The following is a 55,315-nucleotide window of genomic DNA, read 5'->3' as shown; positions in this document are numbered from 1 at the left end:
GCAGCCGCCCCACCTGGCGAAGCAGCGCTTCGGGCAGGTGCCGCTTCTGATCGACCGCAACAACGGCCGGCATCTGTGCCAGTCGGCGGCGATTCTCGAATACGTGTCCGACACGCTCGGGAAATTCGGCGGCGCGACCCTCGACGAGCGCCTGCAGGCGCGCGAGTGGCTCTACTGGGATTTCGACCGCCTGGCTCCGGCCATTTACCGGTCGCGTGCGATCCGGCGCGGCTTCCGCAAGGGCGGGCCTGAGATCCTCGACATGTGCGCCTCCGACGCGGCTGCGGCCCTGACGGTTCTCGACCAGCACCTCGCCGGCAAGAACTGGATCGTGGGGGAGGGCGTCACCATTGCCGATATCGATATCTACGGCGTGCTGGTCTTCGCCGACGATGCGGCTGTCGATCTCGCTCCTTACGCGAATATCTCGGCCTGGATGAAGCGGTTCGAGGCGCTGCCCGGATTCAGTCTGCCCCTGAATCTGCTTCCCATGGAAAATCGCGAAGCGGCATGAGCGATCTTCTGATCCGCCAGGCCGGCGAGGAGGACCTCGAGGCCATCATCCGCCTGCACGAGGAGGACGAACTCGGCTCCCATGGCGATGCCTGGACGCCGGAGAACCGCCCCGCCTACGGGGCCGCCTTCGCGGCGATCGCCGAAAGCAGCGACAACGAACTCTTCGTCGCGGTGAGCGGCGACGAAGTCGTCGGCACGTTCCAGCTCACCTTCATTCCGAACCTGACCGGGCGCGGCGCTCTTCGGGTAAAGGTGGAGAGCGTGAAGGTGAAGGCCGCGCGCCGCTCCGGCGGCATCGGGGCGAAGATGATGGCGTTCGCGGAGAGGTATGCGCGTACCAGGGGCGCCGCCATGCTCGAGCTCTCCTCCAACAAGACCCGCACGGATGCCCACCGTTTCTATGAGCGCCTGGGCTTCGCCCGCAGCCATGAGGGCTTCAAGAAGAAGCTTTGAGGCCGCGGTCCGTTAGGAGGGAGCGACGTTCCCATGAAGGCTGCGAGAAGGAAGCACGCGCTTGCATTCCTGGTCCTCGGCGCGGCCTTCGCGGCTGGTGGGCAGGGCGCGGCCGGCCAGCCGGACGGCGCAAGAAGCCCGTTCGCCGATGCCGACATGAAGTCCGGCACCCAGGCCCGCTGCGAAAACCTTCGCGACCTGACGCAGGGCGTCGAAACCGGGGCGAAACGGGTGGATCTGAGCGTGGTCGGCAGGCTCACCCTCGTCCACTTCGACGGCACGCTCGCCTATCTCGGGCTCTGCGCCGCGCCGAATCCGCAGGTGCTCTGCGTGACCTATGCGACGAACGGCCTGAAGGTGGGCGACGTGGTGGCGGTGGCAGGCGGCTACGGCAGGCCCGACGCCGATCACATCGTCCTCGACCCATGCTTGGCCTCGCCGCCGGATCGGGCGGTGCCATAGGATCGGCCTGCGTTCGACAGCCTTCGATTAGGCTTTTCATCCAGTCACCCGCAGCCCTCCTGAGGAGGACCGTCAGGTCCATCTCGAAGGATGAGGGCGTTTCCAGAGCGCGCTGGACCCTCCTTCGAGACGCCGCTGCGCGGCTCCTCAGGATGAGGGTGGAGTTGGTGAGAGGCTATCGTGGATGTGGCTGTGATGGCGCGACCTCATTCCCTCCCCCTTGTGGGGAGGGCCAGGGTGGGGGTGTGGGCGCCGGACCTTCATAGGCTATCGCTCACACCCCCACCTCCACCTCCTCCCCACAAGGGGGAGGAGAGCAACGCGGCGCTTCCGAGGCCCAAGATCAGGGACAGGAGAGCAGGGCAGCGCTATTCTTGCGAGCCTTTGACCAACCCCACTCCACAGCCTTCATCTTGAGGAGGCCCAGCGCGCGGGAGACGCCCTTATCCGTCGAGACAATCCGCGAATGAGGGCTCCGCGACGAGCCGGTTTTCAGAGGGGCTTGCGGAAGTACACGACCCGCTCCGTTTCCTCGAAGCCGAGGGAGGCGTGCATCTGCTGGGACGCGAGGTTGTGGAGCTCGACGTCGGAGGCGAACTCGGAGCAGCCGCGATCCCGGGCCCATGCTTCGACGGCTCGGCACAACAGGCCGGCGACGCCGCGCCTCCTGTAGGGCGGATCCACGTAGATCCCTTCGAGAAAGGCGACCGGAGAGCTCGTGCAACCGTTCACGTAATCCCGGCGCAGGGTGGCCTCGGCGAAACCCGCAGCCGCGCCTTCAGGCGTCCGGGCGAGAAAGGCCGTGGCGCGGTCCGGCTGCTCCAACAGCGCGGCGGCCTCCTCGCGGTGCATGTCCTTCGTCGCGTCCGGCCACAGGGCATGGCGGAGGGAGGCCCAGTCGTCGAGGTGCTTCCAGGTGCAGGGCTCGATGCGCATGAGGCCTCCTCCGCCGCCGATTCAGGCTCCGGGAGTATTCCCGGACCGGGCGCCGGAGGAAAGCCGCGTCAGACCTTGTTGCCCTTGAGGCGGGCGTTGCAGGCGCTCCAGAACTTCGGCCACTTCATGCCGGCCTCCATCTTGCCGCCGGCCTTCGCCTCCTTCCACTCGGCGCTGCACTTCGTCATGCGCTCGCGGGCGGCGAGCTGCGCGGCGGTGGGCTCCTTCTTCGGCTTGGTCTCGGCGGCGGCCAGCGGCGCGCCCAGGGACATGGCGATCATGGTGGCAAGAGCGGTGCGCAGGACGCGGTTCGTCATCGAATTCCCCCATCGGCCCCTTCGTTGCGAGGGGCGCAAGTAACCTCAATGAAATAACAGAACGATATTTCTTCGTCTAAGGGGGTAACAGGCCTTTTCACCAGATTTCGTTGCGCCAGATAGTGTCCGGCCCGATCTTATGTCTTACACAGACTGACGAAGTCCTGAACCGAGGAGTGGCACGTCATGGCGGCTTCCGCCCAGCAACAGCCGATCGATCTCTATTATTGGCCGACGCCGAACGGATGGAAAATCACCATCATGCTCGAGGAGTGCGGGCTGCCCTATACGGTCCATCCGGTGAATATCGGCAAGGGCGACCAGTTCAAGCCCGAGTTCCTGGCGATCTCGCCCAACAACCGGATGCCGGCCATCGTCGATCCGGAAGGGCCGGACGGAAAGCCCATCTCGGTCTTCGAGTCGGGGGCGATCCTGCAATATCTCGGCCGCAAGACCGGGCAGTTCTATCCCCGGGACGAGCGCCAGCGGGTCGAGGTCGACCAGTGGCTGTTCTGGCAGATGGGCGGCTTCGGTCCCATGCTCGGCCAGACGCATCATTTCCGCATCTATGCGCCGGAGCAGGTGCCCTATGCCATCAACCGCTACACCAACGAGGCCAATCGCCTCTACGGGGTGCTGAACAAGCGCCTCGCCGACCGGGAATACGTGGCGGGCGAATACTCGATCGCCGACATGTCCATCGTGGGCTGGGCCAAGCTCTGGGAGCGCCAGGGCCAGAACATCGAGGATTTCCCCCACGTGAAACGCTGGCTGGAAACCATGCTGGCCCGCCCTGCGGTCGAGAGGGGCCTGAAGGTCAGTTCCGAAATCCGCCAGAACAACGACATGCAGGATCCGGCGGTCCAGGCTGTGCTCTTCGGCCAGAAGGCGCGGTAAGAGCTCCGTTCTTCGTCACGGCCGGGCTTGTCCCGGCCGCTGACATTCTACTCGTCGCGCCGTTCCTGCGCGGAATGCCGGATTGGAACAGGGCGGGCGCCTCCACGTTGGCGCAGAAGTGCAGCGCGGAGGGACGGCAATGGAAGGCGGTGCGATCTGGCTTGGGACCATTGCTACGATCCTCGTCGTCTCCGCCGTCCTCGTCGGCGTCGCGACAATCTTGAGGAAGCGCAGGCGGTCGCAAAAGCCCTGAGACGCCAAGATAGAGTTCCCCGCACCTTCGATGGATCGGGCGAAGCCGCGGTACAGGCGTGCGCGCGAATTCGCCCGTCCATGAGGATGAGCGGCGTTACTTCAGCTTCGCCCAGGTCTGCGAGCGGCAGATGAGGCCGCCCAGGACGCAGCCGGAGAGCTGCATGGACTTGCCCTGGAAGCTCATCTTGCCCGTGTAGGTTCTCCCGTCCTTGTAGTTGTAGAGCTGGCCGGTGAAGCCGTCGCCGGACGGCTGGATGTTCGAGATCATCCGGACGCCCACGAGGCTGCGCCCGCGCAGGTTCGGATCGGGATTGGCGGCGTCCTTCGCGTCGCCCTGGACGCTGACGATCGTGCCGCAATAGGCCTGCCCGCACTTGGCGATGCGAACCCGGGTCTCTCCGGTTTCGCTCAGGTACGTGCCGCTCGGATCGGCGCCCTGGGCCTGGGCCGCGCCCGTCAGCGCGAGAAGGCCGAGGGCAGCCAGAATGGTCGATTTCATGGTTCACTCCCGATAGGCCGGTCTTCAGCCGGACCGGTCGCAAGGAGATTAGGGTCCGGGCCCGGCCTTTCCAAGCCTTGCCTTTCGCGGGCGCGAAAAGCCCCTTGAGGGGAGGGGGGAGCGCCGCTATAAGCGCCGCACTTCCTGAAATTCTTCTCTTCCAATAGCGAGTAGCCATGGCCACCGAGCGTACTTTCTCCATCATCAAGCCCGACGCGACCGAGCGGAACCTCACCGGCGCCATCAACGCCGTCATCGAGAAGGCCGGCCTGCGCATCGTGGCGCAGAAGCGCGTCCTCATGAGCCGCCGCGAGGCCGAGACCTTCTACGCCGTCCACAAGGAGCGTCCCTTCTTCGGCGAGCTCGTGGACTTCATGATCTCCGGCCCGGTCGTCGTGCAGGTCCTGGAAGGAGAGAACGCCGTGGCCCGCTACCGCGAGATCATGGGCGCCACCAACCCGGAGAGCGCCGCCGAGGGCACGATCCGCAAGCTCTACGCCAAGTCGATCGGCGAGAACTCGGTCCACGGCTCCGACAGCCAGGACAACGCCAAGATCGAGATCGCCCAGTTCTTCGCGGGCAACGAGATCGTGGGCTGAGGCTCCACCGCACCTGACGCGAAAGGCCGCCTCCGGGCGGCCTTTTCATTTGTCCCTCCCTCCCGCATCATGCCGCCGCCATGAACCAAGCGCCCCGCATCGAACACCGCCCGTCGGTCTGCCCGCATGACTGCCCCTCGACCTGCTCCCTGAAGGTGGAGGTCATCGACGGGCGCACCATCGGGCGGGTGCATGGGGCGCAGACCAACCGCTACACGGCCGGCGTCATCTGCGCGAAGGTGGCGCGCTATTCGGAGCGCATCCACCATCCGGACAGGCTCCTGCATCCCCTGAGACGCACGGGGCCGAAAGGCTCGGGGCAGTTCGAGCGGATCTCGTGGGACGAAGCCCTCGACACCGTAGCCCGCAGGTTCCTGGAAGCGGAACAGGAGTTCGGCTCGGAATCCGTCTGGCCCTACTACTACGCCGGCACCATGGGCTACGTGATGCGCGACGGCATCAACCGCCTGCGCCATGTGAAGCGCTATTCGGGCCAGTACTCCACCATCTGCACCGCCACCGCCTATACGGGCTTCGTGGCCGGCACCGGCAAGCTCGCCGGGCCCGATCCGCGCGAGATGGCGGTTTCCGACTGCATCGTGATCTGGGGCACCAACCCGGTTCATACCCAGGTCAACGTGATGACCCATGCCATGCGCGCCCGCAAGGAGCGCGGGGCCAAGATCGTCGCCATCGACATCTACATGAACCCGACCATGAAGCAGGCCGACATGGCGCTGCTGGTCCGGCCGGGCACCGACGGCGCGCTCGCCTGCGCGGTCATGCACGTGCTCTTCCGCGACGGCCATGCCGACTGGGATTACCTGAACCGCTACACGGATCACCCGCGCGAGCTCGAGGAGCATCTGCGCAGCCGCGACCCCGCCTGGGCCTCCGCCATCACGGGACTGACGGTCGAGGAGATCGAGGCCTTCGCGAAGCTCGTGGGCGAGCGCAGGCGCACCTTCTTCCGCCTGGGCTACGGCTTCGGGCGCCAGCGCAACGGCTCGATTAACATGCACGCCGCCTCCTGCGTCGCGGCCGTGACGGGCGCCTGGCGGCACGAGGGCGGCGGGGCCTTCCACATCAACAGCGCGATCTATCGCTGGAACAAGGCCCTGATCGAGGGACACGACGCCATCGACCCGACGATTCGCAGGCTCGACCAGTCCCAGATCGGGCGGGTGCTCACGGGCGACGCCCAGGCGCTCTACGACGGTCCGCCCGTGAAGGCGATGCTGATCCAGAACACCAATCCGGTCTCCGTCGCCCCCGAGCAGGAGTTGGTGAAGCAGGGCTTCGCCCGCGAGGACCTGTTCGTCTGCGTCCACGAGCAGTTCATGACCGAGACGGCCCTGATGGCCGATATCGTCCTGCCGGCGACCATGTTCATGGAGCACGACGATCTCTATTCGGGCGGCGGGCACCAGTATTTCCAGCTCGGCGCCAAGCTCGTCGATGCGCCCGGCGAGTGCCGCTCCAACCACGAGGTGATCCGCGAAATCGCCGCGCGCGTCGGCGCGGAGCATCGCGGCTTCGACATGGAGCCGCGGGAGATCATCGACTGGACCCTGCGGAATTCCGGCTGGGACGGCATCGAGACCCTGGAGGAGCAGGTGCATGTGGATGCGCAGCCCTCCTTCGAGGAAGCGCACTATCTCAACGGCTTCGCCTATCCGGACGGCAAGTTCCGCTTCAAGCCGGATTGGACCAAGGTGCCGTCCTCCAACAACGGCCCGATGGGGCCGTGGGCGGAGATCCCGGCCTTCCCGGACCATTGGGCGGTGATCGAGGAGGCGACCGAGGAGCATCCCTTCCGCCTCGCCACCAGCCCGGCCAGGAACTTCCTCAACTCCACCTTCACCGAAACGCCGACGTCCAAGACCAAGGAAGGGCGGCCCGAGGTGATGATCCACCCCGTCGACGCCGAGCGGCAGGGTATCGTGGACGGGGACTGGGTGAAGCTGAAGAACAATCGCGGCGAGGTATACCTGCGGGCCCGTCTCTTCGAGGGCGTTCGGCGCGGGGTGCTGATCGCGGAATCCATCTGGCCCAACGCGGCCCACCCCTACGGGCGGGGCATCAACACCCTCACGGGCGCCGATCAGGTCGCGCCCTACGGTGGGGCGGCCTTCCACGACAACCGGGTGGCCCTGGAGAAGGCGGCTCCCGACCCGGCGGCGGTGCCTCAGGCGATGACGAGGCAAGAGCGGATTGAGCCGGTCGTTGGCTAAGTCTTAAGGCTATTTCGGCCTTGCCCTTGACCCTGCCCGGCCAAGCCTATCCTTAAGCTTGAATGTTTCATTGTCTCCAAGGGGTCTCCATGACATCCGCTCTTCGCACGTTGCTGGCCGCCGCCGCCATCGCCGCTTCGACGACCGCCGCCTTCGCGGCGGCCTCCAACATGCCGACCCAGTACCAGCCCGATCCGGCCCTGAAGACCGCCAGCATGGGTGAGCTTCGCGCCCGTGTCAGCCAAGCCTGCGCCGTGACCCAGGCCCGCCTCCAGAACGTGAGCGAGACCTCGCTGTCCCGCAAATGCGACTGCTATGCCGGGCGGACCATGCGCGCCTTGAGCACCGACGAGGTTCAGGCCTATCGCGATACGGGCGTGTTCAACGACACCGCCCGCGCCAAGGCCCTCGGCGCCATCGATTCCTGCAACCTGCAGCGCCCGGCGCTGTAGTTCCGAGGATCGGGGTTCCCGTCATGGCCGGGCTTGTCCCGGCCATTTACGTTTCAGAGCCACAGCCCTGAAACGGCGTGGATCCCGGGGCCTGAAAACATGGGCGGGCGATAGCCGAGAGCTAATGTGGAGAGTGCAGCGCTCCGCCTGCGTCCCATCCTTCCGAAAACACGACGCGCCCGGCTTTCAGGCGGGCCCTGCCGCTGCAGATCAGGCCCAGCGCCTTCGGATAGAGCAGGTGCTCCTGGACGAGGATGCGCTTCGCCAGGCTCTCTTCCGTATCGCCCGGCACGACCGGCACGGCCGCCTGGGCAACGATGGGGCCGGCATCCAGCTCCGGCACCACGAAGTGAACCGTGCAGCCGTGGACCAGCACGCCTTCCTCCAGCGCCCGCCGATGGGTGTGGATGCCGCGGAACAGGGGCAGGAGGGAAGGGTGGATGTTGATCATCCGACCGGCCCAGCTCTCCACGAACCAGTCGGTCAGGACCCGCATGAAACCCGCAAGGCAGATGAACTCGATGCCCCGTTCCCGCAGCGCCGAATCCAGGGCCTGCTCGAAGCTCTCGCGGGTGGCATGGGCCTTGTGGTCGATGGCGAGGGTTTCGATCCCGGCAGCCCGCGCCCGCTCCAGCCCTTCCGCATCGGGCCGGTTGGACAGGACGAGAGCGATTTCCGCTGGGTAATCCGGCGCGCGCGCCGCCTCTATGAGCGAGGCCATGTTGGAGCCCCGCCCCGAGATCAGGATGGCGACGCGGCGGCGGGACATCAGAGCTTCAGGCTGCCCGCCGTCCGGACCTGATCGCCGCCGTCATGGGCGATGGTCTCGCCGATGCGGACCGGGCTCTCGCCGGCATCGCGCAGCCGCTGCATGACCGCGTCCGCCTGAGCGGCATCTGCCACCACGATCATGCCGATGCCGCAATTGAAGGTGCGCAGCATTTCCGCCTCGGCGACGCCGCCGGTCTTGGCGAGCCAGCCGAAGACGGACGGGACCGGAATGGCGTCGAGGTCGAGGCGCACGCCGATGCCGTCGGGCAGGACGCGCGGGATGTTGTCCGGAAAGCCGCCGCCGGTGATGTGGCACAGGGCGTTGACGCCCTCGCCGCCCTTCAGGACCTGCAGCAGGGACTTCACGTAGATCCGGGTCGGCTCCAGCAGGGCCTCGGCGAGGGTTTTGCCCGTCGCGAACGGGGCGGGCGCGTCCCAGGCGAGGCCGGAATGCTCGACGATCCGGCGCACGAGGGAGAAGCCGTTGGAATGCACGCCCGAGGAGGGCAGGCCGATCAGCACGTCGCCGGCCTTCACGGCCTTCGGGAGCAGGGTGCCGCGCTCGGCGGCGCCCACGGCGAAGCCGGCGAGGTCATAGTCGCCCTTGGCGTAAAGCCCCGGCATTTCGGCGGTCTCGCCGCCGATCAGGGCGCAGCCCGCCTGACGGCAGCCGTCGGCGATGCCCTTGACGATGTGAACGCCCACCTCCGGCGAGAGCTTTCCGGTGGCGAAATAGTCGAGGAAGAACAGGGGCTCGGCGCCCTGGACGATGATGTCGTTCACGCACATGGCCACGAGGTCGATGCCGATCGTGTCGTGGATGCCCGTGTCGATGGCGATCTTCACCTTGGTGCCGACGCCGTCGTTGGCGGCGACTAGGATCGGGTCCTTGAAGCCGGCGGCCTTGAGGTCGAACAGCCCGCCGAACCCGCCGATTTCCGCGTCCGCTCCCGGGCGGCGCGTGGCGCGCACCAAGGGCTTGATCTGGTCGACCATGGCATTGCCCGCGTCGATGTCGACGCCCGCCTGCGCATAGGTCAGGCCGTTCTGCTGTTTCTCGCTCATCCGCAGTCCCCGTCTCACCGGGGGCAGTAAGGCGAGAGGGGGGCGAAAGGCAAGGGGCTTTCGCCGGAAAGAGCCGCGATACCCCCGCCTGCCGTCCCCGCTATCCCCATGCGGTTGCGGCCCGATTGAACTCGTGCCCGCGACCCGCCATCATCTTCTCCGATGACCATTCCGAACCTCATCACCATCGGGCGCCTCATCATCGTGCCTTTCGTGATCGTCATGATCATGCAGGAGCGGTGGGGGACGGCGTTCGTCCTGTTCGCGATTGCAGGCATCTCGGACGGGGTCGACGGGTTCATCGCCCGGCATTTCGACATGAAGAGCGAGCTCGGGGCCTATATCGATCCCCTGGCGGACAAGTCGCTCCTCGTGTCGATCTATATCTCGCTCGCCGTCGTGGGGGCCATTCCGAGCTGGCTCGCCATCGTGGTCGTGTCGCGCGACGCCATGATCGTGGCGGCGGTGATGCTGTCCTGGGTCATGAGCCGCCCCGTCGAGATCAAGCCGCTCCTCGTCAGCAAGCTGAACACGGCGGCCCAGATCGGGTTTGCGGCCTTTGCCCTTGCGGCAAATGCCTATGGGGCCGACCTCGCCGGCCTCGAAGAAGTGGCCATGCTGGTGGTGGCCGCCTTGACCGTGGCTTCCGCCGGTGCCTATCTCGGTGGCTGGCTTCGGCACATGTCGGGCTGAGGTGGAGTCTTGCGGAAGATGGGACCGAGATGACGATCCAACGGCAGATCGCATTCTGGATCGCGGCGCTGGTGGTGACGGTGATCCTGCTGTTCGCCCTGCGCACCATCCTCCTGCCTTTCGTGGCGGGCTTCGCCCTGGCTTATCTGCTCGATCCCCTGGCGGACCGGCTGCAGCGTGTCGGGATCGGCCGGCTGGGCGCCAGCCTCGTCATCCTCATCCTGTTCGTGCTGTTCTTCATCCTGACCCTGGTGGTGCTGATCCCGTTCGGCGCCCAGCAGCTCGGCGCCCTGGTCGAACGCCTGCCGAGCTATGTGGCCCGCCTTCAGCAGCTGGCGGTGGAGCAGGGCGGGCCGCTGATCGAGCGGCTGGGCGGGCGCACCGCGCTGCCCCAGATGCAGACCTCGGTCGGCAACCTGGTCTCCCAGGGCATCGCCTGGCTCGGAGCCTTCCTCCAGTCCCTGTGGTCGGGCGGGCAGGCCCTGCTCAGCATCTTTTCGCTGCTCGTGGTGACGCCGGTCGTGGCCTTCTACATGCTGGTGGACTGGGACCGCATGGTCAGGACGGTGGATTCCTGGCTGCCCATGAAACACCGGGAGACGGTGCGCGCCATCGCCCGCGACATCGACCACGCCATCGCGGGCTTCGTGCGCGGTCAGGCGATGGTCTGCATCATCCTCGGCACATTCTATGCGGTCGGGCTGTCGATGATCGGGCTCAATTTCGGCGCCGTGATCGGCATGACGTCGGGAATCCTGAGCTTCATCCCCTATGTGGGCTCTCTCACCGGGCTCATTCTCTCCATGGGCGTCGCCATCGTGCAGTTCTGGCCGGACTGGACGATGATCCTCGCCACCCTGGGAATCTTCGTCTTCGGCCAGTTCGTGGAGGGCAACATCCTGTCCCCGAAGCTGGTCGGGGATTCCGTGGGGCTCCACCCGGTCTGGCTGATGTTCGCGCTCCTGGCCTTCGGCTCCCTGTTCGGCTTCGTCGGGCTCCTGCTCGCGGTGCCGCTGGCGGCGGCCATCGGGGTCATCGCGCGCTTCGCCCTGGGGCAGTACCTGGCGAGCCCGCTCTATCGCGGCGGCGAGCCCGTCATCCTGATACCGAGGGCCGATGCCGATGCGTGAGGCTCCCAAGCAGCTGGCCTTCGACCTGCCTCTCGACCCGCGCTACGGGCGCGAGGACTTTCTCGTCAGCCCCTCCAACGAGCGGGCCTATGCCTGCATCGAAGGCTGGCCGGGCTGGCCGGACACGATCCTGCTCCTGAGAGGCCCGCGCGGCAGCGGCAAGAGCCATCTGGCGTCGATCTGGGCGGAGACCGCCCATGCCTGGACCGTGGACGCCGCCGAGGTGGCCGGGGACAAGGTGCCCCATCTGGTGTCCAACGGCGCCCTGGCCATCGAGGACGTAGATCGGGGCATCCGGGACGAGGCGGCCCTGTTCCATCTCCTCAACCTGGCGCGGGAACGGAAGGCATATCTGCTCCTCACCTGCGAGACGCCGCCCGACCAGTGGGGCATCAGGACGCCGGACCTGCTCTCGCGCCTGCGCCTCGCGCCTGCCGTCGAGCTGGAAGCGCCCGACGACGCCCTGCTGAAGGCGGTTCTGGTCAAGCTGTTCGTCGACCGGCAACTCGTGGTCGATACCAGCGTTGTCGATTACATCGCATTGCGGATCGAGCGGTCGCTGGCGAAGGCCTCCGAACTTGTGACCCTCCTCGACAAGGAAGCCCTGAGCCGGGGGCGGCGCGTCTCCCGGGCCATCGCGGCCGAGATCCTTGGCGCCGCTCAAGAAATGGATGAGACCGAGTGAAGTCCGATTCAGACGCCCTGTCCCCGATCCGTCGTGAAACCGTCACGAAGTCCAAATCAAAACGGAAGCCGCAGAAGAAAGTGGCGGAGGACGACGTGCGTAGTGCCCTGGTGTTGGACGAGGCGGAGATCGTCAGCGAGGCTCCGCTGCCGAAGGCCCCGCCCGAGGTGGAGTTCGACGGCGCGGTCCTGAGGCAGTTTCCGCAGCGTTTCATCAACCGCGAATTGTCCTGGCTCCAGTTCAACCGGCGCGTCCTCGAAGAGGCCTCGAACCGCAATCATCCGCTGCTGGAGCAGCTGCGCTTCCTGTCGATTTCCGCCGACAACCTCGACGAGTTCTTCATGGTGCGCGTCGCGGGCCTGCGCGGGCAGGTGCGTTCCGGCGTGGCCACGGCCTCGCAGGACGGCCTGACGCCGCAGGAGCAGCTGGCGAAGATCGCCGTCGCCGTATCGAACCTCGCTTCCGACCAGCAGCGTCGCTGGCGCGAGCTGAGGGATGCCTTGCAGGAGGAGGGGATCTTCCTCGTCGAGGGCACGGAGCTGACGAAGTCCGAAGCCTCGTGGCTCGAGGATTACTTCCACAACCTCATCTTCCCGGTTCTCACGCCGCTCGCCATCGATCCGGCGCATCCGTTCCCGTTCATCCCGAACCTGGGGCTTTCCATCGCGCTCAAGCTTGCGCGCCAGAGCGACGGAAAGGTGCTGAACGCGCTCATCCGCCTGCCGGCCCGGGCCGAGCGCTTCATCCGCCTGCCGGATTTCGCCGAAACCGGCGCGAGCCGCTTCATCGCTTTGGAGCAGATCATCGCGCTCTACACGACCCGGCTCTTTCCCGGCTACAACGTGCAGGGGCAGGGCGCTTTCCGGGTCATCCGCGATTCCGATATCGAGGTGGAGGAGGAGGCCGAGGATCTGGTGCGCCTGTTCGAAACGGCCCTCAAGCAGCGCCGCCGCGGCAGCGTGATCCGGCTCGAGGTCGAATCCGCCATGCCGGAGGACCTGCGCCTGTTCGTGGCCGAGGAATCGGAAATCTCCGACGAGGAGCTCTTCGTGGTCGAGGGGATGCTCGCTCTCAACGAGCTGTCCCAACTCGTGGGCCTGGAGCGGCCGGACCTCAAGTTCAAACCCTACAACCCCCGCTTCCCCGAGCGCATCCGCGAGCATGGCGGTGATTGCTTCGCCGCCATCCGCCAGAAGGACATCATCGTCCACCATCCCTACGAATCCTTCGATGCCGTGGTTCAGTTCCTGTCCCAGGCGGCGCGGGACCCAAACGTGGTGGCGATCAAGCAGACGCTCTACCGCACCTCGAACGACTCCCCCATCGTCGCCGCCCTCGCCGAGGCGGCGGAGGCGGGCAAGTCGGTCACCGCCCTCGTGGAGCTGAAGGCCCGCTTCGACGAGGAGGCCAATATCCGCTGGGCCCGCAATCTGGAGCGGGCGGGCGCGCAGGTGGTGTTCGGCTTCATCGAGCTGAAGACCCACGCCAAGCTGTCCATGGTGGTCCGCCGCGAGGGCGGGCAGCTCATCACCTATTGCCACGTGGGCACGGGCAACTACCACCCCATCACGGCGCGCATCTACACGGACCTGTCCTATTTCACCGCCGACCCGGTGGTCAGCCGCGACGTCTCGCGCATCTTCAACTTCGTGACCGGCTACGCGGAACCCGCCGAGCTGGAGCGCATGGCGGTGTCTCCGCTGACGCTCAAGAAGCGCCTGCTGCAGCACATCGAGGAGGAGATCGCCCATGCCAAGGCGGGGCGCCCGGCGGCGATCTGGGGCAAGTGCAACTCCCTGGTGGACCCGGTCATCATCGACGCGCTCTACGACGCCAGCGCGGCCGGCGTGCAGGTGGACCTGATCGTGCGCGGCATCTGCTGCCTCCGCCCGGGCATTCCCGGCCTGTCGGAGAACATCCGGGTCAAGTCCATCGTCGGCCGCTTCCTGGAGCACACGCGGATCTATGCCTTCGGCAACGGTCAGGCCCTGCCGAACCCGAAGGCCCATGTGGCGATCTCGTCCGCCGACCTCATGTCGCGCAACCTCGACCGCCGGGTGGAGGCCTATCTTCCGATCCTCAACCCGACCGTGCACCAGCAGGTGCTGGACCAGATCATGCTGGCGAATCTGCTCGACAACGAGCAGAGCTGGACGGTGCTGCCCGACGGCTCCAGCCAGAGGGTCGTGCCGTCGAAGGGTGAGGAACCATTCAACGCGCACAAGTATTTCATGACAAATCCGAGTCTGTCGGGCCGTGGAAAATCTCTCAAGACGTCTAGCCCCAAAGCCCTCGCGAAGCGCGGGCAACGCTGACATGCAGGCCCTGGGGCGCGAGGCGCAGGGACGGCTGAAGATCGGCCGCCCGGTCGCCACCATCGATATCGGCTCGAACTCGGTCCGCCTCGTGGTCTACGAGGGAATGACCCGCGCGCCGACGCCGATCTACAACGAGAAGGTTCTCTGCGGCCTGGGGCGCCACGTGGCGACCACCGGCCGCCTCGACGACGATGCGGTGGAGCGGGCCCTGAGGGCGCTCGCCCGCTTCCGGGTGCTGTGCGGCACCATGGGGGTCTCGGACATCTTCGTGATGGCGACCGCGGCCGCCCGCGACGCCTCCAACGGACCGGCCTTCCTGGAGGCGGCCGCCCGAACCTGCGGCCAGGACATCGAGCTCCTGTCCGGGGCCCGCGAGGCCCAGCTTTCCGCGCTCGGCGTGGTGTCGGGCTTCTATGGGCCCGACGGCATCGTGGGCGACATGGGCGGCGGCAGCCTCGAGCTGGTGGACGTGAAGGGCACGCGGGTGGGGCAGGGCATCACCATGCCCCTCGGCGGCCTCGCCCTGCAGGACCTGAGCGGCGGATCGCCCAAGAAGGCCCAGAGGATCATCCGCAGCGCCTTGGAGCGGGCGCCGGAATACCTGGAGAACCTTCATGGCCGCACGTTCTATGCGGTGGGCGGAACGTGGCGCGCTCTGGCACGGCTCCATCAGGCGGCCAAGGACTATCCTCTGCATGTGATGCACGGCTACGTCATCAATCCCGAGGACGGGCTCGACTTCCTGCATCTGGTCGAGGAGGTCGATACCAAGACCCTCAAGGACATCGAAAGCGTCTCGGAGGCCCGCCGGCCGCTCCTCGCCTATGGGGCGATGCTGCTCGAGGAGATCATCCGGCTCGGCGAGCCGAAGGAGATCGCCATCTCCGCCTACGGCGTGCGCGAAGGCGTGCTGTACGAGAAGCTCGACGGCGCGGCCCGCGAGCAGGATCCGCTGGTTTCGGCCGCCGGCGACCTCAATCTCCTGCGCTCCCGGTCTCCCGGCCACGGCGAGGAGCTGTGGGACTGGACCAACCGGTTCATGGAGAGCCTGGGCCTGCCCGAGACCGAGAACGAGCGCCGGCTCCGGCACGCGGCCTGCCTTCTGGCCGATATCGGCTGGCGCGCCCATCCGGACTACCGCGGCGAGCAGAGCCTCAACCTCATCGCCTACGGCGCATTCGCGGGGCTCGACCACGCGGGCCGCGCCTATCTGGCCCTGTCGATCTTCTTCCGGCACGAGGGGCTGAACCCGGACAAGGTCAGCTCGCGGATCAAGGCCCTTGCCGGAACCCGGCTGATGGAGCGGGCCCGCCTGCTCGCGGCCCTGATGCGCGTGGCCTATCCGGTTTCGGTCGGCATGGAAGGTGTCCTGCCGAGGATCCCGCTGACCGTCCACGACGGCGAGGTGATCCTGCAGCTCCCGGGCGAGATGGGGGCCCTGGCCAACGAACGCCTCACGGGGCGCATGAAGGCTCTGGGCAAGCTGCTCAACCTGAGGGCCGGGATCGAGATTGAAGGATAGGGCCGCCCTGCGGGCGACCGTGCCTCGGCTGGGGCAGGAATGATCCCGAAGGGTGCCGGTCATCGGTTGAAACGCATCCCCGTCGTGTCATTCCGGGGCCGCGAAGCGGAGCCCGGAACCCATAACCGTTGACGATGCAGGATGAGACGGGACGCATCCCGCCTTATTCCGGGACCCCAGTGTTTATGGGTTCCGGGCTCGGCCCTTTGGGCCGCCCCGGAATGACGACAGAGGGTTTCCCTTCCGCCGCCTGTGCCGTTCTCGGCGAGAGACGAATGCGATCTTCAGCGTAACGCCATATGAGCCCGCTGATTGTGCCTAAGCCACCTCGGCCCGGGCCAGATCGCGCAGGACCACGCGGCCGCGCTCCATGGCGAGGCCCAGTTGCCCGTTCTTGAGGGCGAGCGCCTTTTCGCCGAACAGGGTGCGGCGCCAGCCGTGGAGGGAGGGGACATCGGCCGCGTCGCTCTCGGCGATGGCCTCCAGTTCCTCGACCGTGGCGATGATCTTGGGGGCGACGCCTTCCTGCTCGGCCACGGCCTTCAGCAGCACCTTCAGGAGCTCGACCACGGCGCCGGCCGCCCCGCGCCCGCGGGAGCGCTCCGGCATCGGCACGGTGGCCGGGTCGCGGGTCAGGCCGCGTTCCACCGCCTCGATGATGTCGGCCCCCGTGCGGGAGCGTTCGAAGCCGTTCGGGATCGAGCGGAGGCGTCCCAGCGCCTCGACGCTGCGGGGGGCCGAAACGGCCACGTCGATGAGAGCGTCGTCCTTGAGGATGCGGCCGCGGGGGACGTCCCGGTTCTGGGCCTCGCGCTCGCGCCAGGCGGCGACCTCCATGAGGACGGCGACCTCCTTGGACTTGCGCAGGCGGCCCGCGAGGCGGCGCCAGGCGTTGTCCGGATCGGCCTGATAGGTCTCGGGCGAGGTGAGGACGGACATCTCCTCGCTCAGCCACTCGAGACGACCGTTCTTCTTGAGCTGGGCGATGAGCGCCTCGTAGACCTTCACCAGATGGGTGACGTCGGAAAGGGCATAGGTGAGCTGGGCATCCGTCAGGGGGCGGCGCGACCAGTCGGTGAAGCGGGAGGACTTGTCCACCCGCGCCTTGGCGAGGTCGTTGACGAGCTGCTCGTAAGAGACCGAATCCCCGTAGCCGCAGACCATGGCGGCGATCTGCGTGTCGAAGAGGGGCGCGGGCACGAGGCCGCCCAGGTTCCAGACGATCTCCAGGTCCTGCCGGGCGGAGTGGAAGACCTTGACCACGTTCCCGTCGGCCATGAGGGCCATGAAGGGATCGAGGCTGATGCCCTCGGCCAGCGGATCGATGAGATAGGCGTCCGCCGGGTCGGGGCCCGCCATCTGGATCAGGCAGAGCTTGGGATAATAGGTGGTCTCGCGCAGGAACTCCGTATCGACGGTAACGAACGGATGAGCGGCGAGGCGGTTGCAGGCGGCAGCCAGGGCGTCGGTCGTGGTGATCAAGTCCATGTGAAGGCTTTTAGCGGAACGCGAGCGATCCCGCGACTCCCAAGTTTAGGCCGATCTGGCCGCTTTCCTACGTTCTTTCGCCTGCCGCTCCGCCCGCTTCATCAGCCAGTCGAGGATGTTGCGGTCGACCACGAGGCCGGTTTCCGCATCCTCGAGTCGCTCGATCCGGTCCACCCGGAAGCCGCGATAGCCGTCATCGGCCATGTCGATGCCCCCGAGCAGCATCTTGCCGGGCCCGACCTTCAGCTCGCGAGCGATCACCCAGCGCCGGGTCGCATTGCCGGCCTGGTCCACATAGTCGATCTCGAGAGCGCCATCGAAAGGATAGACGTGCCAATTCCCCTCGATCCGCTCCTCGTTGGGAGCGTTCCGGCCGTGATTCAGCAGGGATGTCGCCTGGTTCGTCATCATGGGTAGGATATGGGAATTCACGCTTTGTTCCGCAAGATTCCCAGGGCCCGAAATCGAGCAAAACCCGCTGAAAAACAAAGGGTTCGGCTCTTGGAGGAGGGAGGGTCTGCGCTCCGCCGGTAGGCGCGCTCTGACGCCACCCTGATCGGGGCAGGAGGCCAGCCTCCGCCTAGGCCGGGACCTCGGCGAAATGCCAGAGGATTCCGGAGGGGTCGAACACATAGGCCACCCGCAATCCCCACGGCTCCAGCTTCGGCGGTCGCGGGGCTTGGACCCCGTATCTCCTGGTTAGATCGAGCGAGGCGATCCGGTCCCACCAGGCGTCCAGATCGTCCACGCGGGCGTGGAAGACGAAGTTCTCGGCCCAGTCCTTCACGTAGAAGTCCTGCAGGAAGAAAGCACAGTCGTCGAGCCGCACGTCGGCCATGCGGTCGCCGACCGGCGCGACAGCGAAGCCGAGATCGGCATAGAACCGTTGGCTTTGGGCGAAGTCCCGGGCCGGCACGAAGGGCCGAAGGGACTGGATCGCTCCGCCGCCGCCGACAGGGGGTGTTTTCGCCATCTCCGGTCGCTCCTTGCCCTTCGGTTACACAGCCTCGCTTGCGAGGAATAAAAGCACGGAGGCTCGCTGAGCGCGACCCCATTTCAACCTTGCGCCTTGACTTCCCCGGCCTCCCATGAATGTTGCGCCAAACACCGAACCATCAGGCTCTTCCATGTCCGCCCCTATGCACCGTTACCGCTCCCACACCTGCGGCGCGCTCCGTGAATCCAATGTCGGCGAAACCACCCGCCTGTCCGGCTGGTGCCACCGCATCCGCGACCATGGCGGCGTGCTGTTCATCGACCTGCGCGACCATTACGGCATGACCCAGTGCGTGGCGGACCCGGATTCGCCGGCCTTCAAGATGGCCGAGACCGTGCGCTCGGAATGGGTGGTGCGGATCGACGGCAAGGTGCGCAAGCGCCCGGCCGGCACCGAGAACCCGGACCTGCCCACCGGCATGGTCGAGGTCTACATCACCGACATGGAAGTGCTGGGCCCGGCGGCCGAGCTGCCGATGCCGGTCTTCGGCGACCAGGAATATCCGGAGGAGACCCGTCTCACCTACCGGTTCCTCGACCTGCGCCGCGAGAAGCTGCACAACAACATCATGAAGCGCACCGCCATCATCGACGGCCTTCGCGGCCGTATGAAGCAGAGCGGCTTCTTCGAGTTCACCACGCCGATCCTGACGGCGTCGTCGCCGGAGGGCGCGCGCGACTTCCTGGTGCCCTCGCGCATCCATCCCGGCAAGTTCTACGCGCTGCCGCAGGCCCCTCAGCAGTTCAAGCAGCTCATCATGATCTCCGGCTTCGACCGGTACTTCCAGATCGCGCCCTGCTTCCGCGACGAGGACCCGCGCGCCGACCGCCTGCCGGGCGAGTTCTACCAGCTCGACGTGGAGATGAGCTTCGTCACGCAGGAGGACGTGTTCCGCACCATGGAGCCCGTGATCCGCGACACCTTCAAGGAGTTCGCCGAGGGCAAGCCGGTCACCGAGACCTTCCCGCGCATTCCCTATTTCGAGGCGATGCTGAAATACGGCTCTGACAAGCCGGACCTGCGCAACCCGCTCGTCATCGCCGACGTGTCGGAGGTGTTCGAACGCGAGGACGTGACCTTCAACGCGTTCAAGAACGTCATCAAGGGCGGCGGCGTGGTCCGCGCCATCCCGGCGCCAGGCGCGGCCACCCAGCCGCGTTCCTTCTTCGACAAGCTGAACGAGTGGGCCCGCTCGGAGGGCGCGCCCGGCCTCGGCTACATCGTGTTCGAGGAAGAGGGCGGCCAGATCGCCGGCAAGGGCCCCATCGCCAAGTTCATTCCCGAGGCCGCCCAGGCCGCCATCCGCGAGAAGGCGGGCCTCAAAGCCGGCGACGCGGTGTTCTTCTCGGCCGGCAACGAGGACAAGGCCGCTTCGCTCGCCGGTAAGGCGCGCGTTCGCATCGGCGACGAGCTGGGCCTTGGCGACAAGAACCAGTTCGCCTTCTGCTGGATCACCGACTTCCCGCAATACGAGTGGAACGAGGACGAGAAGAAGATCGACTTCTCCCACAACCCGTTCTCCATGGGCAACATGGAGCACGACGCCTTCATGGCGCTCGATCCGACGGACAAGGAGAAGATCCTCAAGATCACCGCGCTCCAGTACGACATGGTCTGCAACGGCTATGAGCTGGCCTCGGGCTCGATCCGCAACCACCGTCCCGACCGGATGGTGAAGGCTTTCGAGATCGCCGGCTATGGCGAGACCGAGGTCATGGAGCGGTTCGGCGGCATGTTCCGCGCGTTCCAGTACGGCGCACCGCCCCACGGCGGAATGGCGGCGGGCGTCGACCGTATCGTGATGCTGCTCTGCGGGGCGCAGAACCTGCGCGAGATCACGCTCTTCCCCATGAACCAGAAGGCCGAGGACCTGCTTCTCGGCGCGCCGTCCGAGGTGACGCCCAAGCAGCTGCGCGAGCTGCATATCCGCCTGAACGTCCAGGAAAAATGACGACCGTCGCCGCTATCGTCGTGGCCTTCGACAGCGCCCATGCGCTGCCGGAGTGCCTCGGCGCGCTGCGGGCGGACGGGGTGCCGCTGATCGTCGTCGACAACGCGTCCACGGACGACAGCGCTGCCATCGCCGAGGGGCAGGGCGCGCGGGTCATCCGCAACGCCCGCAACGAGGGCTATGGCCGCGCCAACAATGCCGGCGCGCGGGCCGCGCAGAGCGAATACATCCTCATCGTCAACCCCGACGTGATCGTTGACAGGGGCGCCGTCGCGGCGCTGCTCGATGCGGCGCGCCGCTACCCGGATGCGGGTTTCTTCGCGCCGCGGATCGTGGAGCCGAGCGGCCGGGTGTTCTTTCAGCCGCGCTCGCTCCTGGCGTCCTACCTGACGAACCCCACCGGAAAGCTCGTCCTGCCGGAAGGCGAGGCCTGCGCGCCGTTCTTTTCCGGCGCCTGCTTCCTGATCCGCCGCGACCTGTTCCTGCAGCTCGGCGGTTTCGACGAGAACATCTTCCTGTTCTACGAGGACGACGACCTTTGCCGCCGGGTCGCGGATGCGGGATCTGCGCTGATCTACGTGCCGCAGGCGATCGTACGCCACGGGCGCGGACGGTCGAGCAAGCCCAAGCCGGGGCGCATCTTCAAGTCCCGCTGGCACCAGGCTTGGTCTCGGGCCTATGTGAGCCGCAAATACGGCCTGCCCAATCCGGCGCCTGCCATGTTCGCCGTCAATGCCGTCAAGTCGGTGGCGGCCGGCCTCACGTTCCGGCGCAGCCTGATCGAGCGCTATGGCGGCTCGGCCGCGGGAGCGCTCGCGTTCCTGCGCGGGCAGGGGGCTCTGCGACAGGAGGGGCTGTCATGAGGCCGCCGCTCTTCATCCCGAAATCGCCGACGGTTTCCACCGCCATGGCGGGCGCGAACAATTTCACCATCTTGCGGCTCCTCCTCGCCGTCGCCGTGGTCGTATCCCACGCGTTCAGCGTGACGACGGGCGCCGTCATGGACGAGCCCCTGGCATCCTCCACCGGCTTTACCCTGGGTGAGCATGCGGTGAACGGGTTCTTCGTCGTCTCCGGCTTTCTCGTCACCATGAGCTTCGACCAGCGCGGCTGGCGGGACTATGTGATCGCCCGCGCCTTGCGCATCGCCCCGGGGCTGATCGTGGCGACGCTCGTGGTCGCGCTGCTCTTGGGCGGCGCCATGACGAGCCTGCCGCTGACCGCCTATCTGGAAAGTCCGGATCTGCGCCGCTTCATCGGCATGACGCTTTCGAGCTTCAAGAGCAACATCGCCCTGCCGGGCGTCTTCGCCGACAATCCGTTCAAGTTCCCCATGGGAACGGTGTGGACGCTGAAATACGAAGTCCTGTGCTATGCGGGCGTCCTGGCCTTCGGGCTCGTCGGCCTGCTGCGGTCCCGCGCCGTCGCCCTGGCCCTGGTCGCGGGGCTCGCCCTGTCCCTGGCCAGTCTCGATTTCTTCCGCCCCGATGCGCCGAAGGGGCTGGAAACGTCGCTGCGCCTGCCGCTGATCTTCGCCTTCGGCGGCGCGCTCTATGTCTGGCGCAACCGCATCCGCCTCTCGGGGCCGGTGGCGTTCGCGCTCATCGCCGCCACATGGCTTGCGGGCGGCACCTTCCTGTACAAGACGCTCCTGTTCCTCGCCACGTCCTACGGGATCATGTGGCTGGCCCTGGCGCCGGTGCTGACCCGCTGGTCGTACGAACCGAGGGCGGACCTGTCCTACGGCACCTATCTCTACGGCTGGCCGGTGCAGCAGACCCTGCACGCGCTGTTTCCCGCGACGGCGGCCCTGGTGCTGCTGGCGCCTTCGCTCCTCATCACCCTCGCCGCCGGGGCCCTGTCCTGGTACGCGGTCGAGAAGCCGGCGCTCGCCGTCAAGGCCCGGACGCTGGGGCGGCGGACCCTCAAGACGATTGAGCCCGCAGCACCCTGACGGCCGCAACGAGCTCGCGAATCCGGTCGCTCTGCAGGAGCGGGATCAGGGTCGCGACCTTCTCCTTCGGCAGCTCCCACCAGCCGGCTTCCAGCAGGGCCTGGATCGTCGCCTCGTCGAAGCGGTAGCGGATGATCTTCGCCGGATTGCCCCCGACGATGGCGTAGGGCGGTACGTCCCTGGTCACCACCGCATGGGCGGCAACGACGGCACCGTGACCGATGGTGACCCCCGAGAGGACGATCGCGCCCGAGCCGAGCCAGACGTCGTGCCCGATCGTCACGTCGCCGCGGGACGAATGGTAATCCTCGGTCTGGGGCGCCGAGGGCCAGAGCTCCCGCAGGGCCGAGAACGGATAGGTGGTGCCCCAGTCGATCCTGTGGTTGCCCCCGAGCAGGATCTCGACCTTGTCGGCGATGGAGCAGTAGCGCCCGATGGTCAGCTTCTTTCCCGATTCCGGAAAGCGTACCTTGGGGCGGCCGTAGGAGAACTCCCCGATGTCGTAGCCGTAGCGGCCGGCCATGCGGGCGAGGTGGATCCGGGTCTGGTTGTGGGGATTGCGCCAGTTCTTCAGGCGGTGGCGCAGGTTCATTGCATGCCTCCCATGCCGCGACAACGGCGTTGACGGCAGGGGGCAAGACGCGCACAAGAGCCGCTCGAAATACAGCAACGGCTAGTGACGCAGGGAGCGTTTGGGATGGCTGACAACATCTCGCAGGATCTGAAATCGGGAGCGCTCTTCTATCACCAACATCCGCGCCCCGGAAAGCTCGAGATCCAGCCGACCAAGCCTCTCGGGAACCAGCGCGACCTCGCGCTCGCCTATACGCCCGGCGTCGCCGCCCCCTGCGAAGCCATCGCGGCCGATCCGCTGGAAGCCGCCAACTACACCTCCCGGCAGAACCTCGTCGCGGTCATTTCCAACGGCACCGCCGTGCTGGGCCTGGGCGATATCGGTCCCCTGGCCTCCAAGCCCGTGATGGAGGGCAAGGCCGTCCTGTTCAAGAAATTCTCCGGCATCGACGTGTTCGACATCGAGGTGGCCGAGAAGAACGTCGATAAGCTGGTCGAGGTCATCGCCGCCCTGGAGCCCACCTTCGGCGGCATCAACCTGGAGGACATCAAGGCTCCGGAATGCTTCGAGGTCGAGGAGCGCCTGAAGGCCCGGATGAGCATTCCGGTCTTCCATGACGATCAGCACGGCACCGCCATCATCGTCGGCGCGGCCGTCACCAACGCCCTGGAGCTCGCGGGCAAGCGCATCGAGGACGTGAAGATCGTCACCTCCGGCGCCGGCGCGGCGGCGCTCGCCTGCCTCAACCTGCTGGTCTCCCTCGGCGCGCGGCGCGAGAACATCTGGATCACGGACATCGAGGGCGTGGTCTACGAGGGGCGCGAGAAGCTCATGGACCGGTGGAAGTCGGTCTATGCGCAGAAGACCGACGCCCGGACCCTCAACGACGTCATCGCCGATGCGGACGTGTTCCTCGGCCTCTCGGCCGGCGGCATCCTCAAGCCCGCGCTCCTGGCCAAGATGGCGCCGCGGCCCCTCATCATGGCGCTCGCCAACCCCTATCCGGAGATCATGCCGGAGGAGGCGGAGGCGGCCCGCCCCGACGCCATGATCTGCACCGGGCGCTCCGACTTTCCGAACCAGGTCAACAACGTCCTGTGCTTCCCCTACATCTTCCGCGGTGCGCTCGACGTCGGCGCGACGCAGATCAACGAGGAGATGAAGGCGGCGGCCGTGAAGGCCATCGCCGGCCTCGCCCGCGAGGCTCCCTCGGAGGTCGTGGCCCGCGCCTATGGCGGCGAGGCCCATCCCTTCGGGCGCAAGTCCCTGATCCCGAGCCCGTTCGATCCGCGCCTGATCCTGCGCATCGCCCCCGCCGTGGCCAAGGCCGCCATGGACACGGGCGTGGCGACCCGTCCCCTGGAGGATCTGGAGGCCTACGCGGATTCCCTGACCCGCTTCGTGTTCCGCTCCGGCTTCATCATGAAGCCGCTCTTCTCCCAGGCGAAGGCCAACCCCAAGCGGGTGATCTATGCCGAGGGCGAGGACGAGCGCGTGCTGCGCGCGGTCCAGGTCATCGTGGAGGAGGGCATCGCCAAGCCGATCCTGATCGGCCGCCCCAGCGTGGTCGAGGCCCGCATCAAGCGCTTCGGCCTGTCCATGGAGATCGGGCGCCATTTCGAGCTGGTGAACCCGGAGGACGATCCGCGCTACCGCGAATACGTGGCCTGCTACGTGGAGGCCGCCGGCCGCAAGGGCATCACGCCCGACGCGGCCAAGACCCTCGTTCGCACCAACACCACGGTGATCGGGGCGGTCGCGGTCAAGCGCGGCGACGCCGATGCCCTGATCTGCGGCCTTGAAGGGCGATTCCAGTCGCGCCTGAAGCACATCAAGGACATCATCGGCCTTGCGCCCGGCGTTCACGAGATGGCGGCCCTGTCCCTGGTGATCTCGTCCAAGGGCGCCTACTTCCTGGCCGATACCCACGTGCAGGCGGACCCGAGCGCCGAGGAAATCGCCGAGATGACGGTGGCCTGCGCCAGCCACGTGCGGCGCTTCGGCATCGAGCCCAAGATCGCGCTCCTGTCCCACAGCGATTTCGGGGCGGCGGACACGCGCTCGGCGGTGAAGATGCGCACGGCCCTGGAGATGATCCGCGAGCGCGCGCCGGACCTGGAGGTCGAAGGCGAGATGCAGGCGGATTCCGCCCTGTCGGAGATCGTTCGCGAAAGGGTCTATCCGGCATCGCGCCTGAAGGGCGAGGCGAACGTGCTCATCATGCCGAACCTGGACGCGGCCAACATCGCCTTCCAGTTCACCAAGATGCTGGCGGATTCCCTGCCCGTGGGCCCGATCCTCATCGGCCCGGCCCAGCCGGCCCACATCCTGACCCCGTCCGTGACGGCCCGCGGCATCGTCAATCTGACGGCCATCGCCGTGGTCGAGGCCCAGGCCGCCGAGCAGGACCAGCCCACGCTGATCTGAGGCGTCTCCGGAGTGAACTGGAGCCTCCTTCGAGACGCCGCTGTCGCGGCTCCTCAGGATGAGGGTGAGAGCGGTTGCGGCTGTCGTTAATGTGGCACTGTCTGGCGCGACCTCATTCCCTCCCCCTTGTGGGGAGGGCCAGGGTGGGGGTGTGAGCGATAGCCTATGAGGGCTTGGCGCTGGCACCCCCACCTCCAACTCCTCCCCACAAGGGGGAGGAGAGCAGGTCGGCGTTTCCGGCGAGGTCCGAAACCTGTGGGGAGGAGGGCAGGTTGGCGCTTCCCGGCGCCAGCCTTCCGGTGCAGAATCGCGGCGGGGAAGCCGGGCGAAGGCCCGTTCTCGCGCTACTCCACCTTGGCTGTGATGTTGAGCTTCTCGAGCGCGGCGGCCGGCTCCGTCAGGCCGATGAGGTCGGCGACGCCGAGGCCTCCCGGCTCCTTGGCCTCGGCGCTGATCGTCAGGCGTCCGGGCTTGGCGATGAAGCGGGCGACGGCCTGGCTCAGGGTCTTGGCCTGTTCGGAATTGCCGAGCATCGAGGGAATGGCGACGGCCGCAATGGTGCCGTAGCTCCGGCGCAGCGCCTCGGGTGTCGTCTTCTGTTCCTCGGCGGTCTGGGCCAGGAATCGGTCGAACAGGCCCGTGTTCTGAACCGTCAGTTCGAGGGATTTCGCCCGCGCATCCACCAGGGCCACGGTGGCGACGGCCGTGTCCGGGTCGAAGACGTCCTTGCCGACATTGCCGAGGACCCCGGTGAGGGAGAAGCTTCCCATGTCCTCGGCCTTGGCCGAGACCTCGCGCAGGGTGAGCTGGCTCGTCGTCTCGTCCCATCCGGCCGAGAGCATGAAGGACAGGTCCAGGGTGGCGTAGCCGAGGGCGAGCAGATCCTTGATCCCGTCCTCCTGGCTGTTCGCCGGCAGGGCGATGGCGAAGTTCTGGAGCCCGACACGAATGTTGGTCGGCACGGAATTGAACGGATCGTCCGCCGTGAACTCGAATTCCTTGAGGGTCGCCTTGATGCGCTCCGGCGACTTGGCGTCGGAGTCCTTGTCCAGGGTATCGATGTCGACCCCCGAAATGCGCAGGGTTCCCAGGGTGGGCAGGAGTGTGCGCATGGCGGCCGGGTCGAGGTCCCGCAGGGCATCGGGGCTCGTGGTCCTGAGGGCCTCGATGGTAGGTTTCAGGGAAAAGCCCGTGAGGCTCATGGTCTCGATCTTGACCGAACCGTCCTTGTCCGTGACCTCGAAGCCCTCGGCGCGGGCGTCGGCGGGCTGGGTGCCCGTGGCGCCGGTATAGGCGAGGCGGCGGATGCGGCCGGTCGCGCCATCGTTCGACGGGTCCTTGAGCTCGAACCCGGTCGCCTCGATGAAGCCGATGTCGAAGGCGCCGAGGAAGTCCCCGAGGGTCGAGAGGAGCCGGGCCTGCTCGTCCTCGGTCAGGTCGTCGCTCCTGCTGCCGAGCGTGACGAACTGCTCGGTCGTTCCGGTCCAGGATTCCCGGGTCGGGCGCGCCAGGAAGTCCCGTCCGGCCAGGCGGGCGACCTTGATCGAGAGGCCCTGCTCGTCGACCATGTCGATGTCGTCGATGGAGAATGCGCCGTGGATCCGGGTCAGCGGGGCCGAGGCGGCGTCGACGGCCTTGGTCTCGTAGAGACGGGCGAAGGCCGGCATGTCGACATCGCTGATCGCCATCCGCCCGTAACTGATGGTAAGGCTGGTCTTCTCGTCGGATATCTCCACACCGGTCGCGCCGACCGTGGCCTGTCCGATGCGGCCCTGGAGCACGTCGGCGAGAAGGACGTTTTTGTAAACGGTCGCCTGGGTTTCCGGGCCGACCTTCTGGCGGACCTTGAGCTCCGGGATTCTGATCTCCCGCGCGCTGATGCGGGCCAATCGCTCGGCCAGCGGCTGGGACGACGCGGAGAGGAGGGCGTCAACCTCCGCCCGGGACGAGGCGACGCCGGAGAAATCGACCCGCTGCGCCTCGTAGGTCGTGGATCCGAAGGTCAGGCGGACGTTTTCCAGGCTGAAGGTCTCGGGCGACTGGGCCCGGGCGGCGGCCCAGAGCGGCACCCTGACGGCGCCGACGGCCATGCGATGGCTGCCGTTGTCGAAGACCAGATCGCGCAGCACGGCGGGCTCGAACTGCAGGGCCGCGGTGCCGGCCACGAGGGCCAGGGCGCAGACGCCCGAACGCTGAAGTAGCCGCATGTCATCCCCCAAGGCCGAAAAGCCCTGGTGTCATAGCCGCTTTGGCGGGGCGAAGGAATATCGGTCGAAACGAAATCTCAGAGCGAGAACGACGTGCCGCAGCCGCAGGAGGCGGTGGCGTGGGGGTTCTCGATCTTGAAGGATTGGCCGATGAGATCGTCCACGAAGTCGATCACCGAGCCGTCCATGTACTGGATCGAGACCTCGTCCACGAGAACGGCGGCGCCGTCCCGCTCGATCACAAGGTCATCGTCCTGCCGGGTCCTGTCCACGTCGAAGGCATATTGGAAGCCCGAACAGCCGCCTCCGTTGACGCTGATTCTCAGCATCGAGCCTTCAGGCTCCGAGGCCATGATCTCGTTGATGCGGCGCGCAGCGCGTTCGGTCAGGGTGATTCCAGGCATTCGTCCATCCAGTCCGTGGTAGTCTTGGACAACCGTACAAGAGCAAGGTAAGTGCGCACCGACAAGGCTTCAACCCGAGGATGACCCGTGCGGCCCTTTGGCGAACGATGGCGTGCCCCTTATGCCTGCGATCCGTGGGGAAGCCGCGGTCGGCTCTATCCGGAGGCGGTCTCCCCGACCCGCAGCGAGTTCCAGCGCGACCGGGACCGGATCATCCATTCATCCGCCTTCCGCCGCCTGAAGCACAAGACGCAGGTCTTCGTCTACCACGAGGGCGACCATTTCCGCACCCGGCTGACCCACACCATCGAGGTCAGCCAGATCGCCCGGGCCCTGGCCCGGTCGCTCGGTCTCGACGAGGATCTGGCCGAGGCGCTGGCGCTCTCCCACGACCTCGGCCATACGCCCTTCGGCCACACGGGCGAGGACACCCTCGACGAGTGCATGGCGGCGTTCGGCGGCTTCGACCACAACGCCCAGGCCCTGCGGGTCGTGACCCGGCTGGAGCGGCGCTACGCCGAATACGACGGACTCAACCTCGCCTGGGAGACCCTGGAGGGGCTGGTCAAGCACAACGGGCCGCTTCTGGACGCCGACGGCCGGCCGACCCTGCGCTATGCCGAACGCGGCGTGCCCCTCGCGATCCTCGAATACAATGCCCAGCAGGATCTGGAGCTCGCGACCTTCGCCAGCGGAGAGGCCCAGGCGGCGGCCATCGCCGACGACATCGCCTATGACGCCCACGACATCGACGATGGCCTGAGGGCGGGGCTCTTCAACATCGAGGACCTGCGGGAGGTCCCGTTCCTGGACGGGCTTCTGCGGGAGATCGACGCCCGCTATCCGGGACTGGAACTGTCCCGGCGCATCCACGAGCTGACCCGGCGGGTCATCACCCGGTTCGTGGAGGACGTGGTGGCGGAAGGGGAGCGGAGAATCGCAGCCCTCGCTCCGGAAAGCGCCGAAGCGGTAAGGCGCGCCGGCGAGACCGTCATCTGCTTCTCCAGGGACATGACCCAGGCGGACGCCGCGATCAAGCGCTTCCTCTATGCCCACATGTACCGGCACCCGAAGGTCATGAAGGTGCGCGCCGAGGCCGACGACGTGCTGCGCGATCTGTTCCGCCGCTTCAGGGCCGAGCCGGAATCCATGCCGGAGGAATGGCAGGCGGACCTGCCGAGGGACGACGAGGCGCGTCTGGCGCGGCGGGTCGCCGATTATATTGCGGGGATGACGGACCGGTATGCGCTCCTCGAACACCGCCGCCTGTTTGACGTAACGCCAGACTTGCGTTAGGCGCGCCGAGGCCTTGGAGCGCCCCGGCGGCACGGTCCCTCATCCTGAGGAGCCGCGAAGCGGCGTCTCGAAGGATGGTCCAGCGCGCTCTGGAAACGCCCTCATCCTTCGAGACGGACCTTGCGGTCCTCCTCAGGAGGAGGGCTTCTGTTGCTATTGAGATGAAGTCGATGAATATCTTCGGTCTGTTTGAGAAGCGAGTGGCGGATGCGCTTGGCCGTCTGGCCGAGGCGGGCAAGATCCCACCGGGGCTGGACGCGAGCCGCGTCGTGGTGGAGCCGCCGCGGGATCCGTCCCACGGCGATCTCGCCACCAATGCCGCCATGGTGCTGGCCAAGGAGGCGCGCATGAACCCGCGCGCCCTGGCCGATCTGCTCGTGGGCGACCTCCAGGACGATCCGCGCGTCACCAAGGTCGAGGTGGCGGGCCCCGGCTTCATCAACATCCGGCTCGCCCCGGAAGTGCTGCATCAGGTCCTGCGCGCCGTCGTGATCGACAGCGAAGGCTTCGGCCGGAGCGGGCAGGGGGCAGGCGCCGCCGTCAACGTGGAATACGTCTCGGCCAACCCGACCGGCCCCATGCATGTGGGCCACGGCCGCGGCGCGGTCTTCGGCGACGCCTTGGCGGCCCTCCTGGCCTATGCGGGCTACAAGGTGGCCCGCGAGTACTACATCAACGACGCGGGCGCCCAGGTCGACGTGCTCGCCCGGTCCGCCTATCTCCGCTACAAGGAAGCCCTGGGCCAGGACATTGGCGCCATTCCGGAAGGGCTCTATCCGGGCGACTACCTCAAGCCCGTGGGCGAGAAGCTGGCGCGGGAGCACGGGAAGGGCCTTCTCGACAAGCCCGAGGCCGAGTGGCTGCCGCTGGTCCGCGAGCTGTCCATCAACGCCATGATGGACATGATCCGCACCGATCTGGCCGCGCTCAACATCCACCACGACGTGTTCTTTTCCGAGCGCTCCCTTCAGCAGGACAACGGCGGCGAAGTCGCCAAGACCATCGAGGAGCTTCGCTCGCGCGACCTGGTCTATATGGGCCGCCTGCCGCCCCCCAAGGGCCAGAAGGACGAGGACTGGGAGGACCGGGAGCAGCTCCTGTTCCGGGCCACCTCCTTCGGCGACGAGGTCGACCGGCCGCTCCTGAAGTCGGACGGCTCCTTCACCTATTTCGCCTCGGACATCGCCTATCACCGCTCCAAGTTCGAGCGCGGCTTCGGCCTGATGATCGACGTGTGGGGCGCCGACCACGGCGGCTACGTGAAGCGCATGCAGGCGGCCGTGAAGGCGGTCACCGACAACAAGGGCGAGCTGGACGTGAAGCTCTGCCAGCTGGTCAAGCTTCTGCGCGGCGGCGAGCCGGTGAAGATGTCGAAGCGGGCCGGCGACTTTGTGACGCTGCGTGATGTTGTCGACGAGGTGGGCCGGGACGCGGTCCGCTTCATGATGATTTTCCGCAAGAACGACGCCACCTTGGACTTCGATCTTGCCAAGGTCGTGGAACAGTCCAAGGACAATCCGGTCTTCTATGTGCAGTACGCGCATGCCCGCTGCGCGTCCGTGTTCCGGCAGGCCGCGGAGGCGTTCCCGGATGCGAATTTCTCGCCCGAAGAGCTTGAAAAAGCTGACCTTTCGATCCTATCTGATGAAGCGGAGATGGACCTCATCCACCGGATCGCGCAGTATCCGCGGATGATCGAGGCGGCGGCGGAAGCGCACGAGCCGCACCGGGTGGCGTTCTATCTCTACGACGTGGCCAGCGCCTTCCACTCGCTGTGGAACAAGGGCAAAGACTTGCCGCAATTACGCTTTGTTAATCAAACTGATAAAGAGTCAACGAAAGCGAGGCTCGCTCTCGTGCATGCCCTGAAGGGCGTGCTCGCATCTGGCCTCGCCATCCTGGGCGTCACGGCTCCCAACGAGATGCGCTGACGGTTTTTGAGGCGGGGCGACCTGTTTCGAACCGCATGCGCCGGGTGCCGTAACGTCGTGCCGATGGAGCGATGGGCGTTCTGTCGGGTTACCGGAGGTCCGGCGCAATGAGCGAATCAGTAAAGCCCCGTTTTGCCGTCGATCTTGATGAGATCGAACGGCAACTCGCCCAGGCGCAAGGCGCCCCCTCGCAAGCGGCCCCTGCCACGCGGAACGACCCGCTGGCGGAGCTCGCGCGCATTGTGGGACAAGACGATCCTTTCCAATCCCTGCTGGCCGGCGACCAGCCTGCCCGTCCGCGCAACCAGGCCAATGCCGGCCTCGACGACCTTTTCGCCGTGCGCGAACCGGCCGCCGCCGCGCCCGCGCCCAGAGCCGCCCAGCCTCAGACCCCGCGGGGAGGGCAGGCCGCCGCGCCGGCCTACCACTACGACCAGTACCCGCAGGCCGAAGCCCGGCCCGACCAGTACGCCTATCATCAGGCTCCGGCACAGGGTCACGACGCCCACGATGCCTATGACCACACGGCCTATGGCCAGGATTACTACGATCCGAACGCGGCCCACCACGCGGATTCCGGCTACGATCAGGACGCGGACATGGGCTATGCGCCCGTGGAGAAGCCCCGGTCGCGCAAGGGCCTGATCCTCGCCGGAGCCGTTCTCGGCGCCGTCGTGATCGGCGGCGGCGGGGCCTATCTCCTGGGCGGCGGATCCTCGTCGCTGTCGGGCGGCGAGCCCCCGCTGATCGAAGCCTCGAACGAGCCGATCAAGGTCCAGCCGCAGAATCCGGGCGGGGTCGAGATCCCGAACCAGAACAAGCAGATCTACGAGCGCGCCAACACCGAGACCAAGGTGGTGAACCGCGAGGAGCAGCCGGTCGACGTGGCTCAGGCTGTCCGGATGAATTCCGGCGGCGCAGGCGACGCCACCGGAGCGACCTCGGCCGGACGTCCGGCGGGCGGTCTCGACCTCGGCGAACCGCGCAAGGTCCGTACCGTCACCATCCGTCCCGACGGCAGCGTGGTCCAGCCCGGGGGCGCTGCGGCGCCCCGGGCGGCGGGTTCTGTGCTGCCGACCATGTCGCTGCCCCCGGCGGCGCAGGGCAACGCCGCGCCTCCGCCCCCCGCCCAGGTGGCCGCGGCCGCTCCGCAGCCGGCGCCGAGCACTCCGGCACCCGCGCAGCCGGCTCCGGCTCCGGAGCCTGTCCAGGCGGCTCCTGCCCCCACTCCGGCGGCCTCGACACCCGCCAGCGGCTCTTCGCCGCAGCGCGTGGCCTCGGCCCAGCCGGTGGCGGTCGCCCCTGCGGAAACGCCGCCGCTCGTGACGCCGACCGGCGACTTCTCGGTCCAGCTGGGCGTCAGCAGCTCCGAAAGCGACGCGCAGGCCGCGTTCGAGCGCTTCCAGAAGAAGTATCCCGAGCTGGAAGGCCTGCCCTCGATCATCCGGAAGGCCGAGGTGAACGGCAACACGCTCTATCGCGTCCGGGTCGGACCGATGGCGCGGGACGAGGCTTCCTCCCTCTGCTCCCGGCTTCAGGGACAGGGCGGCCAGTGCTTCGTGGCGAAGAACTAAGCCTGGGCACGGCGCTCAAGACTTCTTGACCCTGCCGGACAGGGGACGTAAGGCGCGGGCATGACCCGCGCCTTTATTGCTGGCTGCTCCGGCCACGAACTCACCCCCGACGAGGCTGCCTTCTTCCGGGAGGCCGCTCCCTGGGGATTCATCCTGTTCAAGCGCAACATCGACAATCCGGCGCAGGTCCGGGCGCTCTGCGACGCCCTGCGCGAGACCGTCGGCCGCGCGGACGCCCCCATCCTCATCGACCAGGAGGGCGGCCGGGTGCAGCGCATGGGGCCGCCCCATTGGCCCAAATACCCGTCCGGGCGCACCTACGGCCTCGTCCATGCCAACGATCCGCTCGTGCGGCGCGAGATCACCCGGCTCGGCGCCCGGTTGATCGCCCATGACCTCCTGTCGGCGGGCGTCACGGTCGATTGCCTTCCCGTCCTCGACGTGCCGTCCCCAGGCGCCCACGACGTGATCGGCGACCGGGCCTATGGCCGCTCCGCCGAACAGGTGGCCGTGCTCGGCCGTGCGGCGGCCGAGGGGCTTCTTGCCGGTGGGGTCCTGCCGGTGGTCAAGCACATGCCGGGCCACGGCCGGGCCGGGGCGGACAGCCATCTCGCCCTGCCGGTGGTCGATGCCTCCCGCGAGGAGTTGGAGGCCCACGATTTCAAGCCTTTCCGGATGCTGACCGACATGCCGCTCGCGATGACCGCCCACGTGGTCTACACGGCGATCGACCCGGAGCGCCCGGCCACGACCTCTCCCACCGTCATTCGCGACATCATCCGTGGCCATATCGGCTATGACGGCCTGGTCATGACCGACGATCTGTCCATGCACGCCCTGTCCGGCTCCTTCCGGGGCAGGACCGAGGCCGCCTTCGCGGCGGGGTGCGACATGGCTCTCCACTGCAACGGCCAGATGGAGGAAATGACCGCCGTGGCCGAGGCCGCGCCCTCCCTGGAAGGGGAGGCCCTGCGCCGGGCCGAGGCGGCGCTGCAGCGCATCCGCCACGAGCCGGAGCCGCTGGATCCTGTGGATGCCCGAGCGAGGCTGGATGCCGCGCTTGCGATGGTGGCCTAGGCAGTGGAAGCTGCACGCCCACCGAGTTGAGTTCACCCATGGCACAGGCTCTCCCCTTCGAAGATGTCGCGCCCCCCGAGCGTGCGGAAAGCGAGCCCGCGCTCCTGGTCGACGTGGACGGCTTCGAGGGGCCGCTCGACCTGCTGCTGGAGCTGGCCCGGCGCCAGAAGGTGGATCTCCACCGCATCTCGATCCTGGCCCTGGCGGAGCAGTACCTGGTCTTCATCGAGGAGGCCCGCCGCATGCGCCTGGAGCTGGCGGCGGACTATCTCGTCATGGCGGCATGGCTTGCCTATCTGAAGTCCCGCCTCCTGCTCCCCGAGCCGCCGAAGGGGGAGGGGCCGAGCGCCGAGGATCTGGCGACCGCCCTGGCCCTGCGCCTGCGCCGGCTGGAGGCCATCCGCGAGGCTGCCAAGAAGATGGGCGAGCGCAACTGGCTCGGCCGCGACGTGTTCGCCCGGGGCGCGCCGGAGCCCGTGGTGGTCCGCAGGGATTCCCGCTATGAGGCGACCCTGTACGACCTGCTCTCGGCCTATGCCCGGCAGAGGCAGATCCAGTTCAATGCGAGGGTCTCCCTCCACAAGCGGACCGTCTGGTCCCTGGTGGAGGCGCGGGAGGCGCTGGAGCGCCTGGTCGGTCATCTGAACGACTGGGTCACATTGGATACCTATCTCGTGGAGTACATGGTCGAGCCCGCCATGCGCCCGACGGTGCTGGCATCGGCCCTTTCCGCCACCCTGGAGATGGTGCGCGAGGGCAAGCTCACCGTCCGGCAGGACGAGGCCTTCGCACCGGTCTGGGTGAAGCCCGTCACGGATCCGGCCGAGGCAGGAGCCTGATATGGAACCAAGCAACGACGATACCCTGGAAGCGCCGGCCCCCGACGAGAGCCGCGTGCCCGACCACGGCGAAGCCGTCCGCATCGCCGAGGCGCTTCTCTTCGCCTCGGCCGAGCCCCTGAGCGCGGAGGATCTGGCCGGACGCCTGCCCGAGGGCGCCGATGTGGAAAAGATCCTTGAGGACCTGAGCGCGTTCTATGCCAGCCGGGGCGTCAATCTCGTTCGCGTCGCCGGGAAGTGGGCCTTCCGCACCGCCAGCGACCTCTCCTTCGTGCTGGCGCGCAACGTGGTCGAGCAGCGCAAGCTCTCCCGCGCCGCCATGGAGACCCTGGCCATCGTGGCCTATCACCAGCCGGTGACCAGGGCCGAGATCGAGGAAATCCGCGGCGTCGCCACTTCGAAGGGCACTCTCGACACCCTGATGGAGACCGGCTGGATCCGGCTCCGCGGCCGCCGCAAGGCGCCGGGGCGGCCCGTCACCTACGGCACGACCTCCCATTTCCTGGAGCATTTCGGCCTCGACGCCATCGACGATCTGCCCGGCTTGGAAGAGCTCAAGGGCGCCGGGTTCATCGAGGGCCGCGTTCCGTCCGACTTCTCCGTGCCGGTGCCCTCCGACGATCAGGCCCTGCGCGAGGACGAGGATCCGCTCGAGGGCGACGATCTCTTCCAGCCGCTGGAGATGGACCAGACCGAGACGGGCGAGGAATGATCCGCAAACCTGCGCCCGCGCATGACCGTTTCCGCCTGCCCCGCTGGGGCCAGCGCGGAACGGCCGGTGCGTCCATCCCGGCCCAGCTCGCCTTCGAGAATATCGGCCAGACCTACGGCGACACCACCGTGCTCGACGGGGTGTCCCTGACCGTCGAGCCGGGGGAACTCGTGTGCCTGCTCGGCCATTCCGGCTGCGGCAAGACCACGCTCCTGCGCATCGCGGCCGGGGTCGAGGAGCCCACCTCCGGCCGGGTGCTGATGGACCGGTTCGAGGTCAGCGGCCCCTCCGTCTTCGTGGAGCCCGAACGGCGGGGCGTCGGGCTCATGTTCCAGGACTATGCCCTCTTTCCCCACATGACGATTCGCCAGAACGTCATGTTCGGCCTCAAGGACCTTTCGGCCAAGGAGGCGGATGTGGCCGCCCGCCGCGCATTGTCGCGGGTCGGGCTGGAGCACATGGTCGACGAGTATCCGCACACGCTTTCGGGAGGCGAGCAGCAGCGGGTGGCGCTGGCGCGTTCCATCGCGCCGCGGCCGGGCGTTCTCCTCATGGACGAGCCCTTTTCCAACCTCGACAAGCGGATGCGCGACGCGATCCGCGACGAGACCGTCGCGATCCTGCGGGAGACGGGCGCCACCACCATCGTGGTGACGCACGATCCCGAAGAGGCCATGCGCATCGCGGACAGGATCGTGCTCATGCGCTCGGGAACGATCATCCAGGAGGGGCGCTCCGAGGAGATCTACCGTCGTCCGGCCAACCTGTTCGCGGCTCGTTTCTTCTGCGATTTCAACGAGATCCGGGGCGAGGTCAGGAACGGCGTCGCCACCTGTCCGGTCGGGGTGTTTCCCGCGCCGCATCTCAGCGACGGGCCGGCCGTCATCTGCGTGCGGCCGCAGGGCCTGAAGCTCAAGCCGGCGGGCCTGTGCCTGCCCGGGCGGGTGGTCTCGCGCCGCTTCCTGGGGGAGGTCGAACTCGTCCATATCGGCGTGGAGGGTGTGGACAGGCCGCTCCAGGCGCGCGTTCACGATCCGGTGGGCGCCAAGGAGGGCCAGGATGTGGGGATCGAGATCAACCCGAAGGATGTCCTTGTTTTCGCCGCCGCGGATGCATAGGTTGGCCGCAAGTCTAAGATTGAAGATCGTGCCATAACAGGCGCAGGAGGATTGCCGTGGGTAGCACTAGTATTTGGCACTGGATCGTCGTGGGTCTGATCGTCGTCCTGCTCTTCGGACGCGGCAAGATCTCCGACATGATGGGCGACGTCGCCAAGGGCATCAAAGCCTTCAAGAAGGGCATGGCCGAGGACGACACGCAGACGAAGCCTGTCCAGCCTTCGGAGCCTGTCAGGACGCTCGACCACCAGAACGGCACGCCGACGTCGAACGCGACGAGCGATCACAAGGTCGGCTGACCGGCAGCACGCCGCAGCGGTTGCGGCTTCAGGGTTGATGTAGGGGCAGGGTCAGGACCACGCCATGTTGGACATGAGCTGGGGCGAGGTGATGGTGATCGGCGCCGTCGCGTTGATCATTATCGGCCCGAAGGACCTGCCACGGGCGCTTCGGACGGTGGGAAACATCACCGGCAAGGTCCGCCGCATGGCGGCGGAGTTCCAGGGGCAATTCCAGGAAGCGATCCGGGAAGCCGAGCTTGACGACGTCAAGAAGCAGCTTCAGGGCGTGAACGATTCCGTTTCGTCGCTGAACAACACCAATTTCAACCCCATCCAGAGCATTCGGGACGAGTTGAAGGGCGCGGTGGAAGCCCCCGTGAAGCCCCAGGATCCGGCTATCCCCGCCGAACCGGTGCGCGACGTCGCGATGGGCCGGGAAGAGGTCGATCCGCCTCCCGCCGCCGACATCGCCGTACCCCTGCCGCCTCCGCCGGTGGACGATCCGGCGGAAGCCATTGCCGAGTCCCTGAAGCGCGAGGCCGAAGCCGAGAGGCAGAAGGCCGCCGCAGCGGCGCCATCCCAAGAGAAATCGGACGCGAAAGCCGGATGACCACCACCGTAGACGACGATGAGGTCGAGGCATCGCGCGCTCCTCTGATCGAGCACCTCACCGAGTTGCGCTCCCGCCTGATCCGGGCGCTCATCGCCTTCGTGGTGATGTTCTTCTTCTGCTTCGCCGTGGCGAAGTACATCTACAACGCCCTCGTCTGGCCCTATGTCGTCGCGGTGGGTTCGCCGGAGAAGGCGCATCTCGTCTACACCCACGGCCTGGAATACCTGTTCACGCAGATCCAGGTCGCGGCCTTCGGGGCCGGCTTCCTGGCCTTCCCGATCATCGCCACGCAGATCTACAAGTTCGTGGCGCCGGGCCTCTACAAGAACGAGCGGCGGGCGTTCCTGCCGTATCTCGTGGCGACTCCCGTCCTGTTCACCGTCGGCGCGGCCTGCGTCTACTTCATCGCGATGCCGCTGCTGATGCGGTTCTCCGTCGGAATGCAGCAGCTCGCCACCGACAATGCCCCGGCCATCGAGTTCCTGCCCAAGGTCAGCGAGTACCTGTCGCTGATCATGACCCTGATCTTCGCCTTCGGCATCTGCTTCCAGCTTCCCGTCATCCTGACGCTGCTGGCCCGGGCCGGGATCATCGATTCGCAGTTCCTGAAGGACAAGCGCCGCTACGCCATCGTCATCGTGTTCGTGGCCGCCGCCATCCTGACGCCGCCCGACGTGATCAGCCAGTTCGCCCTTGCGGTCCCAACTCTGCTTCTTTACGAGGCGTCCATCTTCTCCGTCCGCATGGTCGAGAGGAAGCGCGCGGAAGCCGAGGCTGCGCGCGCGGCAGCCGGCTAGGGCAGGAGCCTGCCGGGCTGACCGCTTCCTTCGGCATGGTAAAGGAGGCGGTCGTGTTCTAAGGACAAGGTCGCATCTTCGCAGAACGGTCTTGATCCATGCATGACATCCGCTCCATCCGCGACAATCCCGCGGCATTCGACCAAGGCCTCCGCAACCGGGGCATGGAGCCCTTGTCCGAGCGCCTGATCGCCCTCGACGACCGTCGCAAGAGCGCCGTGTCCGCGCTCCAGAGCGCCCTCGAGCGCCGCAACGCCATGTCCAAGGAGATCGGCCAGGCCAAGGCCAAGAAGGACGAGGCGCGGGCGCAGGAGCTGATGGCGGAGGTCGCCCGGCTCAAGGAAAGCGTGCCGCAGCTCGAGCAGGAGGAGCGCGAGGCGAGCCGCGAGCTGGAATCGCTCCTTGCCGCGATCCCGAACATTCCGAACGAGGAGGTGCCGGTCGGCCCCGACGAGACCGGCAACGTGGAGCGCCACCGCTTCGGCACGCCCAAGACCCTGAACAGCGCCAAACAGCATTTCGAACTCGGCGAAGAGCTCGGGCTGATGGATTTCGAGACGGCTGCGAAGCTGTCCGGTTCGCGCTTCGTGGTGCTTAAGGGCGGGCTCGCCCGTTTGGAGCGGGCGCTGGGCCAGTTCATGATCGACCTGCACACCAGCGAGCACGGCTACACGGAAGTGAGCCCGCCGTTGCTCGTGAAGGATGCGGCCATGTTCGGCACGGCGCAGCTGCCGAAATTCGAGGAGGACCAGTTCTGGGCCTTCCCGGGCTCCGCTCTGGAAGCGCTCGTCGCGTCGGCCATCGGCGGCGACGCGACGCGTGAAGGACTGCAGCAGATCGTCAAGGAAAACCGCTACGGGCTCATCCCCACCGCCGAAGTGACGCTGACCAATCTGGTGCGGGAGCAGATCGTCTCCGAGGAAGAGCTGCCCATGCGTCTCACTGCGCTCACCCCCAGCTTCCGCGCGGAGGCGGGGTCGGCCGGGCGCGACACGCGCGGCATGATCCGCCAGCACCAGTTCGTGAAATGCGAGCTGGTCTCGATCACCACGCCCGAGTCCTCGGCCGAGGAGCACGAGCGCATGCTCGCCAGCGCCGAGAACGTGCTGAAAAAACTCGACCTGCCGTTCCGCACCATGACGCTCTGCACGGGCGACATGGGCTTCGCCTCGGCCAAGACCTACGACATCGAGGTCTGGCTGCCGGGGCAGGGGATGTATCGCGAGATTTCGAGCTGCTCGGTCTGCACGGACTTCCAGGCCCGGCGCATGAACGCCCGCTACCGCCCCGCGGACGGCAAGGGCCCGCGCTTCGTCCACACCCTCAACGGCTCGGGCCTCGCGGTCGGCCGCACCATGGTGGCGGTGCTGGAGAACTACCAGAATGAGGACGGCAGCGTCGCGATTCCGTCGGTGCTCCAGCCCTATATGGGCGGGCTGACCCGCATCGAACGGCAGGCTTAGACCATGCGCATCCTCTGCACCAACGACGACGGCATTCATGCTCCGGGCCTGAAGACCCTGGAGACCATCGCCCGCGCCCTGTCGGACGACGTGTGGATCGTGGCGCCGGAGACGGACCAGAGCGGCGTGTCCCACTCGCTCTCCCTCAACGACCCCCTGCGCCTGCGCGAGATCTCCGACCGGCATTTCGCCGTGAAGGGCACCCCGACCGATTGCGTCATCATGGGCATCCGCCAGCTCATGCGCGACCATAAGCCGGACCTCGTGCTCTCCGGCGTCAACCGGGGCCAGAACGTCGCCGAGGACGTGAGCTATTCCGGCACCGTCGCCGGGGCCATCGAGGGCACGCTGCTCGGCGTGCCGTCCATCGCGCTGTCGCAGGCCTACGGCGCCGGCAGCCGCAACGCGCTGAAATGGCACTGCGCCGAGCATCACGGTCCCAAGGTGGTGCGCAGGATCCTCGAAGCCGGCATCGAGCCGGGCATCCTCGTCAACGTGAATTTTCCGGACTGCGAACCGGAGGACGTGGAGGGCGCCGCCGTGGTCAACCAGGGGCAGCGCACCCAGGAGCTGCTGCGCCTCGACGAGCGGCAGGACGGGCGCGGCAATCCCTATTACTGGATCGCCTTCGAGCGGAAGCCCTTCATCCCCGGCAACGGCACCGATCTCTGGGCCATCGCCAACCGGCGCATCGCCATCACGCCGCTCCGGCTCGACATGACGGACGAACCGACCCTGACGCGTTACGCGCAGGCTTTCGCCTGAGGACGGGGCTGGAGAGATGAGCGACCGCGATCCGCGTGAAGGACAGTTCGGTCTGCCGCCTCTCCCCGACGAGGACCGGCGCGACGAGCAGGAGGCCGTGGGCGTCGCGTCCTTCCTCCTGTCCCTGCGCTCGCGCGGCATCCGCGACACGGCGCTCCTGCGGGCGATGGAGCTGGTCCCGCGCGACGTGTTCGCGCCGCGCCGCTTCTCGGATCTGTCGCGGACCGACGTCTCCCTGCCGCTTCCCTGCGGGCAGACCATGACCGCGCCGCGCACGGTAGCCGCAATGCTCGTGGAGCTCGGCGTCCGCGAGGGGCAGCGGATCCTGGAGGTCGGCACCGGGACCGGCTATGTGAGCGCGCTGCTGGCGCGGCTCGGGGCCGAGGTCCATTCGGTGGAACGGTTCAATACCCTTGCGGAAAGCGCGGGCCAGCACCTGAAGATCGTGGAGGCGCGCGGCGTCCGCATCGAGGTCGGCGACGGCCTCGCTCCCCGGCCCCGGGAGCGTTTCGACCGCATCCTCCTCAACGGGGCGGCGGCTTCCATCCCGCCCGCGGTAACGTCCCTGCTGGCGCCGGGCGGGCGCCTCGTCGGAGCGCTGGCGGTCGAGGGGGCGCCGCGTCTCGTCCGGATCGAGCGGCTGGAAGACGGGGAGTTGCGGCAGGAGCTGGGGATCGGACTGCGCATTTCCCCGCTCGTATCCGGGGTCGCCCAGACCCTGTGACCCGCCGCGAAAAAAACATCATCAAGGTTACGGGAAACCCAGCAGCAGCAACGGTTGCTTAACCTGAATCGGTTTTTAATCACCTCATCAAGTTGCGTTCGGTTGGGGTTGAGTCATGCGTTTGCAAGTGTGTTCTGGGCATTGGATCGCGGTATCGCGGATCGCTCTGGTGAGCTTGATCGGCAGTGCTGCGGCGGCCTGTAGTACGGACACCATGCGCTTTGCGGAGAATCCGTTCTCGAATCCCTTTGCGGCGAGCGACCGGTTCGATACGGGCGCGGCTCCGGCCTCCGACCAGACCCAGGTTGCGGCCGTGACCCCTGCCGTTCCGACCCCCTCCGTCCAGGCTCAGTCGCTCCCGCCGGTCCAGTCTCAGCCCCTGGCCCAGCCCTCGCAGGTCGCTTCCGCTCCCGTCGCCCCCGTCGTCGGCAGCGCGAACGGCTGGTCCGCGGCCGGCGGTACCCAGATCACGGTCGGCGGCAACGACAACCTGAACACGATTTCCCAGCGCTACGGCGTGCCGGCCAGCGCGATCCTCGCGGCGAGCGGCCTCTCGAACGCCAGCCAGGTGAAGCCTGGCCAGCGCGTCGTGATCCCGGTCTACAACGCAGGCGGCAATAGCCGGGTCGCTTCGGCTCCGGCCCCGGTCCGCTCGACTCCTGCCGCCCAGCCTGCCGCTCAGCCCAAGTTCCGGCTGGTCGAGAATTCCAAGGCTGCGGCCACGCCGATCGAGCCGGTCAACAACTCCGGCCGCGCCCGCCCGGGCATCGCGACGGCGCAGGTCCAGCCCGTTGCGGCCAAGCCGGCGCCCGTCCAGGTGGCCTCCGCCACCGCCGAGCCTCTGGTCTCCGCTCCCAAGCCGCTCGTCGAGCAGAAGGTCGCGGCGATTTCCGAGCCGCAGCCGGTGAAACCTGCGGTGGCCGCCCAGCCGGTTGCCCCGGCGCCCGCGCCGCAGCCGGTCGAGGCCGCCAAGGCTCCGGCTCCGGAGCCCGAGCAGACGGCAAGCATCTCCGGCGACTTCCGCTGGCCCGCCCGCGGTCGCGTCATCGCCGGCTTCGGTGCCAATGGCGGCAACGAGGGCATCAACATCGCGGTCCCCGAAGGCACCCCCGTGAAGGCCGCCGAGGCCGGAACGGTGACCTATGCCGGCAGCGAGGTGAAGGGTTACGGCAACCTCGTGCTCATCCGGCACGAGAACGGCTACGTCTCGGCCTACGCCCATAACGGCTCGCTCAACGTGAAACGCGGCGAGCAGGTCAAGCGCGGCCAGGTGATCGCCACCTCCGGCCAGACCGGCAACGTGACCTCGCCGCAGCTCCACTTCGAGATCCGCAAGGGTGCGACCCCGGTCGACCCGATGAAGTATCTCGGCGGCTAAAATTCAGAAATTCCCGGTTCGATCAGCCCTCGAGACCCGTTGCTGATCAAGGAAGGGGACGGCGGAGCTCAGCCGCCGTCCCTTTGCCGTTTTGGATGCGTGCCACCCCCGGGTGTCGGCAGGGGCCAGGATCCTAGATCGGCCGGCCCAGGCGGCCCGCGAGATCCTGGATGAACTGCCAGGCCGTGCGGCCGGAGCGCGCGCCGCGCGTCGTCGCCCATTCCAGGGCCTCGGCGCGGAAGGCGTCCCGGTCTCCCTCGATCCCGAGGTGGTCGATATAGCCGAAGACCATGTCGAGATATTCGTCCTGGCTGCATTTGTGGAAGCCGAGCCAGAGACCGAACCGGTCCGACAGGGACACCTTCTCCTCCACCGCCTCGCCCGGATTGATCGCCGTCGAGCGCTCGTTCTCCATCATGTCCCGCGGCAGCAGGTGGCGCCGGTTCGAGGTGGCGTAGAAGATCACGTTGTCGGGACGTCCCTCGATCCCGCCTTCCAGCACCGCCTTGAGCGACTTATACGAGGTATCGTCGGCATCGAAGGAGAGATCGTCGCAGAAGATGATGAACCGGTGCGGGTCGGACCGGAGCAGCGCCATCAGGTCCGGGAGGGTCTCGATGTCCTCGCGGTGGATCTCGATGAGCTTGAGAGGGCGCGATTCGGCAGGGCGCGTGGCGTTGATCTCCGCATGGACCGCCTTCACGAGGGACGACTTGCCCATGCCGCGCGCGCCCCAGAGCAGGGCGTTGTTGGCAGGCAGTCCCTTGGCGAAGCGCTGGGTGTTCTCGGCCAGGGTGTCCCGGACCCGGTCGATCCCGCGCAGCAGGCTCATCTCGACGCGGCTGACCTTGGGGACCGGAGACAGCCGCCGGGCTGCCGCCTGCCAGACGAAGGCGTCCGCGGCCCCGAAATCGGCCTGCGGCATAGCAGCCGGGGCCATGCGCTCCAGCGCATCGGCGATGCGTTTCAGAAGGCTCAAGGTCTCAGGCGAGGAGAGGGGGGTAAGGGAGTCCGAAGGCGTATGTGGCATGTCGATCTGCAACCCGTGACAGGGCTGCTTAGCGCGGAAGCGAGGGGGCGTCCATCGACGCAACCTCTGGAAATCCCCGCAACTTCATTGATTTCGTGGAGTCGATGGGTATATTCCGCCCCGCTTCTAGTCCCCTATGGCGCGGGTGGGCGCTGCTTGCGCCCGCCACGCGCCTTTATCCATGGAGAGCCGCTTGTTCATCACACCCGCCTTCGCGCAAGGGGCCCCCGCCGGGGGCGGAACGGAGATGATTCTCCAGTTCGTTCCGTTCATCCTCATTTTCGTCATCATGTGGTTCCTCATCATCCGGCCTCAGCAGCGCCGGGTGCGCGAGCACCAGGAGATGATCAAGAACGTCCGTCGCGGCGACACGGTGGTCACCTCGGGCGGCATCATCGGCAAGGTGACGAAGGTTCTGGAGGATTCGGCCGATATCGAGGTCGAGATCGCCGAGGGCGTGAAGGTCAAGGTGGCCCGGTCCATGATCGCCGAGGTTCGCACCAAGAGCGAGCCGGTCAAGGCCTGATGACATGGCCTGCCCTCCGAGACTTCCGTCCGGAGGGCCGGTCCGCCGCAGCACGATGCGGCGAAGAGTTTGGGAAAGGTTGAGCTGCCGATGCTGCGCTTCTCGAAGTTGAAGGTTTTCACTATCATTGCGGCCGTCCTCATCGGCATGTACCTCGCCGTGCCGAGCCTGATGACGCAGGAGCAGCGCCAAGCCTTCCAGAACTCCATCCCCGGCTGGGTGCCGTCCTGGCTCGTCCCGACCCACGCCATCTCTCTCGGCCTCGACCTGCAGGGCGGCTCCCACGTCCTGCTGGAAGTGGACGCACAGGACCTCCTGCGGACCCAGGTCGCGCTGATGCGCGACGACGTCCGCCGCATCCTGCGCGAAGCCCGCGTCGCTCCTCAGGGCGGCATCCAGCTCACGCCGCGCGGAGTGCAGGTGCGCGTGCCCGATCCCGCCGACCGCGAGCGCCTCCTGCCGCGCCTGCGCGAGCTGGCACAGCCGACCGGCAACGCGGTTCTGGGGCAGACCGGCGGCACGGATATCGAGATTTCCACCACCCCCGAGGGCGTGATCGCGCTGACCTATACGGAAGCCGGCTTCAACGAGCGGATCCGCCGCGCCGTCGACCAGTCCATCGAGGTCGTCCGTCGTCGTGTCGACGTCACCGGCACCACCGAGCCCAACATCCAGCGCCAGGGCGCGGACCGCATCCTCGTGCAGGTGCCCGGCCTGCAGGATCCGCAGCGGCTCAAGGAGCTCCTGGGCCGCACCGCGAAGCTCGAGTTCCGCCTTCTCGCCCAGCAGAGCACGGGCGATGTCGACATGCTTCCCATGCGTGAGGAGGGCGGCCAGCGAGTTCCGGTCGAGCGCCGGGTCATCGCCGAGGGCGCGGACCTGACGGATGCCCAGCCGGCCTTCGACAGCCGCACCAACGAACCCATCGTGAATTTCCGCTTCAACATCCGCGGCGCGCAGCGCTTCGGTCAGGCCACCTCCGAAAACGTGGGCCGGCCCCTGGCCATCGTGCTCGACAACGAGGTGATTTCCGCGCCCACGATCCAGTCGCCGATCACGGGCGGCCAGGGCCAGATCTCCGGCCGCTTCACGGTTCAGCAGGTCAATGATCTCGCCGTCCTGCTCCGTGCGGGCGCACTGCCTGCCAAGCTCACGATCATCGAGGAGCGGACGGTCGGGCCGGGCCTCGGGCAGGATTCGATCGAGGCCGGCCGGACCGCCGTCATCATCGGCTCCGTCCTCGTCGCGGCCTTCATGATCGCGAGCTACGGCCTTCTCGGCATCATCGCGGTGGCGGCCGTCGCCATCAACGTGGCGCTCATCCTCGGCGTCATGTCCGTCATGGGCGCGACGCTGACGCTGCCGGGCATCGCGGGCATCCTGCTGACCATCGGCATGGCGGTGGATTCGAACGTGCTCATCTACGAGCGCATCCGCGAGGAGGCGCGGCTCGGGCGCTCCGCCGTGTCGTCGCTCGACCAGGGCTTCGGCCGCGCACTCGGGACCATTCTCGACGCGAACTTCACCACCCTGCTTGCGGCAGGCATTCTCTTCTTCCTCGGCACGGGCCCCGTGCGCGGCTTCGCGGTCACCCTGTCCATCGGCGTGATCACCACCGTCTTCACGGCCTATACGGTCACGCGCCTCATGATTGCCGGCTGGTATCACTTCACCCGGCCCAAGGCGATCAACTTTTAAAGGATGGGCTCTCCCATGCTGATCCGCTATTTCCCGACCAATACCAAGTACGAGTTCATGCGCTACCGGCGCGTGAGCTTTCCGCTGTCCGCTATCCTGTCGCTTCTCACCGTCGTCCTGTTCTTCGCTGTCGGGATGAGCTTCGGCATCGACTTCAAGGGCGGCACGCTCATCGAGATGCGCGCCGTGAACGGCATGGCCGATGTGGGCTCCATCCGCGAGCGTGCGGGCGCTCTCGGGTTCGGCTCTGCCGAGGTTCAGGGCTTCGGCGACGGACGCGAAGTGTCCGTCCGGATCGAGCTGCAGCCCGGCGGCGAGCAGGGGCAGCAGATGGTGGTTTCGCGGATGCGCGAGACCTTCGGAAACGAGTACGAGTTCCGCCGCATCGAAGTCGTCGGCCCCCGCGTCTCAGGCGAGCTGGTTCAGTCGGGTACGCTCGGCGTCATTCTCGCGCTGCTTGCGATCCTGGCCTATCTCTGGTTCCGCTTCGAGTGGCAATACGCCATCGGCGCCGTGGTGGCGACGCTGCACGACATCGTCCTCACCATCGGCTTCTTCGCCGTCACGCAGATCCAGTTCGACATGACCTCGATCGCCGCGATCCTGACCATCATGGGCTACTCGCTCAACGACACGGTGGTCGTGTACGACCGCATCCGCGAGACGATGCGCAAGTACAAGAAGGTGCCGGTCGGAGTGCTGCTCGACCAGGCGATCAACGAAACGCTGACGCGCACCATCATCACGGGCTTCTCCACCGCCCTGGCCGTCATTGCTCTCGCGGTGTTCGGCGGCGAGGTGCTGAGGGGCTTCTCCTACACGATCCTCTTCGGCCTCATCGTCGGCACCTATTCGTCCGTCTTCATCGCCGCGCCGATCCTGGTCTATTTCGGGCTCAGGGAGGGCGCGGAGATCGAGGCTCCGGCTGCCAGCGCGAAAGCCGCCGCGGAGTGAGGCCATGAGCGGCGGCCGCCTCTACGACGGGTTCGTGCCGGGGCGCTTCCCCATCGATGCCTACGGCAATGGCGGCTTCCGCTTCGCGGACATGTCCCATCGCGGCTCGATCCTGGTGCTGCCCTCCGGCGTCAGGGCTTGGCCCATCGATACCATTACGGAGCTGACGACCGAGTCGCTCGCTCCCATCTTCGCGGAAGGAGACGCCCTCGAGCTGCTCCTCCTCGGCACGGGCGCGGACATCGCCGCCATTCCGGAGCGGTTCCGCCTGCGTTTCCGCGAGGCCCGGATCGGTCTCGACGTCATGCAGACGGGTGCGGCCGCGCGGACCTACAACATCCTGCTCGCGGAGAACCGCCGGGTCGGCGCCGCTCTGATCGCGGTGCCGTGACATGGCGGAAAACGGCGGCGATTTCGCCTTCACCCATTGCGAATCCCTCGTGCGCGAGGGCGATCCCGACCGCTACTGGGCCAGCCTGTTCGCCCCGCCCGACAAACGTCCGCACCTTCACGCGCTCTATGCCTTCAACTTCGAGATCGCACGCGTGCGGGACTCGGTGCGGGAAGCGATGCTCGGCGAGATCCGGCTGCAATGGTGGCGCGATGCCCTGCAGGGCGAGAGCCGGGGCGATGTCCGCGCCAATCCCGTGGCAGCGGCTCTGGACGACACCATCGTCAAGTTCCGCCTGCCGCGCCACGCCCTCGTCACGCTCATCGACGCGCGGATCTTCGATCTCTACGACGACCCCATGCCGAGCCTGAACGACCTGGAAGGCTATGGCGGGGAGACCTCGTCGAGCCTGATTCAGCTCGCGAGCATCATCCTCACGGACGGCTCCGATCCCGGAACGGCCGATGCCGCGGGCCATGCGGGCGTGGCCTATGCGATCACGGGTCTCCTGAGGGCGTTTCCCTGGCATGCCCGTCAGGGGCAGCTCTTTGTTCCCGAGGAAGTTCTCGCCCGTCACGGGGTGGTGCGGGAAGACGTGGTGTCGGGGCGCGGCGGTCCCGGGCTGAACAGCGCCCTGGCCGACATGCGGGCCGTCGCCCGGCGGCATCTGGCGCAGGTCAGGACCCTGCGCCGGACGATTCCGGCCGCGGCCCTGCCGGCCTTCCGCCATCTGGCGCTGGTGGAACCTTATCTGAAGGCCATGGAGCGGAAGGATTACGACCCGCTGCACAGCCAGATCGATCTTCCGCAATGGCGCCGGATTCTGGCGCTGTGGCGGGGAACGTTCTGACGGATCGCGATGGGAGAGACGCCGCTTTCAGCCGCTCTCTGCCGTCGTCACTCTGCCGCCTGCGGCATCGCAGTCCCGGCCAGCCATTCCGCTAGGTCAGCCCGCGCCCGGTCGGTCAACGCCTTCTTCTTGGCAATGGCCTTGGCCGGTCCGCGCAGGCGCTTGCCGTCCTCGGACTTGGGGGCGGTGGCGAGAGGCGGGAACAGGCCGAAATTGACGTTCATCGGCTGGAAGGAGCGCGGCCCCTCGTCGATGGTCTCGATGTGACCACCCGTGATGTGGTTGATGAGTGCGCCCAGCGCCGTCGTGGAAGGCAGGGGCGGAACCGTGCGGCCGAGCCGCTCGGCGGCGGCGAAGCGACCGGTCATGAGCCCGACGGCAGCGCTCTCCACATAGCCCTCGCAGCCGGTGATCTGCCCGGCGAAGCGCAGGCGCGGCATCGCCTTCAGGCGCAGCGTCGGGTCGAGCAGCTTCGGCGAGTTGAGGTAGGTGTTGCGGTGAATGCCTCCGAGACGGGCGAACTCGGCATTCTCCAGTCCCGGGATCATGCGGAAGACCTGGGCCTGTTCGCCGTATTTCAGCTTGGTCTGGAATCCGACCATGTTGAACAGGGTGCCGAGGGCGTTGTCCTGGCGCAGCTGCACGATGGCATAGGGCTTCACCGTGGGATTGTTGGGGTCGGTGAGGCCGACGGGCTTCATGGGGCCGTGGCGCAGGGTCTCGCGGCCCCGGGCGGCCATGACCTCGATGGGCAGGCAGCCGTCGAAATAGGGGGTGTTGGCCTCCCATGCCTTGAATTCGGTCTTGTCGCCCGCGAGCAACGCGTCGATGAAGGCCTCGTACTGCTCCTTGTTCATCGGGCAGTTGATGTAATCGGCGCCGGTGCCGCCGGGTCCTGCCTTGTCGTAGCGGGACTGGAACCAGGCCACGTCCATGTTGATGGATTCGCGGTAGACAATGGGCGCAATGGCGTCGAAGAAGGCCAGCTCCTTCTCGCCGGTCAGGCCGAGAACCGCCTCGGCGAGGGCCGGAGAAGTAAGAGGGCCGGTGGCGACGATTACCGACGACCAATCCTCCGGCGGAAGCCCGGCCACTTCGCCGCGTTCGATGGTGATGAGGGGATGAGCCTCCAGCGCAGCCGTCACCGCCTCGGAGAACCCGTCCCGGTCCACCGCCAGCGCACCGCCGGCCGGAACCTGGTTGGCATCGCCCTTGGCCATGATGAGGGAGCCGAGCGTGCGCATCTCCTGGTGCAGAAGGCCGACCGCGTTGGTCTCGGCGTCGTCCGAGCGGAAGGAATTGGAGCAGACCAGCTCCGCAAGGCCGTCGGTCTTATGGGCATCGGTGCCGCGCACGGGGCGCATCTCGTGCAGGATCACGGGAACGCCAGCCTGGGCGATCTGCCAGGCGGCCTCGGATCCGGCAAGGCCGCCGCCGATGACGTGAATGGGGTCGAAATTGTTCATGCGACTGAAGTAGCGAGCGCGGGTCCGCCAATCAACCACATTTCAAACCTAGTGACTTGGAACGCTGACGAAACGTCGATGGAGAGTCCATTCCCAAACCGGGAATGGACTCCCTTGATGTTCGTCAGAAGACCAGGAAGTAATCGGCCTTCAACACGGTGCCCGCTCGAAACTGAGCGAACTGGACAGCGGCGGCAGCGCCGTTGCCGTCTGCATCGTAGTAGAGCGCACCCGTCTCTTGATCATAGACGATACGATCGCTCGCATCCTGGGCGCTCTTGCCGACGACGAAGTTCGAAGCGGCGAGACCGCCTCTGTCCCTGGCATCCACATCGACCGGAAGTTTTGGCGAGACCTCGACTGCCTCGAAGACATAGGCATTGAGCATGATCTTCTCACCGATCCTGCCCCTGAAGTCAGTGATCCGGTCGACGCCGGCCGTATCGAGATTCGTGCTGAACACGAAGTGATCGACTCCGGCGCCACCCCTGAGCACATCGTTGCCGGCGCCTCCATTGAGAAGATCGCCGCCGGCGCCGCCGCTGAGGCGGTCATTGCCGCTGGCGCCGATCAGGTAGTCATCCTTTCGGCTGCCGACGATGACATCCGCAGCGGAATTTCCTTTGAAGTAGAAGCCTTCTCCATCGAGAGTGAGGCCGAATGGAGAATGCCCCTTGGTACTGATCTTCTTGAAAGCCATTTTTGTCTCGTGCTTTTGAACGCGCCGTATTGGCGCGCACGAACAGGATGGCTTCAAAAGTCATATGGTTTAATGTGATAACATGACACATCCCGGATCCGGGACAGATGAAAAGCACCCGTTTCCGTCCAGACATGCAAACGCCCGCCGAAGGGGCGGGCGAGGCATATGCTGCAATGCAGCAATTATTTACGCGGCAGCGTGCTCGCGGGCGATGTTCTCGATCTGGAAGCGCGAGATGCCGAGATCGTCGAGCTCGCGGTCGGAGAGCAGCGAAAGCTCACGGACCGTCTCCCGATAACGCAGGTAAGCGCGGACTTTAGACAGGATGTAAGACACGAACATGAGGAGCTCCTAACAGTTAACCGGCCCGGTCTGGCCGGTGGCCTTTGTTCTTGCGTGTGCAATGCAGCATATAAGTGCGGACATCGCCTGCGAGGAGCGGTAATAATGTAAGCCTGTTATGCTTTAGTAGCATGGCAGGCTAAAGCCGCGTTAACTCTGTTGCGGTGAGGACATGCTGGGGAGCAGGGTCGTCGTGGCCTTCTCCATTTCCAGGCGGGTCCGCGGCAGGGCGTGAGGGTAGGTCTCCTGGAGCCATGCGATCAGCTTCTCCCGGATCTCGCAGCGGAGGTCCCATGAGGTTCCGGCCGAGCGGGCGCTCATGAGACCGCGCAGCTCGATGGTGCGGTCGTTGGCGTCGGAAACGTGCATGACGGCGACCTCGCCGTCCCAGAGATGCGATTCCTTCAGCAGGTCCAGGAATTTCGCCCGCACCGCCTCGACGGGGGTGGAATAATCGACGTACCAGAAGACCGTGCCGATCACCGAGGCCGACTGGCGGGTCCAGTTCTGGAACGGCTTTTCCATGAAATAGGAGAGGGGCACCACGAGCCTGCGCCAGTCCCAGAGGCGGATGACCACGTAGGTCGTCTGGATGTCCTCGACATTGCCGAACTCGCCTTCGACCAGGACCGCGTCCCCGAGCCGGATCGGCTGCGTGATGGCGATCTGGACGCCCGCGATGAGGTTGGACAGGACGGGACGGGCCGCCAAGCCCACGGCCAGGCCCGCGACGCCTGCGGAGGCGAAAAGACTGACGCCGTACTGCCGCACGGACGGAATCGTCATCAGCATCGCGGAGAGGGTCAGGAACCCGATGACGATCACGACGACTCTCCGCAGCAGACGCACCTGCGTCAGGAGCTTGCGTGTGAGCACGCTGTCCTCGGAATCCTGCTTCGCCTGCCGCAGGTAAAGGTCCGCCGCGGTGTTCACGATGGTGATGGCGCTCCATCCCAGGAAGATGATGAAGCCGAAGAGCAGTCCCCATTCGACCAGGTCATAGCTGCTGCCGCGGTTCGGCAGCGCCTGAATGATCAGGCCGAGCCCCACCACAAGGAGGCCGAGACGCGAGGGCGGACCGATGCGCCGCAGCAGTTTTCGCCCGAATTCCGACAGGCGGCCCTGCACGGCGAAGCGAACCAGGTGGAGGAGAACCGAATGGAGAAAGAGCAGCAGGAGGCCCGAGACCAGAAGGAAAACGAGGTTGACCAGCCAGTCGGGCCAAAGATCCTGCCACCGCGCCAATGCGTCGGTTATCGTCACCGTAATGCTCTGCATGGAGGCGCAACGCAACGTCGCGGCAGGTGTTCCGGCGGGCCGTCCGTGCCGGGAATGCCCCGTCGCGAGCGGGATTCCTTGCTCGGCGACGGGTCCGGGCATCAGGAAGCGTAGCGAGGCGGTGCTCTGCGGCGTCACGACGCAGACATGAGAACAGCCCTGGAGGCCAGGGCTGTTCGGGACCCGGAGTCGGGCGACAGGTCAGACGATGTAGAAGTTGTCGCTTGCCAGGGAGAGCCCGGCCTTGAGCTGGGCGAAGCGCACCGCCGAGGCGCCTCCGGCCCCGTCCGGATCGTAGAGCAGGGCGCCGGTCTGCTTGTTGTAGATGATCCGGTCGGAGGAATCCCGGGCCGCCGACCCGGTTGCGAAGGCGGCGTCCGAAAGCCACCCGTCGGCCCCCGCCCGGGAGAACACGCGGCTGTCGAGCATGATGGTGTCGTCGCGAACGGAGAAATCGGTGATCTTGTCCACGCTTCCCGTCCGCGGCCGAACGTCGAAGACGAAATAGTCTTCTCCTGCGCCGCCCGTGAGGCTGTCGCTGTCGGCGCCCCCGCTCAGATAGTCCTTGCCGGAGCCGCCGCTGAGCGTGTCGCGTCCGCTGCCGCCGTAGAGATCGTCGTCTCCGAAAAGGCCGTAGAGCTTGTCCTTGCCGGAATCGCCATAAACGGTGTCGTCGCCGCCATAGGCCCTGACGATATCGTTGCCTCGCCCCGCCCGGATGAGATCGGCATAGTCGTTGCCGTAGAACCGGTCGTTGCCGCCGTTGAGCCTGATGAACCAGGCGTTGGCCTCCAGATCCGCGATCGTGGTCTGGAGATCCAGGTCCCGGATCGACAGAACCTGATAGCCGTCATCCTCGTAGATCAGGTCGTCGACGACGATATCGTAGCCGTCGCTCCAGTACCGGGCGCTGAAACGGTCGATGTAGTCGCTGCCGAAGACGTCGAAAATCGCGAGTTCGCCGTCGTCGAAGACCAGATCCGTCGTGACGTAGGGATCGGGTCTCATGAAGGCCCATCCGGAACTGCTCGTCGTCGACATGTCGAAGCCGATGCCGGCGATATTGAAAGCCTGAAAAATGGCCATTGCAGCGCTCTTCTGAGGGGAACTGAAGTAACGCTATCCTATGAAGGTAAACGTGAACTCAATCTGTACATGGCCAAGTTCCCCTGTTCAGGATCGCCACTTGGGAATCGGGCGGTGCTTGGCCGGGGCTAACCATGTCGCCGCCCGCCCCATTGCAGGAAGCGCGGCGAGGCTTCACAGTCCCCGCCAATAGCAGGCCACATGACGGGAGGGGTGCACATGCAGCAGGTCATGACGTTTCTTTTCAGCAATTTCACGCTGACGCTCTTCGTCGTCGGCCTCATCGCCGCGACGGTGTCGCTCATGCGCCATCCGCGCCCCTGGAGCCGTGGCGTCGTGGTCGAGGCGCTGCTGTCGTGGTTCCTGTTCTTCTCCCTAGGCGTCAGCTTCCTCTACAACTTCATCATGCACGTCTTCTTCTCCGAGATGGCGGCCTCCTTCATTGGGTGGCAGACCAGTCCGTTCCAGAAGGAAGTCGGCTTCGCCAGCCTCGGATTTTCCGTGGTCGGGTTCCTTGCCTTCAAGGGGAGCTTCGGAGCGCGGCTTGCGGCGATCCTGGGGCCGGCCTGCTTCCTCTGGGGCGCCGCCGTGGGCCACGCGGTGCAGATGGTCGAGGCGCACAACTATGCCCCCGGCAATGCAGGCGTGATCTTCTATACGGATATCTTCATCCCGCTCATCGGCCTGGCGCTGCTCTGGATGCGGCGGGAGCACGGTCTCTCGCCCGCCGTCAGCGCATACCGATAGCTTCGCGGCAGCCCCTGGAAGGGCCGGCGTCCGGCCCTTCTCCGGTGGTCGGCGCCAAGCTCAGGCCATGCTGTCCATGGCCTGCCGGCAGGCCTGCTCGCAGCGGCGGCAGGCTTCGGCGCAGATGCGGCAATGCTCGTGCATCTCGGCATGGCGCTGGCATTCCTCGCCGCAGACGCGGCAGGCGGTCATGCAGGCATTGAGCATCAGACGGATGACCTCCTCGTTGGAGCCGGTCCGCCGGGTCGCGATCGTGCCGGTCGCGTTGCAGACATCCGCGCAATCCAGGTTCAGACGGATGCACTGGGTCAGGTTCTGGACCATCGACTCGCCCAGGCACGCATCGGCGCAGGACGTGCAGATCTGTGCGCAGTCGAAGCACTCTTCGATGCAGCGGATCAGCACGTCGTTCGTGCTGCCCTTCACGTGGGGATGCGTGCTGATCATCTCGTGAGCATGCATGAAAGTCTCCTATGTTGGCGGGGAAGGCTGCTCCGGCGCAAAGGACCCGGAGCCCTTGGACGCCAACCATGCGGCCTAGGGATGGTTCCTGGAGCCGCCGTTCGGGGAAAGCACGCCACTCGCCAGGGCGACCCCCGTCGCCGCCGCCGCAATGCCCGCGACCGCCACCGCATCCGGACTTTCTCCCAGCACGGGAATGGCGATCAGGGCGGCCAGGACCGGACCCAGCGGCGAGACGGCCGCGGCGCGGGAGGCGCCGAGCCGGTCGACGGCAAAACCGTAGAGCACGATCCCGAGCACTCCCGACATGAACCCCTGCAGGAGGGCCTGCAGCAGCACCGGGCCCGCGAGGCCGTTCGCGAGGGCAGTCGCCAGTTTCGGTGCTCCGAACGGCACGAGCAGCAGCAACGACCAGGTTCCGATCAGCGCGGCGGCCTGGAGGGCCGACAATCCGCAGCGGCGATAGGCATGGGTGTAGATGCCCCACAGGCAGGCCCCGCTCAGAAGCAGCAGATGGCCGCGCCATGCGCCTCCCGCTGGGTCGAGCAGCCCGCGTCCGCCGATCAGGGCGACGCCGACGAGGATCAGCCCGAAGCCCACGATCCGCAGCCGCCCCAGGCGTTCCCCGAAGACGAGCCAGCCGATCAGGGCCACGAAGAGCGGCATGGTGCCCGGCAGGAGCGGGCCGATTTCCGCCGCCGGGGCGAATTGCATTCCCAGGGCGACGACCAGGAAGAACGGCGCCCCCGAGCCGAGGAGCGCAAGCCCTACGAGCGGTGGGAGCCCCTTGGGGAACAGGCCCGTGCGCCAGACGATGGGGGCGAGCACGAGAGCCGGTACGGCAAAGCGCAGCAGACCGACGACGACAGGCGGAAGGTCGTTGGTCACCGCGTGACGCGTGCCGACCATCCAGACGGCCCAGATGGTCACGGTGGCGAAGGCCGCGAGCCAACCGGGGAGGGAACTGCGGTCCCGGCCGGCGCGACCGGGGACGGCATGGACGGATGCGGATTCGGACATGGCAGACCTCCATTGCGGATGCTCCGAGCATACGATTGCAGGCCGGGGCATGTCCTTGCGAATTCGTGCCTCATCGTGCTTCGATATTGGCAGGAAATTGCGCCTGATAGCCCCCGGACGAGCCGATGCCCTACATCAATCTCGATGCCATCGATCTGAAGATCCTGCGCGCCCTCCAGTCGGACGGGCGCCTTACCAACAATGAGCTGGCGGACCAGGTCGGCCTGTCGCCGTCCCCCTGCCTGCGCCGTGTCCGACGCCTGGAGCGGGACGGATTCATCCGCACCTACCGCGCCGTGCTCGACCGGGATTCGGTCGGACTCGGGCTGACGGTCTTCGTCGAGATCAAGGTGGAGAAGCACTCGCGCGACAACGCCAGGGCCTTGCA

The 55,315-nt window shown here is 66.8% G+C and carries 56 protein-coding genes (2 of these 56 running past the window's edge); 37 read left to right on the top strand and 19 right to left on the bottom strand.

What is annotated here, in order from left to right:
* The 3 genes in view from LGR44_RS17830 to LGR44_RS17820 are tightly spaced (at most 33 nt apart) and all read left to right on the top strand, a layout consistent with a single transcriptional unit that may run on beyond the window.
* Positions 1–514, top strand: the 3' portion of a protein-coding gene (locus LGR44_RS17830; protein WP_226742055.1) for a glutathione S-transferase family protein. 128 nt of this gene lie to the left of the window's left edge; 514 of the gene's 642 nt are visible here — the last part of the coding sequence; its start codon lies off the left edge, out of view; it ends in the stop codon at positions 512–514.
* The gene (locus tag LGR44_RS17825; protein ID WP_226742054.1) at positions 511–969 is read left to right on the top strand and encodes a GNAT family N-acetyltransferase; all 459 of its coding nucleotides are present in this window, start codon (positions 511–513) and stop codon (positions 967–969) included. Before LGR44_RS17830 ends, LGR44_RS17825 begins: the two co-directional genes overlap by 4 nt.
* A 33-nt stretch (positions 970–1,002) precedes the next feature.
* The gene (locus LGR44_RS17820) at positions 1,003–1,431 is read left to right on the top strand and encodes a hypothetical protein (RefSeq protein WP_226742053.1); all 429 of its coding nucleotides are present in this window, start codon (positions 1,003–1,005) and stop codon (positions 1,429–1,431) included.
* Positions 1,432–1,923: 492 nt separating this feature from the next.
* On the opposite strand, the gene aac(6') is transcribed toward LGR44_RS17820, so the two are convergent.
* On the bottom strand, positions 1,924–2,367 hold the full coding sequence (aac(6'), locus tag LGR44_RS17815; RefSeq protein ID WP_226742052.1) for an aminoglycoside 6'-N-acetyltransferase: 444 nt from the start codon (positions 2,365–2,367) through the stop codon (positions 1,924–1,926).
* 68 nt (positions 2,368–2,435) lie between these two features.
* A complete protein-coding gene (locus tag LGR44_RS17810) occupies positions 2,436–2,684 on the bottom strand; it encodes a hypothetical protein (RefSeq protein WP_226742051.1) in 249 nt (82 codons plus the stop codon).
* 186 nt (positions 2,685–2,870) lie between these two features.
* Here LGR44_RS17810 and LGR44_RS17805 point away from each other — a divergent pair, with 186 nt between their 5' ends.
* Complete coding sequence (locus LGR44_RS17805) at positions 2,871–3,581, top strand: glutathione S-transferase N-terminal domain-containing protein (protein WP_226742050.1); 711 nt, start codon at positions 2,871–2,873, stop codon at positions 3,579–3,581.
* A 349-nt stretch (positions 3,582–3,930) separates the two neighbouring features.
* On the opposite strand, the gene LGR44_RS17800 is transcribed toward LGR44_RS17805, so the two are convergent.
* Positions 3,931–4,335 carry a DUF2147 domain-containing protein gene (locus LGR44_RS17800; protein WP_226742049.1) on the bottom strand — a complete coding sequence of 135 codons (405 nt, stop codon included), beginning with the start codon at positions 4,333–4,335 and terminating at the stop codon, positions 3,931–3,933.
* Between the two features lie 176 nt (positions 4,336–4,511).
* On the opposite strand from LGR44_RS17800, the gene ndk reads away from it, so the two are divergent.
* The 3 genes from ndk to LGR44_RS17785 all read left to right on the top strand — a co-directional run bounded on the left by ndk (position 4,512) and on the right by LGR44_RS17785 (position 7,620).
* The gene (gene ndk / locus LGR44_RS17795) at positions 4,512–4,934 is read left to right on the top strand and encodes a nucleoside-diphosphate kinase (RefSeq protein WP_226742048.1); all 423 of its coding nucleotides are present in this window, start codon (positions 4,512–4,514) and stop codon (positions 4,932–4,934) included.
* Positions 4,935–5,014: 80 nt separating this feature from the next.
* Complete coding sequence (locus LGR44_RS17790) at positions 5,015–7,168, top strand: molybdopterin-containing oxidoreductase family protein (protein ID WP_226742047.1); 2,154 nt, start codon at positions 5,015–5,017, stop codon at positions 7,166–7,168.
* Between the two features lie 89 nt (positions 7,169–7,257).
* Positions 7,258–7,620, top strand: coding sequence for a hypothetical protein (locus LGR44_RS17785; RefSeq protein ID WP_226742046.1), 363 nt, complete (start codon positions 7,258–7,260; stop codon positions 7,618–7,620).
* A gap of 121 nt (positions 7,621–7,741) precedes the next feature.
* Here the strand turns inward: LGR44_RS17785 and purN are convergent, their stop codons facing one another.
* Together purN and purM are read right to left on the bottom strand one after the other, a co-directional pair.
* Positions 7,742–8,389: a phosphoribosylglycinamide formyltransferase gene (purN, locus tag LGR44_RS17780; protein WP_226742045.1), complete on the bottom strand. Its 648-nt coding sequence runs from the start codon at positions 8,387–8,389 to the stop codon at positions 7,742–7,744.
* Positions 8,389–9,456 (bottom strand): phosphoribosylformylglycinamidine cyclo-ligase, encoded by a 1,068-nt coding sequence (gene purM / locus LGR44_RS17775; protein ID WP_226742044.1) that lies wholly within the window; start codon positions 9,454–9,456, stop codon positions 8,389–8,391. Before purM ends, purN begins: the two co-directional genes overlap by 1 nt.
* 162 nt (positions 9,457–9,618) lie before the next feature.
* Here purM and LGR44_RS17770 point away from each other — a divergent pair, with 162 nt between their 5' ends.
* From LGR44_RS17770 to ppx, 5 genes are all read left to right on the top strand, one after another.
* Complete coding sequence (locus LGR44_RS17770; protein WP_226742043.1) at positions 9,619–10,149, top strand: CDP-alcohol phosphatidyltransferase family protein; 531 nt, start codon at positions 9,619–9,621, stop codon at positions 10,147–10,149.
* 29 nt (positions 10,150–10,178) lie between these two features.
* The gene (locus LGR44_RS17765; protein WP_226742042.1) at positions 10,179–11,279 is read left to right on the top strand and encodes an AI-2E family transporter; all 1,101 of its coding nucleotides are present in this window, start codon (positions 10,179–10,181) and stop codon (positions 11,277–11,279) included.
* Positions 11,272–11,964: a P-loop NTPase family protein gene (locus LGR44_RS17760; RefSeq protein ID WP_226742041.1), complete on the top strand. Its 693-nt coding sequence runs from the start codon at positions 11,272–11,274 to the stop codon at positions 11,962–11,964. The genes LGR44_RS17765 and LGR44_RS17760 overlap by 8 nt, the downstream gene beginning before the upstream one ends.
* Before the next feature lie 128 nt (positions 11,965–12,092).
* The gene (locus tag LGR44_RS17755; RefSeq protein WP_377032947.1) at positions 12,093–14,279 is read left to right on the top strand and encodes an RNA degradosome polyphosphate kinase; all 2,187 of its coding nucleotides are present in this window, start codon (positions 12,093–12,095) and stop codon (positions 14,277–14,279) included.
* Between the two features lies 1 nt (position 14,280).
* Positions 14,281–15,804: an exopolyphosphatase gene (ppx, locus tag LGR44_RS17750; RefSeq protein WP_226742039.1), complete on the top strand. Its 1,524-nt coding sequence runs from the start codon at positions 14,281–14,283 to the stop codon at positions 15,802–15,804.
* 318 nt (positions 15,805–16,122) lie between these two features.
* Here the strand turns inward: ppx and rnd are convergent, their stop codons facing one another.
* The 3 genes from rnd to LGR44_RS17735 all read right to left on the bottom strand — a co-directional run bounded on the left by rnd (position 16,123) and on the right by LGR44_RS17735 (position 18,265).
* Entirely contained in the window at positions 16,123–17,292 is a 1,170-nt protein-coding gene (rnd, locus tag LGR44_RS17745) for a ribonuclease D (RefSeq protein WP_226742038.1), read from the bottom strand.
* A gap of 45 nt (positions 17,293–17,337) precedes the next feature.
* A complete protein-coding gene (locus tag LGR44_RS17740; protein ID WP_226742037.1) occupies positions 17,338–17,724 on the bottom strand; it encodes a hypothetical protein in 387 nt (128 codons plus the stop codon).
* A gap of 148 nt (positions 17,725–17,872) precedes the next feature.
* Complete coding sequence (locus LGR44_RS17735) at positions 17,873–18,265, bottom strand: VOC family protein (RefSeq protein WP_226742036.1); 393 nt, start codon at positions 18,263–18,265, stop codon at positions 17,873–17,875.
* Between the two features lie 166 nt (positions 18,266–18,431).
* Here LGR44_RS17735 and aspS point away from each other — a divergent pair, with 166 nt between their 5' ends.
* Genes aspS through LGR44_RS17720 form a run of 3 tightly spaced genes read left to right on the top strand, consistent with a single transcriptional unit; the run spans position 18,432 to position 22,194 of the window.
* Entirely contained in the window at positions 18,432–20,240 is a 1,809-nt protein-coding gene (gene aspS, locus LGR44_RS17730; protein ID WP_226742090.1) for an aspartate--tRNA ligase, read from the top strand.
* Positions 20,237–21,103: a glycosyltransferase family 2 protein gene (locus tag LGR44_RS17725; protein ID WP_226742035.1), complete on the top strand. Its 867-nt coding sequence runs from the start codon at positions 20,237–20,239 to the stop codon at positions 21,101–21,103. The genes aspS and LGR44_RS17725 overlap by 4 nt, the downstream gene beginning before the upstream one ends.
* On the top strand, positions 21,100–22,194 hold the full coding sequence (locus LGR44_RS17720; protein WP_226742034.1) for an acyltransferase family protein: 1,095 nt from the start codon (positions 21,100–21,102) through the stop codon (positions 22,192–22,194). The genes LGR44_RS17725 and LGR44_RS17720 overlap by 4 nt, the downstream gene beginning before the upstream one ends.
* Here the strand turns inward: LGR44_RS17720 and LGR44_RS17715 are convergent.
* On the bottom strand, positions 22,166–22,786 hold the full coding sequence (locus LGR44_RS17715) for a CatB-related O-acetyltransferase (protein ID WP_226742033.1): 621 nt from the start codon (positions 22,784–22,786) through the stop codon (positions 22,166–22,168). The two genes, LGR44_RS17720 and LGR44_RS17715, sit on opposite strands and share 29 nt — an antisense overlap.
* A 105-nt stretch (positions 22,787–22,891) precedes the next feature.
* On the opposite strand from LGR44_RS17715, the gene LGR44_RS17710 reads away from it, so the two are divergent.
* Positions 22,892–25,195, top strand: a complete 2,304-nt coding sequence (locus LGR44_RS17710) for an NADP-dependent malic enzyme (protein ID WP_226742032.1) — start codon at positions 22,892–22,894, stop codon at positions 25,193–25,195.
* A 344-nt stretch (positions 25,196–25,539) separates the two neighbouring features.
* On the opposite strand, the gene LGR44_RS17705 is transcribed toward LGR44_RS17710, so the two are convergent.
* Together LGR44_RS17705 and erpA are read right to left on the bottom strand one after the other, a co-directional pair.
* Positions 25,540–27,402 carry a hypothetical protein gene (locus tag LGR44_RS17705; RefSeq protein ID WP_226742031.1) on the bottom strand — a complete coding sequence of 621 codons (1,863 nt, stop codon included), beginning with the start codon at positions 27,400–27,402 and terminating at the stop codon, positions 25,540–25,542.
* Between the two features lie 77 nt (positions 27,403–27,479).
* On the bottom strand, positions 27,480–27,806 hold the full coding sequence (erpA, locus tag LGR44_RS17700; protein WP_226742030.1) for an iron-sulfur cluster insertion protein ErpA: 327 nt from the start codon (positions 27,804–27,806) through the stop codon (positions 27,480–27,482).
* Positions 27,807–27,893: 87 nt separating this feature from the next.
* On the opposite strand from erpA, the gene LGR44_RS17695 reads away from it, so the two are divergent.
* The 14 genes from LGR44_RS17695 to LGR44_RS17630 all read left to right on the top strand — a co-directional run bounded on the left by LGR44_RS17695 (position 27,894) and on the right by LGR44_RS17630 (position 42,374).
* A complete protein-coding gene (locus tag LGR44_RS17695; protein WP_226742029.1) occupies positions 27,894–29,102 on the top strand; it encodes a deoxyguanosinetriphosphate triphosphohydrolase in 1,209 nt (402 codons plus the stop codon).
* Positions 29,103–29,272: 170 nt separating this feature from the next.
* The gene (gene argS, locus LGR44_RS17690; RefSeq protein ID WP_226742028.1) at positions 29,273–31,033 is read left to right on the top strand and encodes an arginine--tRNA ligase; all 1,761 of its coding nucleotides are present in this window, start codon (positions 29,273–29,275) and stop codon (positions 31,031–31,033) included.
* Between the two features lie 107 nt (positions 31,034–31,140).
* Positions 31,141–32,607, top strand: a complete 1,467-nt coding sequence (locus LGR44_RS17685) for an SPOR domain-containing protein (RefSeq protein ID WP_226742027.1) — start codon at positions 31,141–31,143, stop codon at positions 32,605–32,607.
* Between the two features lie 60 nt (positions 32,608–32,667).
* A complete protein-coding gene (gene nagZ, locus LGR44_RS17680) occupies positions 32,668–33,684 on the top strand; it encodes a beta-N-acetylhexosaminidase (protein WP_226742026.1) in 1,017 nt (338 codons plus the stop codon).
* Between the two features lie 38 nt (positions 33,685–33,722).
* A complete protein-coding gene (locus tag LGR44_RS17675; protein ID WP_226742025.1) occupies positions 33,723–34,523 on the top strand; it encodes a segregation and condensation protein A in 801 nt (266 codons plus the stop codon).
* Between the two features lies 1 nt (position 34,524).
* Positions 34,525–35,235 (top strand): SMC-Scp complex subunit ScpB, encoded by a 711-nt coding sequence (scpB, locus tag LGR44_RS17670; protein WP_226742024.1) that lies wholly within the window; start codon positions 34,525–34,527, stop codon positions 35,233–35,235.
* A complete protein-coding gene (locus tag LGR44_RS17665; protein ID WP_226742023.1) occupies positions 35,232–36,353 on the top strand; it encodes an ABC transporter ATP-binding protein in 1,122 nt (373 codons plus the stop codon). Before scpB ends, LGR44_RS17665 begins: the two co-directional genes overlap by 4 nt.
* Positions 36,354–36,409: 56 nt before the next feature.
* Positions 36,410–36,652: a twin-arginine translocase TatA/TatE family subunit gene (locus LGR44_RS17660; protein ID WP_226742022.1), complete on the top strand. Its 243-nt coding sequence runs from the start codon at positions 36,410–36,412 to the stop codon at positions 36,650–36,652.
* 64 nt (positions 36,653–36,716) lie between these two features.
* Positions 36,717–37,244 (top strand): Sec-independent protein translocase protein TatB, encoded by a 528-nt coding sequence (gene tatB, locus LGR44_RS17655; RefSeq protein ID WP_226742021.1) that lies wholly within the window; start codon positions 36,717–36,719, stop codon positions 37,242–37,244.
* The gene (gene tatC / locus LGR44_RS17650; RefSeq protein ID WP_226742020.1) at positions 37,241–38,044 is read left to right on the top strand and encodes a twin-arginine translocase subunit TatC; all 804 of its coding nucleotides are present in this window, start codon (positions 37,241–37,243) and stop codon (positions 38,042–38,044) included. The genes tatB and tatC overlap by 4 nt, the downstream gene beginning before the upstream one ends.
* A gap of 98 nt (positions 38,045–38,142) precedes the next feature.
* Complete coding sequence (serS, locus tag LGR44_RS17645; RefSeq protein WP_226742019.1) at positions 38,143–39,507, top strand: serine--tRNA ligase; 1,365 nt, start codon at positions 38,143–38,145, stop codon at positions 39,505–39,507.
* 3 nt (positions 39,508–39,510) lie between these two features.
* Complete coding sequence (gene surE / locus LGR44_RS17640; protein ID WP_226742018.1) at positions 39,511–40,272, top strand: 5'/3'-nucleotidase SurE; 762 nt, start codon at positions 39,511–39,513, stop codon at positions 40,270–40,272.
* Positions 40,273–40,288: 16 nt separating this feature from the next.
* Entirely contained in the window at positions 40,289–40,996 is a 708-nt protein-coding gene (locus LGR44_RS17635) for a protein-L-isoaspartate O-methyltransferase family protein (protein ID WP_226742017.1), read from the top strand.
* Positions 40,997–41,165: 169 nt separating this feature from the next.
* Positions 41,166–42,374: a peptidoglycan DD-metalloendopeptidase family protein gene (locus tag LGR44_RS17630; RefSeq protein WP_226742016.1), complete on the top strand. Its 1,209-nt coding sequence runs from the start codon at positions 41,166–41,168 to the stop codon at positions 42,372–42,374.
* Between the two features lie 133 nt (positions 42,375–42,507).
* On the opposite strand, the gene LGR44_RS17625 is transcribed toward LGR44_RS17630, so the two are convergent.
* On the bottom strand, positions 42,508–43,404 hold the full coding sequence (locus LGR44_RS17625) for an ATP-binding protein (protein WP_226742015.1): 897 nt from the start codon (positions 43,402–43,404) through the stop codon (positions 42,508–42,510).
* A 247-nt stretch (positions 43,405–43,651) separates the two neighbouring features.
* Here LGR44_RS17625 and yajC point away from each other — a divergent pair, with 247 nt between their 5' ends.
* The 5 genes from yajC (at position 43,652) to LGR44_RS17600 (ending at position 47,823) form a co-directional block, all read left to right on the top strand.
* Positions 43,652–43,930, top strand: coding sequence for a preprotein translocase subunit YajC (gene yajC / locus LGR44_RS17620; RefSeq protein ID WP_226742089.1), 279 nt, complete (start codon positions 43,652–43,654; stop codon positions 43,928–43,930).
* Positions 43,931–44,020: 90 nt separating this feature from the next.
* A complete protein-coding gene (secD, locus tag LGR44_RS17615; RefSeq protein WP_226742014.1) occupies positions 44,021–45,628 on the top strand; it encodes a protein translocase subunit SecD in 1,608 nt (535 codons plus the stop codon).
* A gap of 15 nt (positions 45,629–45,643) precedes the next feature.
* Positions 45,644–46,582, top strand: coding sequence for a protein translocase subunit SecF (secF, locus tag LGR44_RS17610; protein WP_226742013.1), 939 nt, complete (start codon positions 45,644–45,646; stop codon positions 46,580–46,582).
* Between the two features lie 4 nt (positions 46,583–46,586).
* Complete coding sequence (locus tag LGR44_RS17605; RefSeq protein ID WP_226742012.1) at positions 46,587–46,973, top strand: Mth938-like domain-containing protein; 387 nt, start codon at positions 46,587–46,589, stop codon at positions 46,971–46,973.
* Position 46,974: 1 nt separating this feature from the next.
* The gene (locus tag LGR44_RS17600) at positions 46,975–47,823 is read left to right on the top strand and encodes a phytoene/squalene synthase family protein (protein WP_226742011.1); all 849 of its coding nucleotides are present in this window, start codon (positions 46,975–46,977) and stop codon (positions 47,821–47,823) included.
* Positions 47,824–47,870: 47 nt separating this feature from the next.
* On the opposite strand, the gene trmFO is transcribed toward LGR44_RS17600, so the two are convergent.
* The 5 genes from trmFO to LGR44_RS17575 all read right to left on the bottom strand — a co-directional run bounded on the left by trmFO (position 47,871) and on the right by LGR44_RS17575 (position 52,698).
* Positions 47,871–49,289 carry a methylenetetrahydrofolate--tRNA-(uracil(54)-C(5))-methyltransferase (FADH(2)-oxidizing) TrmFO gene (gene trmFO / locus LGR44_RS17595; protein ID WP_226742010.1) on the bottom strand — a complete coding sequence of 473 codons (1,419 nt, stop codon included), beginning with the start codon at positions 49,287–49,289 and terminating at the stop codon, positions 47,871–47,873.
* Positions 49,290–49,413: 124 nt separating this feature from the next.
* Entirely contained in the window at positions 49,414–49,989 is a 576-nt protein-coding gene (locus LGR44_RS17590; protein WP_226742009.1) for a calcium-binding protein, read from the bottom strand.
* Between the two features lie 189 nt (positions 49,990–50,178).
* Positions 50,179–50,334: a DUF1127 domain-containing protein gene (locus LGR44_RS17585; RefSeq protein ID WP_226742008.1), complete on the bottom strand. Its 156-nt coding sequence runs from the start codon at positions 50,332–50,334 to the stop codon at positions 50,179–50,181.
* 150 nt (positions 50,335–50,484) lie between these two features.
* Positions 50,485–51,597, bottom strand: a complete 1,113-nt coding sequence (locus LGR44_RS17580; protein ID WP_226742007.1) for a mechanosensitive ion channel family protein — start codon at positions 51,595–51,597, stop codon at positions 50,485–50,487.
* A gap of 216 nt (positions 51,598–51,813) precedes the next feature.
* Complete coding sequence (locus LGR44_RS17575) at positions 51,814–52,698, bottom strand: calcium-binding protein (RefSeq protein ID WP_226742006.1); 885 nt, start codon at positions 52,696–52,698, stop codon at positions 51,814–51,816.
* A gap of 219 nt (positions 52,699–52,917) precedes the next feature.
* On the opposite strand from LGR44_RS17575, the gene LGR44_RS17570 reads away from it, so the two are divergent.
* On the top strand, positions 52,918–53,445 hold the full coding sequence (locus tag LGR44_RS17570) for a DUF6790 family protein (protein WP_226742005.1): 528 nt from the start codon (positions 52,918–52,920) through the stop codon (positions 53,443–53,445).
* Between the two features lie 60 nt (positions 53,446–53,505).
* Here LGR44_RS17570 and LGR44_RS17565 read toward each other — a convergent pair whose 3' ends face one another.
* Both LGR44_RS17565 and LGR44_RS17560 read right to left on the bottom strand, forming a co-directional pair.
* Entirely contained in the window at positions 53,506–53,907 is a 402-nt protein-coding gene (locus LGR44_RS17565) for a four-helix bundle copper-binding protein (protein WP_226742004.1), read from the bottom strand.
* 75 nt (positions 53,908–53,982) lie between these two features.
* Positions 53,983–54,927, bottom strand: a complete 945-nt coding sequence (locus tag LGR44_RS17560) for a DMT family transporter (protein WP_226742003.1) — start codon at positions 54,925–54,927, stop codon at positions 53,983–53,985.
* A gap of 125 nt (positions 54,928–55,052) precedes the next feature.
* On the opposite strand from LGR44_RS17560, the gene LGR44_RS17555 reads away from it, so the two are divergent.
* Positions 55,053–55,315, top strand: partial view of an Lrp/AsnC family transcriptional regulator gene (locus LGR44_RS17555; RefSeq protein WP_226742002.1) — the 5' portion only. It continues 256 nt past the right edge of the window; the window shows 263 of its 519 coding nt (coding positions 1–263); its start codon is at positions 55,053–55,055; the stop codon falls past the right edge of the window.

Source organism: Microvirga lenta, assembly GCF_020532555.1.
GTDB lineage: Bacteria > Pseudomonadota > Alphaproteobacteria > Rhizobiales > Beijerinckiaceae > Microvirga > Microvirga lenta.
The sequence above is the reverse complement of the archived record's forward strand: the minus strand, read 5'-3'. Positions and strand labels throughout refer to the sequence as shown.

Coding starts and splice junctions, on each gene's coding strand:
- LGR44_RS17825 (WP_226742054.1), top strand. CDS start 511: ATGAGCGATCTTCTGATCCGCCAGGCCGGCGAGGAGGACCTCGAGGCC.
- LGR44_RS17820 (WP_226742053.1), top strand. CDS start 1,003: ATGAAGGCTGCGAGAAGGAAGCACGCGCTTGCATTCCTGGTCCTCGGC.
- LGR44_RS17810 (WP_226742051.1), bottom strand. CDS start 2,684: ATGACGAACCGCGTCCTGCGCACCGCTCTTGCCACCATGATCGCCATG.
- LGR44_RS17805 (WP_226742050.1), top strand. CDS start 2,871: ATGGCGGCTTCCGCCCAGCAACAGCCGATCGATCTCTATTATTGGCCG.
- LGR44_RS17800 (WP_226742049.1), bottom strand. CDS start 4,335: ATGAAATCGACCATTCTGGCTGCCCTCGGCCTTCTCGCGCTGACGGGC.
- ndk (WP_226742048.1), top strand. CDS start 4,512: ATGGCCACCGAGCGTACTTTCTCCATCATCAAGCCCGACGCGACCGAG.
- LGR44_RS17790 (WP_226742047.1), top strand. CDS start 5,015: ATGAACCAAGCGCCCCGCATCGAACACCGCCCGTCGGTCTGCCCGCAT.
- LGR44_RS17785 (WP_226742046.1), top strand. CDS start 7,258: ATGACATCCGCTCTTCGCACGTTGCTGGCCGCCGCCGCCATCGCCGCT.
- purN (WP_226742045.1), bottom strand. CDS start 8,389: ATGTCCCGCCGCCGCGTCGCCATCCTGATCTCGGGGCGGGGCTCCAAC.
- purM (WP_226742044.1), bottom strand. CDS start 9,456: ATGAGCGAGAAACAGCAGAACGGCCTGACCTATGCGCAGGCGGGCGTC.
- LGR44_RS17770 (WP_226742043.1), top strand. CDS start 9,619: ATGACCATTCCGAACCTCATCACCATCGGGCGCCTCATCATCGTGCCT.
- LGR44_RS17765 (WP_226742042.1), top strand. CDS start 10,179: ATGACGATCCAACGGCAGATCGCATTCTGGATCGCGGCGCTGGTGGTG.
- LGR44_RS17760 (WP_226742041.1), top strand. CDS start 11,272: ATGCGTGAGGCTCCCAAGCAGCTGGCCTTCGACCTGCCTCTCGACCCG.
- ppx (WP_226742039.1), top strand. CDS start 14,281: ATGCAGGCCCTGGGGCGCGAGGCGCAGGGACGGCTGAAGATCGGCCGC.
- rnd (WP_226742038.1), bottom strand. CDS start 17,292: ATGGACTTGATCACCACGACCGACGCCCTGGCTGCCGCCTGCAACCGC.
- LGR44_RS17735 (WP_226742036.1), bottom strand. CDS start 18,265: ATGGCGAAAACACCCCCTGTCGGCGGCGGCGGAGCGATCCAGTCCCTT.
- aspS (WP_226742090.1), top strand. CDS start 18,432: ATGCACCGTTACCGCTCCCACACCTGCGGCGCGCTCCGTGAATCCAAT.
- LGR44_RS17725 (WP_226742035.1), top strand. CDS start 20,237: ATGACGACCGTCGCCGCTATCGTCGTGGCCTTCGACAGCGCCCATGCG.
- LGR44_RS17720 (WP_226742034.1), top strand. CDS start 21,100: ATGAGGCCGCCGCTCTTCATCCCGAAATCGCCGACGGTTTCCACCGCC.
- LGR44_RS17715 (WP_226742033.1), bottom strand. CDS start 22,786: ATGAACCTGCGCCACCGCCTGAAGAACTGGCGCAATCCCCACAACCAG.
- LGR44_RS17710 (WP_226742032.1), top strand. CDS start 22,892: ATGGCTGACAACATCTCGCAGGATCTGAAATCGGGAGCGCTCTTCTAT.
- LGR44_RS17705 (WP_226742031.1), bottom strand. CDS start 27,402: ATGCGGCTACTTCAGCGTTCGGGCGTCTGCGCCCTGGCCCTCGTGGCC.
- erpA (WP_226742030.1), bottom strand. CDS start 27,806: ATGCCTGGAATCACCCTGACCGAACGCGCTGCGCGCCGCATCAACGAG.
- argS (WP_226742028.1), top strand. CDS start 29,273: ATGAATATCTTCGGTCTGTTTGAGAAGCGAGTGGCGGATGCGCTTGGC.
- LGR44_RS17685 (WP_226742027.1), top strand. CDS start 31,141: ATGAGCGAATCAGTAAAGCCCCGTTTTGCCGTCGATCTTGATGAGATC.
- nagZ (WP_226742026.1), top strand. CDS start 32,668: ATGACCCGCGCCTTTATTGCTGGCTGCTCCGGCCACGAACTCACCCCC.
- LGR44_RS17675 (WP_226742025.1), top strand. CDS start 33,723: ATGGCACAGGCTCTCCCCTTCGAAGATGTCGCGCCCCCCGAGCGTGCG.
- scpB (WP_226742024.1), top strand. CDS start 34,525: ATGGAACCAAGCAACGACGATACCCTGGAAGCGCCGGCCCCCGACGAG.
- LGR44_RS17665 (WP_226742023.1), top strand. CDS start 35,232: ATGATCCGCAAACCTGCGCCCGCGCATGACCGTTTCCGCCTGCCCCGC.
- tatB (WP_226742021.1), top strand. CDS start 36,717: ATGTTGGACATGAGCTGGGGCGAGGTGATGGTGATCGGCGCCGTCGCG.
- tatC (WP_226742020.1), top strand. CDS start 37,241: ATGACCACCACCGTAGACGACGATGAGGTCGAGGCATCGCGCGCTCCT.
- serS (WP_226742019.1), top strand. CDS start 38,143: ATGCATGACATCCGCTCCATCCGCGACAATCCCGCGGCATTCGACCAA.
- surE (WP_226742018.1), top strand. CDS start 39,511: ATGCGCATCCTCTGCACCAACGACGACGGCATTCATGCTCCGGGCCTG.
- LGR44_RS17635 (WP_226742017.1), top strand. CDS start 40,289: ATGAGCGACCGCGATCCGCGTGAAGGACAGTTCGGTCTGCCGCCTCTC.
- LGR44_RS17625 (WP_226742015.1), bottom strand. CDS start 43,404: ATGCCACATACGCCTTCGGACTCCCTTACCCCCCTCTCCTCGCCTGAG.
- yajC (WP_226742089.1), top strand. CDS start 43,652: ATGATTCTCCAGTTCGTTCCGTTCATCCTCATTTTCGTCATCATGTGG.
- secD (WP_226742014.1), top strand. CDS start 44,021: ATGCTGCGCTTCTCGAAGTTGAAGGTTTTCACTATCATTGCGGCCGTC.
- secF (WP_226742013.1), top strand. CDS start 45,644: ATGCTGATCCGCTATTTCCCGACCAATACCAAGTACGAGTTCATGCGC.
- LGR44_RS17605 (WP_226742012.1), top strand. CDS start 46,587: ATGAGCGGCGGCCGCCTCTACGACGGGTTCGTGCCGGGGCGCTTCCCC.
- LGR44_RS17600 (WP_226742011.1), top strand. CDS start 46,975: ATGGCGGAAAACGGCGGCGATTTCGCCTTCACCCATTGCGAATCCCTC.
- trmFO (WP_226742010.1), bottom strand. CDS start 49,289: ATGAACAATTTCGACCCCATTCACGTCATCGGCGGCGGCCTTGCCGGA.
- LGR44_RS17590 (WP_226742009.1), bottom strand. CDS start 49,989: ATGGCTTTCAAGAAGATCAGTACCAAGGGGCATTCTCCATTCGGCCTC.
- LGR44_RS17585 (WP_226742008.1), bottom strand. CDS start 50,334: ATGTTCGTGTCTTACATCCTGTCTAAAGTCCGCGCTTACCTGCGTTAT.
- LGR44_RS17575 (WP_226742006.1), bottom strand. CDS start 52,698: ATGGCCATTTTTCAGGCTTTCAATATCGCCGGCATCGGCTTCGACATG.
- LGR44_RS17570 (WP_226742005.1), top strand. CDS start 52,918: ATGCAGCAGGTCATGACGTTTCTTTTCAGCAATTTCACGCTGACGCTC.
- LGR44_RS17565 (WP_226742004.1), bottom strand. CDS start 53,907: ATGCATGCTCACGAGATGATCAGCACGCATCCCCACGTGAAGGGCAGC.
- LGR44_RS17560 (WP_226742003.1), bottom strand. CDS start 54,927: ATGTCCGAATCCGCATCCGTCCATGCCGTCCCCGGTCGCGCCGGCCGG.